This window comes from Methyloradius palustris (assembly GCF_019703875.1).
Lineage (GTDB): Bacteria > Pseudomonadota > Gammaproteobacteria > Burkholderiales > Methylophilaceae > Methyloradius > Methyloradius palustris.
The window spans coordinates 919,118-975,971 of the sequence record NZ_AP024110.1; the positions used below are offsets into that span (position 1 = coordinate 919,118).

At 47.0% G+C, this 56,854-nt stretch carries 59 protein-coding genes and 2 riboswitches (2 of these 61 cut by a window edge); of the genes, 38 read left to right on the forward strand and 21 right to left on the reverse strand.

The features are described 5' to 3' along the window. The 21 genes from ZMTM_RS04480 to ZMTM_RS04575 form a co-directional block, all read left to right on the forward strand. A protein-coding gene (locus ZMTM_RS04480) for a 3'-5' exonuclease (RefSeq protein WP_221765116.1) crosses the window boundary here: on the forward strand, window positions 1-440 show its 3' portion. The gene continues 337 nt to the left of window position 1, outside the view; the window shows 440 of its 777 coding nt (coding positions 338-777); the start codon falls outside the window, past its left edge; its stop codon occupies window positions 438-440. A 176-nt stretch (window positions 441-616) separates the two neighbouring features. Further along, window positions 617-720: riboswitch (guanidine-I (ykkC/yxkD leader) on the forward strand. Window positions 721-773: 53 nt separating this feature from the next. Next, on the forward strand, window positions 774-1,808 hold the full coding sequence (locus ZMTM_RS04485; RefSeq protein ID WP_221765117.1) for a fatty acid desaturase family protein: 1,035 nt from the start codon (window positions 774-776) through the stop codon (window positions 1,806-1,808). Window positions 1,809-1,820: 12 nt separating this feature from the next. Beyond that, a complete protein-coding gene (locus tag ZMTM_RS04490; RefSeq protein WP_221765118.1) occupies window positions 1,821-2,603 on the forward strand; it encodes an N-acyl homoserine lactonase family protein in 783 nt (260 codons plus the stop codon). Then, a complete protein-coding gene (locus ZMTM_RS04495) occupies window positions 2,600-3,508 on the forward strand; it encodes a DMT family transporter (RefSeq protein ID WP_221765119.1) in 909 nt (302 codons plus the stop codon). The genes ZMTM_RS04490 and ZMTM_RS04495 overlap by 4 nt, the downstream gene beginning before the upstream one ends. A 178-nt stretch (window positions 3,509-3,686) precedes the next feature. Next, window positions 3,687-3,794, forward strand: a riboswitch (guanidine-I (ykkC/yxkD leader). A 134-nt stretch (window positions 3,795-3,928) separates the two neighbouring features. Further along, window positions 3,929-4,621 (forward strand): hypothetical protein, encoded by a 693-nt coding sequence (locus ZMTM_RS04500; RefSeq protein ID WP_221765120.1) that lies wholly within the window; start codon window positions 3,929-3,931, stop codon window positions 4,619-4,621. Window positions 4,622-4,712: 91 nt separating this feature from the next. Beyond that, window positions 4,713-5,705, forward strand: a complete 993-nt coding sequence (locus ZMTM_RS04505; protein ID WP_221765121.1) for an ABC transporter substrate-binding protein — start codon at window positions 4,713-4,715, stop codon at window positions 5,703-5,705. A 39-nt stretch (window positions 5,706-5,744) separates the two neighbouring features. Then, window positions 5,745-6,722, forward strand: coding sequence for an ABC transporter permease (locus tag ZMTM_RS04510; RefSeq protein ID WP_221765122.1), 978 nt, complete (start codon window positions 5,745-5,747; stop codon window positions 6,720-6,722). Window positions 6,723-6,755: 33 nt separating this feature from the next. Next, complete coding sequence (locus ZMTM_RS04515; RefSeq protein WP_225907096.1) at window positions 6,756-7,676, forward strand: ABC transporter ATP-binding protein; 921 nt, start codon at window positions 6,756-6,758, stop codon at window positions 7,674-7,676. Window positions 7,677-7,680: 4 nt separating this feature from the next. Then, window positions 7,681-8,451: a creatininase family protein gene (locus tag ZMTM_RS04520; RefSeq protein ID WP_221765123.1), complete on the forward strand. Its 771-nt coding sequence runs from the start codon at window positions 7,681-7,683 to the stop codon at window positions 8,449-8,451. A gap of 19 nt (window positions 8,452-8,470) precedes the next feature. Continuing rightward, entirely contained in the window at window positions 8,471-9,832 is a 1,362-nt protein-coding gene (gene glnT, locus ZMTM_RS04525) for a type III glutamate--ammonia ligase (RefSeq protein WP_221765124.1), read from the forward strand. A 234-nt stretch (window positions 9,833-10,066) separates the two neighbouring features. Further along, a complete protein-coding gene (gene nikR / locus ZMTM_RS04530) occupies window positions 10,067-10,573 on the forward strand; it encodes a nickel-responsive transcriptional regulator NikR (protein ID WP_221765125.1) in 507 nt (168 codons plus the stop codon). 17 nt (window positions 10,574-10,590) lie between these two features. Next, window positions 10,591-11,334, forward strand: coding sequence for an urea amidolyase associated protein UAAP1 (locus ZMTM_RS04535; RefSeq protein ID WP_221765126.1), 744 nt, complete (start codon window positions 10,591-10,593; stop codon window positions 11,332-11,334). Further along, window positions 11,331-11,987, forward strand: a complete 657-nt coding sequence (locus ZMTM_RS04540) for an urea amidolyase associated protein UAAP2 (protein ID WP_221765127.1) — start codon at window positions 11,331-11,333, stop codon at window positions 11,985-11,987. The genes ZMTM_RS04535 and ZMTM_RS04540 overlap by 4 nt, the downstream gene beginning before the upstream one ends. Before the next feature lie 215 nt (window positions 11,988-12,202). Then, window positions 12,203-15,835, forward strand: coding sequence for an urea carboxylase (gene uca / locus ZMTM_RS04545; RefSeq protein WP_221765128.1), 3,633 nt, complete (start codon window positions 12,203-12,205; stop codon window positions 15,833-15,835). Between the two features lie 12 nt (window positions 15,836-15,847). After that, window positions 15,848-17,260 (forward strand): allophanate hydrolase, encoded by a 1,413-nt coding sequence (atzF, locus tag ZMTM_RS04550; RefSeq protein ID WP_225907097.1) that lies wholly within the window; start codon window positions 15,848-15,850, stop codon window positions 17,258-17,260. Between the two features lie 24 nt (window positions 17,261-17,284). Then, window positions 17,285-17,695: an allophanate hydrolase-related protein gene (locus ZMTM_RS13415; RefSeq protein ID WP_225907098.1), complete on the forward strand. Its 411-nt coding sequence runs from the start codon at window positions 17,285-17,287 to the stop codon at window positions 17,693-17,695. Between the two features lie 112 nt (window positions 17,696-17,807). After that, entirely contained in the window at window positions 17,808-19,172 is a 1,365-nt protein-coding gene (eat, locus tag ZMTM_RS04555) for an ethanolamine permease (RefSeq protein ID WP_221765129.1), read from the forward strand. Window positions 19,173-19,270: 98 nt separating this feature from the next. Then, window positions 19,271-20,668: an ethanolamine ammonia-lyase subunit EutB gene (locus tag ZMTM_RS04560; protein WP_221765130.1), complete on the forward strand. Its 1,398-nt coding sequence runs from the start codon at window positions 19,271-19,273 to the stop codon at window positions 20,666-20,668. Window position 20,669: 1 nt separating this feature from the next. Then, a complete protein-coding gene (eutC, locus tag ZMTM_RS04565) occupies window positions 20,670-21,482 on the forward strand; it encodes an ethanolamine ammonia-lyase subunit EutC (RefSeq protein ID WP_221765131.1) in 813 nt (270 codons plus the stop codon). A 607-nt stretch (window positions 21,483-22,089) separates the two neighbouring features. Further along, window positions 22,090-23,046: a hypothetical protein gene (locus ZMTM_RS04570; RefSeq protein WP_225907099.1), complete on the forward strand. Its 957-nt coding sequence runs from the start codon at window positions 22,090-22,092 to the stop codon at window positions 23,044-23,046. Window positions 23,047-23,258: 212 nt separating this feature from the next. Next, window positions 23,259-23,495 carry a hypothetical protein gene (locus tag ZMTM_RS04575; protein WP_221765132.1) on the forward strand — a complete coding sequence of 79 codons (237 nt, stop codon included), beginning with the start codon at window positions 23,259-23,261 and terminating at the stop codon, window positions 23,493-23,495. A 93-nt stretch (window positions 23,496-23,588) separates the two neighbouring features. On the opposite strand, the gene ZMTM_RS04580 is transcribed toward ZMTM_RS04575, so the two are convergent. After that, window positions 23,589-24,584, reverse strand: a complete 996-nt coding sequence (locus ZMTM_RS04580; RefSeq protein ID WP_221765133.1) for a helix-turn-helix domain-containing protein — start codon at window positions 24,582-24,584, stop codon at window positions 23,589-23,591. 247 nt (window positions 24,585-24,831) lie between these two features. Here ZMTM_RS04580 and rlmD point away from each other — a divergent pair, with 247 nt between their 5' ends. Further along, window positions 24,832-26,178, forward strand: coding sequence for a 23S rRNA (uracil(1939)-C(5))-methyltransferase RlmD (rlmD, locus tag ZMTM_RS04585; RefSeq protein ID WP_221765134.1), 1,347 nt, complete (start codon window positions 24,832-24,834; stop codon window positions 26,176-26,178). A gap of 30 nt (window positions 26,179-26,208) precedes the next feature. Here the strand turns inward: rlmD and ZMTM_RS04590 are convergent, their stop codons facing one another. After that, window positions 26,209-26,514 (reverse strand): hypothetical protein, encoded by a 306-nt coding sequence (locus ZMTM_RS04590; protein WP_221765135.1) that lies wholly within the window; start codon window positions 26,512-26,514, stop codon window positions 26,209-26,211. 261 nt (window positions 26,515-26,775) lie between these two features. Between ZMTM_RS04590 and ZMTM_RS04595 the strand changes: the two genes are divergently transcribed. Beyond that, window positions 26,776-26,937: a hypothetical protein gene (locus tag ZMTM_RS04595; RefSeq protein WP_221765136.1), complete on the forward strand. Its 162-nt coding sequence runs from the start codon at window positions 26,776-26,778 to the stop codon at window positions 26,935-26,937. Between the two features lie 7 nt (window positions 26,938-26,944). Then, the gene (locus ZMTM_RS04600; RefSeq protein WP_221765137.1) at window positions 26,945-28,393 is read left to right on the forward strand and encodes an ABC transporter substrate-binding protein; all 1,449 of its coding nucleotides are present in this window, start codon (window positions 26,945-26,947) and stop codon (window positions 28,391-28,393) included. Window positions 28,394-28,405: 12 nt separating this feature from the next. Here ZMTM_RS04600 and ZMTM_RS04605 read toward each other — a convergent pair whose 3' ends face one another. Beyond that, on the reverse strand, window positions 28,406-29,950 hold the full coding sequence (locus ZMTM_RS04605; protein WP_221765138.1) for an HDOD domain-containing protein: 1,545 nt from the start codon (window positions 29,948-29,950) through the stop codon (window positions 28,406-28,408). Between the two features lie 155 nt (window positions 29,951-30,105). Between ZMTM_RS04605 and ZMTM_RS04610 the strand changes: the two genes are divergently transcribed. From ZMTM_RS04610 to ZMTM_RS04635, 6 genes are all read left to right on the forward strand, one after another. Continuing rightward, a complete protein-coding gene (locus ZMTM_RS04610) occupies window positions 30,106-30,588 on the forward strand; it encodes a L,D-transpeptidase (protein WP_221765139.1) in 483 nt (160 codons plus the stop codon). A gap of 6 nt (window positions 30,589-30,594) precedes the next feature. Continuing rightward, window positions 30,595-31,506 (forward strand): nickel ABC transporter permease, encoded by a 912-nt coding sequence (gene nikB, locus ZMTM_RS04615; RefSeq protein ID WP_404804703.1) that lies wholly within the window; start codon window positions 30,595-30,597, stop codon window positions 31,504-31,506. Next, window positions 31,503-32,312: an ABC transporter permease gene (locus tag ZMTM_RS04620; protein ID WP_221765141.1), complete on the forward strand. Its 810-nt coding sequence runs from the start codon at window positions 31,503-31,505 to the stop codon at window positions 32,310-32,312. Before nikB ends, ZMTM_RS04620 begins: the two co-directional genes overlap by 4 nt. Before the next feature lie 187 nt (window positions 32,313-32,499). Continuing rightward, window positions 32,500-33,204, forward strand: a complete 705-nt coding sequence (locus tag ZMTM_RS04625; RefSeq protein WP_221765142.1) for a queuosine precursor transporter — start codon at window positions 32,500-32,502, stop codon at window positions 33,202-33,204. A 2-nt stretch (window positions 33,205-33,206) separates the two neighbouring features. Then, window positions 33,207-34,271 (forward strand): beta-N-acetylhexosaminidase, encoded by a 1,065-nt coding sequence (gene nagZ, locus ZMTM_RS04630; RefSeq protein WP_221765143.1) that lies wholly within the window; start codon window positions 33,207-33,209, stop codon window positions 34,269-34,271. A 145-nt stretch (window positions 34,272-34,416) separates the two neighbouring features. Continuing rightward, entirely contained in the window at window positions 34,417-35,109 is a 693-nt protein-coding gene (locus ZMTM_RS04635) for a Bax inhibitor-1/YccA family protein (protein WP_221765144.1), read from the forward strand. A gap of 61 nt (window positions 35,110-35,170) precedes the next feature. Here the strand turns inward: ZMTM_RS04635 and tadA are convergent, their stop codons facing one another. The 6 genes from tadA to ZMTM_RS04665 form a co-directional block, all read right to left on the reverse strand. Next, window positions 35,171-35,659 carry a tRNA adenosine(34) deaminase TadA gene (gene tadA, locus ZMTM_RS04640; RefSeq protein WP_225907100.1) on the reverse strand — a complete coding sequence of 163 codons (489 nt, stop codon included), beginning with the start codon at window positions 35,657-35,659 and terminating at the stop codon, window positions 35,171-35,173. Further along, window positions 35,656-37,641 (reverse strand): transglutaminase TgpA family protein, encoded by a 1,986-nt coding sequence (locus ZMTM_RS04645; protein WP_221765145.1) that lies wholly within the window; start codon window positions 37,639-37,641, stop codon window positions 35,656-35,658. The genes tadA and ZMTM_RS04645 overlap by 4 nt, the downstream gene beginning before the upstream one ends. After that, window positions 37,642-38,589 carry a DUF58 domain-containing protein gene (locus tag ZMTM_RS04650; protein WP_221765146.1) on the reverse strand — a complete coding sequence of 316 codons (948 nt, stop codon included), beginning with the start codon at window positions 38,587-38,589 and terminating at the stop codon, window positions 37,642-37,644. Window positions 38,590-38,636: 47 nt separating this feature from the next. Next, on the reverse strand, window positions 38,637-39,578 hold the full coding sequence (locus ZMTM_RS04655; RefSeq protein WP_221765147.1) for an AAA family ATPase: 942 nt from the start codon (window positions 39,576-39,578) through the stop codon (window positions 38,637-38,639). Beyond that, the gene (locus tag ZMTM_RS04660) at window positions 39,571-40,083 is read right to left on the reverse strand and encodes a phosphate-starvation-inducible PsiE family protein (RefSeq protein WP_221765148.1); all 513 of its coding nucleotides are present in this window, start codon (window positions 40,081-40,083) and stop codon (window positions 39,571-39,573) included. The genes ZMTM_RS04655 and ZMTM_RS04660 overlap by 8 nt, the downstream gene beginning before the upstream one ends. A gap of 87 nt (window positions 40,084-40,170) precedes the next feature. Next, window positions 40,171-41,073 (reverse strand): LysR family transcriptional regulator, encoded by a 903-nt coding sequence (locus ZMTM_RS04665; protein WP_221765149.1) that lies wholly within the window; start codon window positions 41,071-41,073, stop codon window positions 40,171-40,173. Between the two features lie 99 nt (window positions 41,074-41,172). Between ZMTM_RS04665 and ZMTM_RS04670 the strand changes: the two genes are divergently transcribed. The 6 genes from ZMTM_RS04670 (at window position 41,173) to fae (ending at window position 45,372) form a co-directional block, all read left to right on the forward strand. Beyond that, window positions 41,173-41,910: a pirin family protein gene (locus ZMTM_RS04670; RefSeq protein WP_221765150.1), complete on the forward strand. Its 738-nt coding sequence runs from the start codon at window positions 41,173-41,175 to the stop codon at window positions 41,908-41,910. Window position 41,911: 1 nt separating this feature from the next. Then, window positions 41,912-42,478 (forward strand): flavodoxin family protein, encoded by a 567-nt coding sequence (locus ZMTM_RS04675; protein WP_221765151.1) that lies wholly within the window; start codon window positions 41,912-41,914, stop codon window positions 42,476-42,478. Between the two features lie 30 nt (window positions 42,479-42,508). Then, window positions 42,509-43,579: an alkene reductase gene (locus tag ZMTM_RS04680; protein ID WP_221765152.1), complete on the forward strand. Its 1,071-nt coding sequence runs from the start codon at window positions 42,509-42,511 to the stop codon at window positions 43,577-43,579. 41 nt (window positions 43,580-43,620) lie between these two features. Further along, window positions 43,621-44,220: a nitroreductase family protein gene (locus ZMTM_RS04685; RefSeq protein ID WP_221765153.1), complete on the forward strand. Its 600-nt coding sequence runs from the start codon at window positions 43,621-43,623 to the stop codon at window positions 44,218-44,220. A gap of 118 nt (window positions 44,221-44,338) precedes the next feature. Beyond that, window positions 44,339-44,713 (forward strand): thioredoxin family protein, encoded by a 375-nt coding sequence (locus ZMTM_RS04690; RefSeq protein ID WP_221765154.1) that lies wholly within the window; start codon window positions 44,339-44,341, stop codon window positions 44,711-44,713. A 110-nt stretch (window positions 44,714-44,823) separates the two neighbouring features. Continuing rightward, the gene (fae, locus tag ZMTM_RS04695; RefSeq protein ID WP_221765155.1) at window positions 44,824-45,372 is read left to right on the forward strand and encodes a formaldehyde-activating enzyme; all 549 of its coding nucleotides are present in this window, start codon (window positions 44,824-44,826) and stop codon (window positions 45,370-45,372) included. 72 nt (window positions 45,373-45,444) lie between these two features. Here fae and ZMTM_RS04700 read toward each other — a convergent pair whose 3' ends face one another. From ZMTM_RS04700 to purB, 9 genes are all read right to left on the reverse strand, one after another. Beyond that, the gene (locus ZMTM_RS04700; protein WP_221765156.1) at window positions 45,445-45,771 is read right to left on the reverse strand and encodes a hypothetical protein; all 327 of its coding nucleotides are present in this window, start codon (window positions 45,769-45,771) and stop codon (window positions 45,445-45,447) included. Window positions 45,772-45,788: 17 nt separating this feature from the next. Beyond that, entirely contained in the window at window positions 45,789-46,799 is a 1,011-nt protein-coding gene (locus tag ZMTM_RS04705; RefSeq protein ID WP_221765157.1) for a peptidoglycan DD-metalloendopeptidase family protein, read from the reverse strand. Next, on the reverse strand, window positions 46,799-47,455 hold the full coding sequence (locus ZMTM_RS04710) for a protein-L-isoaspartate(D-aspartate) O-methyltransferase (protein ID WP_221765158.1): 657 nt from the start codon (window positions 47,453-47,455) through the stop codon (window positions 46,799-46,801). Before ZMTM_RS04710 ends, ZMTM_RS04705 begins: the two co-directional genes overlap by 1 nt. A gap of 40 nt (window positions 47,456-47,495) precedes the next feature. Next, complete coding sequence (gene surE, locus ZMTM_RS04715; RefSeq protein WP_221765159.1) at window positions 47,496-48,239, reverse strand: 5'/3'-nucleotidase SurE; 744 nt, start codon at window positions 48,237-48,239, stop codon at window positions 47,496-47,498. 73 nt (window positions 48,240-48,312) lie between these two features. After that, window positions 48,313-48,654, reverse strand: coding sequence for a DUF2069 domain-containing protein (locus ZMTM_RS04720; protein ID WP_221765160.1), 342 nt, complete (start codon window positions 48,652-48,654; stop codon window positions 48,313-48,315). A gap of 23 nt (window positions 48,655-48,677) precedes the next feature. Then, window positions 48,678-49,406, reverse strand: a complete 729-nt coding sequence (locus ZMTM_RS04725; protein ID WP_221765161.1) for a HugZ family pyridoxamine 5'-phosphate oxidase — start codon at window positions 49,404-49,406, stop codon at window positions 48,678-48,680. A gap of 10 nt (window positions 49,407-49,416) precedes the next feature. Continuing rightward, window positions 49,417-50,010 (reverse strand): NAD(P)H:quinone oxidoreductase, encoded by a 594-nt coding sequence (wrbA, locus tag ZMTM_RS04730; protein WP_221765162.1) that lies wholly within the window; start codon window positions 50,008-50,010, stop codon window positions 49,417-49,419. After that, window positions 50,007-50,312, reverse strand: coding sequence for a hypothetical protein (locus ZMTM_RS04735; RefSeq protein WP_221765163.1), 306 nt, complete (start codon window positions 50,310-50,312; stop codon window positions 50,007-50,009). The genes wrbA and ZMTM_RS04735 overlap by 4 nt, the downstream gene beginning before the upstream one ends. 80 nt (window positions 50,313-50,392) lie before the next feature. Beyond that, window positions 50,393-51,763, reverse strand: coding sequence for an adenylosuccinate lyase (gene purB, locus ZMTM_RS04740; RefSeq protein WP_221765164.1), 1,371 nt, complete (start codon window positions 51,761-51,763; stop codon window positions 50,393-50,395). Between the two features lie 193 nt (window positions 51,764-51,956). Here purB and ZMTM_RS04745 point away from each other — a divergent pair, with 193 nt between their 5' ends. Further along, window positions 51,957-52,214 carry a hypothetical protein gene (locus ZMTM_RS04745; RefSeq protein ID WP_221765165.1) on the forward strand — a complete coding sequence of 86 codons (258 nt, stop codon included), beginning with the start codon at window positions 51,957-51,959 and terminating at the stop codon, window positions 52,212-52,214. Between the two features lie 147 nt (window positions 52,215-52,361). Then, window positions 52,362-54,932, forward strand: coding sequence for a bifunctional aconitate hydratase 2/2-methylisocitrate dehydratase (gene acnB / locus ZMTM_RS04750; RefSeq protein WP_221765166.1), 2,571 nt, complete (start codon window positions 52,362-52,364; stop codon window positions 54,930-54,932). Between the two features lie 84 nt (window positions 54,933-55,016). Here acnB and ZMTM_RS04755 read toward each other — a convergent pair whose 3' ends face one another. The 3 genes from ZMTM_RS04755 to sodC all read right to left on the reverse strand — a co-directional run. Then, the gene (locus ZMTM_RS04755; protein WP_404804693.1) at window positions 55,017-55,508 is read right to left on the reverse strand and encodes a TIGR00645 family protein; all 492 of its coding nucleotides are present in this window, start codon (window positions 55,506-55,508) and stop codon (window positions 55,017-55,019) included. Between the two features lie 109 nt (window positions 55,509-55,617). After that, complete coding sequence (locus tag ZMTM_RS04760) at window positions 55,618-56,463, reverse strand: 23S rRNA (adenine(2030)-N(6))-methyltransferase RlmJ (protein ID WP_221765168.1); 846 nt, start codon at window positions 56,461-56,463, stop codon at window positions 55,618-55,620. 92 nt (window positions 56,464-56,555) lie between these two features. Then, on the reverse strand, window positions 56,556-56,854 hold the 3' portion of the coding sequence (sodC, locus tag ZMTM_RS04765; protein WP_221765169.1) for a superoxide dismutase family protein. It continues 223 nt past the right edge of the window; only the last 299 of its 522 coding nucleotides appear in the window; its start codon lies beyond the right edge, outside the window — the gene reads right to left on this strand; it ends in the stop codon at window positions 56,556-56,558.

The window sequence follows — 56,854 nt, forward strand, 5'->3', positions numbered from 1 at the left end:
TGCATTATCGTGGCCTGATTCATGGCGTTCAAGCGCCACGCTACTGGGATATGGGCGATGATGACCGTGAATTCAAATGGAATAACTACATCGGCCGCTACCACATGCGGCATTTGGATTTGATGGATTTGATGGCCATGTACCAGCCGCGTGCCAATGCGCCGCTGGATGATTTGGCGAAACTCTGTGGCTTCCCTGGCAAACTCGGCATGGATGGCTCCAAGGTCTGGGATGCCTATAAAAATGGTGAGACTCAAGGCATCCGCGATTACTGTGAAACCGATGTTGCTAATACTTATCTGGTATTTTTGCGCTTCCAACTCATGCGCGGCGCATTAAATTCTGAGTCTTATGCTCATGAGATTAGCCTCGTACGTGATACTTTGTCTGGCTACACGGGTAAACACTGGCAGGAATTTTTGGCTGCATGGACTGCCTGATCTTGGTGCATCTTTATTTCTATGGTGCACTCAACTGCTTTTTTTATAAAAAAACATTTTTATAATTAAAATTAAAGCACTGATTTGGATGTAAAAAACCTAAATTTTTGTTGTGGTACATGAATTGCTTTATCAGTAATAGTATTGAGAAAGCGGTGATTCACCGTATTAAGTATCAAAAAGATCACTAGGGTTCCGTCTTTTGTTTTTATAAAGAGTCTGGTCCGAGAGCGGTCGGCCAAATTGATTGGCTACACGGAGGGATAAAAGCCCGGGAGACAGCATTTAACTATGCCGCCTTCTTGAGTTTGTTCTAATGTGAGGGTCAATATCTTGTTAAATCGTAGCATTGCTTCAGTTAAATTTTTTCAAACACCGTTACCCGATTTGTTGGCCTTTGCATTTGTGCTACTAGGGTATCCATTGGGTGTTTATCTTCTATTTTCAAACTATTGGCTTATCAATCTTCTTGGCTTAATGCTAACGGCTGAAACCTTAATCATTAGTGCCTATTTGATTCATGAGTTTAGTCATTGGAGTATTTTTAAGTCCCCCAAAACCAATGAGCGCTGGGCAAATATCATGGCCTGGATTAATGGGAGTTGCTACACCACTTATCAAGCGATTCGCGATCAGCATATGAAACATCATGTAGATCGTGCAGATGTACTAGATTTCAATGTGCAGCAATTGATGAACGGAATGCCTGCCTGGATTAAAACCATGATTGTTGCGCTCGAATGGTTATACATACCAGCATTCGAAATCATGATGCATTTCTTAGTAATTCTGTTGCCATTTTTTAACCCTCAGTTTCATAAAAAACGTCTTAGGATACTAGCCATTCTGGCAATACGCGTTCCGTTATTCGTTGTGATGGCTTTGGTTTCTTTGAAAGCTTGGCTTTTATATTTGGTTGCGTATTGCATCATGCTAACAGTCTTGCGTTTTGCTGATGCATTTCAGCATACCTATGACGTTTTCTTAAAAACTGACGCTAAATCAAGTGATGGGAAGTTTAAAGATGGCAAGCTGCGTGATCGTGCCTATGAACATGCCAATACTTTTTCAAATTTGGCATCCATTAAGTACCCTTGGCTGAATCTGCTATTTCTCAATTTCCCCTATCACAACGCTCACCATGAGAAACCTGTCGTGCCTTGGCATAAGCTGCCCGAGTTTCACAAAAAGCTATATGGCGATACCACACATTTGCCAGTAATCCCAATGTCTCGCTTGCTGAAAACATACCATAAGAACCGAATTAAGCGGGTGGTGAGTGATGATTACGGCGTCATTAGCGACGGCCCGAATGGCGCTGATCAGTTTGTCGGCGGAGTAGGTGTTTCGTTTCTAACGGCAATATAAAGGTGGTCAAGAATGACTAGTGTGACCAAATTATGGCCGATATTAACCGCCACACATCAATATGATAAATCTCTCTCGACCCGCAACAGAGGCGCTGGCCAAATGATTGTGGCGCCTATTTTGGCCTATTTGATCGAGACAAAAAATGGGCGAATATTGTATGACGTAGGCTGTGATTACAACAAGATTGCCGACCCAGCGCTTCGAGCACGTTACTACAATCCGGATGTATTTGAGTTTGGCGCGCCTGATATGCAAGACTCGCAGCGTTTACCCAATCAACTTGCCAAAATGGGTTTATCCGTTACAGATATTGATGTCGTGTTTTTAGGCCATCTACATTTTGACCATGCGGGTGGTTTGTGCGATATGTGTGGGGCTGAGGTGCATATTCAGGAGGCAGAGTTAGCTGCTGCAAACTCTGAAAATGACTTGGCTTATTTTGATAATGAGGTGATTGCACAAAGTAATTGGCAAGTGAAACAAGGTGAATATGCGCTTGATGCGGGTATTCACGCAATCGCAAGCCCAGGGCATACGGCAGGTCATATGTCTTTATGGATAGAAATGCCTCAAGGTGCGCCGATTATTCTTGCGGGTGATGCGGCGGACTTAACTGAAAATATTGTCGATGAAGTCGCCCCTGGCAATTGTTGGCAAGATCAAACTGAGCTTGCAATTGCTAGCATTCGCAAGCTTAAAGCCCTTGCAGAGAAAGAAAAAGCAGAGCTGTGGCCTAACCACGATATTGCTTTTTGGCGCACATTAAAACAGTTTCCAGAGTTTCATATATGACCAGTATTTCAAATACGAGCAGTACAACTTTAAGCGCTCATCAATCAAAAACCTCATCTGGCTTGCCAGTCATCTCTATTCTTACAGGTGCCGTATTTTGGGGCTTTTGTTGGTGGCCATTAAAATTCTTTGCAGATGCGGGGCTTTCAGGAAATTTAATTGGCATGACGGCTTACGCCATTGTGGGGCTAGTTGCAATCCCTATTGTTTGGAGAGAACGTCACCAGTGGCGAAGCGAAACTGGTTTGTTTTTCCTCATAGGCATATTTTTTGGCTTAGCTAACATCACTTTCACTACCGCACTTATGGAAGGGGAGGTCGTCAGAGTAATGCTGTTGTTTTACCTGCTACCAGCATGGGGTGCTTTAGGTGGTGTTTTTTTACTGGGTGAAAAACTTAATAAGCGTCGTTGTATTGCGATAGCACTTTCACTCATCGGTGTGTTTGTGATTTTAGGTGGCGCTGAAATTTTGAATCAGCCTTTTTCTAGCGTCGATATTATGGCTTTGGCCGCAGGCTTTTGTTTGTCTGCGACAGGGGTGGTCAATAAAATGGCGCAAAAAATCCCCATGGCAAGCCGTTCTTTTATCCCATTCATTTTTTGTCCGCCGATGGCGCTGGTAGGCAATTATTTTTCGCCGACTACTATGCCCGTGATAGGGACTGTGACTTGGCTATTGCTAGTGCTATTTGCTTGCTTTTGGCTGTTTGGCGGCACTTTCCTCACCACTTACGGTGTGGCAAATATGGAAACAAGTCGTGCCTCTATATTGCAAGTGATGGAGCTCTTTGTGGCAATTGTGACTGCGATGTGGTTGGGCGGTGAAGTGCTGGAGTTAAAAGAATACATTGGTGGAACACTCATCATTATCGCCACGATATTAGAGTCGCTACCTAGTGCATGATTCTTACTTGCGCTCTACATTAGTGCATCTTTTGAGTATCAAATGTTGGGTGTTGTGAGTGATATTTAATGGATAAGCAATTGATTGCAAGGTTTATATTTAATTTAGATTGAGGTGGCATGCTGTATGCTTAAGTATTACTAATCGAGAAATTGGTAATACTTTTACCGAAGCAGTATCGCAAGACATCTAGGGTTCCGTTTTCTTTGCTAATAGAAAAGCCTGGACCAAGAGTTGTCGGCCAACAAACACTTTGGCTACACGGAGGGATAAAAACCCGGGAGACAGCATGAATGAATGCCGACTTCTCGTACTTTGACCGTTGTGGGAGCTAGATATGTTTTCAGTAAATTGGGTAAACAATCAGCGAATCGTTATTCGTGTTTACCTTAAATCAAATGCGCTGCTGGACTGTCAGAAATGACAACCCATTCAGTCCCCAGCCAATACCTCGGTATGTGGCGCAGAACACTATTAGAGCAGGCTGGTGTGATCGACACATCAACTTTGGTATTGGTGATACAGACCGAGCAATATCATGCAGATATACGCATCCCAAGTGATCGCCCCGATTTTAAAGATGTAAAGTATTTAGCGGATTGCGCATCAGAACAATTGCGTTGGCTTGCTACTCAACAGGGCTTTACGGGCATAACAGAAATCAATGGCGATATTTCTCAATGGCTACGAGACCACGATTATCAGCCATCCAATGGCCAGCGAGATATTGGTGAAATGACGTTTGAATCTGAAGATGTCATCGTCGAAATAGGCATTGAAGCCGAATATCGTGAAATCTGGCAAAAAATCAAAGATTCCCAGTTTAATTTAAGTGTTAGTCATATCGCTGGAGTCGATCGTCATGGATATGAATTGCCAGCAAGATTATTCACTGCAGGAAAACAATTCGCTTATGTCAGGCCGCGTAGCACTGTATTACCCAAATCGGCGAGTTTTCTTGAGGCGATAGACACTGTAAAGCCCAGCAGAGAGCTATTGCTTGACTGGTTAGATTTTGAAATTTCATTTGGGGAAATTCAAGATAAAGGATTTGGCAAGATATTGCATTCAACCTTGCCTTTTCGAGAGCAGGAAATGATGTCGTTGATGTAAGTTTGATTGTTAGTTGCAGTGGGGTTTTGAAATTTTTGTTTTTACTTAATATTTGTGCTTACTTAATTCGTGTTCACTTAGGAGATTCAATATGTTTTCCAACACAAGCGTTTCAAGTTTGAAAAAATTGATGGTTGCTTTATCCGTTCCATTGGCCATGGCTTATGGCAATGTCACCCAAGCAGCAGAGCCATTGAAAATTGCATATAGTGATTGGCCTGGATTCGTAGCATGGCAAGTAGCGATAGACAAAGGCTGGTTTAAAGAAGCTGGTCTTAATGTGAAGTTTGAGTGGTTTGACTATGGTGCATCGATGGATGCTTTCACAGCTGGCAAAGTAGATGCGGTATTTGTCACCAATGGCGATGCTTTAGTGGTTGGCTCAGGTGGCGCGAAAAATACGATGATTTTGATTACTGATTACTCAAACGGTAATGACATGATTATTGGTAAGCCAGGCGTTAAAAGCATTAAAGATTTAAAGGGTAAAAAAGTGGGTACGGAAGTCGGCATCGTTGATCACTTATTGCTACTTGATGCATTACAAAAAAATGGTATGAAAGAATCGGACATTACGATCGTAAATACCAAAATTAACGATACACCTCAAGCACTTGCAGCTGGTGACTTGACCGCTGTTGGTACGTTCGAACCTAGCGCAAGCCAAGCGCTAAAATTGGTAGCAGGTTCCAAGCCAATTTACACTTCAGCACAATCTCCTGGCTTGATTTATGACGTGTTGGCTGTAAACCCGGCGAGTCTTTCTAACCGCAAGGCAGAATGGACTAAGTTAACCCCTATATGGGCGAAAGTTGTGGCTTATATCAATGACCCGAAAACGCAAGCAGATGCTGTGAAAATAATGTCTGCACGTGATGGTACAACCCCGCAAGAATATACAAAGTTTTTAAAAGGTACACGCTTGTTGAATGTTGATGAGGGTAAAGCCGCCTATGTTAAAGGTGATGGCCTCACATCATTGTATGGCTCAACCGCAAATGCAGATGCCTTTAACGTGAAAAACGCTATTTACAAGACACCGCAAGATATTAATAAATACATTGATCCGCTGTTATACAAGTAATTGTAATCAATATATTTAACTATCTTTATAGGAGCAGAAATGCGTTTTTCATCCAATGTATCTAGCTGGTTTAATGTCAGGCAAGAGTTATCGCCAGAGCGAAGAAAAATCGTTGGATGGGCGTCATTTCTGCTACCTATATTACTTTGGTGTGTTGTGAGTTATGTGCCTTTTATTTGGCACCCTATGGTTGTCGTGCAGCAAGCAGGAGATGTTGATTACTTTCAGACAGACATGCTGGTGACGCGTGAGGTTTTTGACGAAGAAGTCGCCAATATGCAAAACGATGGCAAAAAATTACCGGAAGGTAAAGCCGCCAACCCTATCTACTTACCAGCACCGCATGAAGTAGCAAAAGCCTTTTATACCGCTTTTACCACAGAGCCAGCACAGAAAGAGGGCTTGTGGCTTCATCAGAGCTTATGGCAAAGCATACAGGTGATTTTCTGGGGCTTTTTCATTTCGTCCCTCATTGGCGTGCCCTTAGGTATTTTATGTGGCACTTATAGCGTGTTCTCTCGCTTGTTCGAGCCATTTATTGAGTTTTTTAGGTATCTGCCAGCCCCTGCGTTTGGCGCATTAATGGTGGCCATATTGGGCATTTATGACGGGCCGAAAATTGCCATTATTGTGATTGGTACATTTTTTCAACAGGTACTCATCATCAGTAATACCACCCGCAAGCTTGATTACTCACTTCTAGAAGCTGCCATGACCTTGGGCACTAATAAATTCAAGCTGTTATGGCATGTAGTGATTCCAGGTATTTTGCCTGATTTATATCGTGATTTACGCATTTTGTTAGGGTGGGCTTGGACGTATCTGATCGTTGCTGAGCTCATTGGCACATCTTCAGGCATTACCTTGTTCATTACGCAGCAAGCAAGGTATCAGCACTTTGAAAATGTATATGCCGCAATTTTTATTATCGGATTTATAGGGTTAGGGTCAGATTTAATGTTGGCTTGGCTAGGCAAGCGCTTGTTTGCCTGGAATAAAGCAGTGAACAAAGAATAAATCTTCCCAACTTTAAATTGACGGATAGACACAATGACTAATGAAGATAAAAGCATGATAGGTACTGACTATTTAACGCAATCAGATGCAGTTAAACAAAGGTTTGATCGGCTGAAAAACCGCGAAGTAATTTTAGAGGTTAAGGGTTTAAATAAGATATATAAAACCGCCAAAGGCGAAACGACTGCGCTCAAAAATATCAATTTTAAAACCCATAGGCGTGAGTTTGTCTGTGTGATTGGGCCATCAGGTTGCGGTAAGTCTACACTTGTACGAATTTTGGCCGGGCTCGAGAGTTACAACGGTGGCGAAGCCTTATTGGATGGAAAGCCCATTACAGGGCCAGGCCGTGACCGTGGGATGGTGTTCCAAGGCTATACCCTGTTTCCATGGAGGACAGTCAAAGAAAATGTGATGTTTGGATTGCAAATGAACAACATTACCACCAACGAAGCCGCGAGAGAGGCTGATCAATGGCTAGATTTGGTGGGCTTGGAAAAATTCGCAAATGCCTATCCACATGAGTTGTCGGGCGGCATGAAGCAACGCGTTGCGATTGCACGTGCATTGGTGAATCAACCACGCATTTTGTTGATGGATGAGCCTTTTGGTGCGCTGGATGCGCAAACGCGCTGCAAAATGCAAACGCATTTGCTTGAAATTTGGCGAAACATTGATATCACTATCGTGTTCATTACGCACGATTTAGACGAAGCAATTTTTTTAGCAGACCGTATTTTGGTACTCAAAGCGCATCCCGGTGAAGTCATGGAACTCATTGAAGTGCCAGTGCCACGTCCGCGCAGTGTAGACCAATTATTTAGCCCAGAATTTTTAGCGACCAAAGCACGTCTAGAAGCGCTGATCCATCCAAAACAAGAAACTGATACAAACGAGATACCCATTCAGCAACGCATGCTTCGATTTGTAGATGTAACAGATAACGTGGAGTGATGTCATGACAATGGAATGGTCAAAAACTACTTGGGATGAAGTGCCTGCTAAATTAGAAGCCTCTAATTATTCAGCGATTTTACCAATAGGTGCCACTGAGCAGCACGGCCCACATATGGGTTGTGGAATGGATTACGTATTGGCCGATGTTTTGTGTAAAGCGGTGGCAGAAAAAACGAATGTCCCTATGTTACCTACCATGCCTTATGGCTGTTCTATCGGTCATAGCCAGCGCTGGCCCGGCACCATTGCGCTGCAGCCAATCACATTAATTAACACGATTAAAGATATGGGTGACTGGGCTTATTACAGTGGTATCAGGCGCTTATTTATTGTGAATACACATGTTACCAATGCAGCCCCTTTGCGTTGCGCTTTAGAAATGCTGCGTGCAGCGCATGATGACATGATGATTGCTGTTATCAACACCGCGCACTTAAGTAAACGCGCAAAAGAATTTCAGCATGCGGACGGCGATGATTGGCACGCTAACGATGGGGAAACATCACTCATGTTGGCAACCGCTCCCTATATGGTGCGCACCGACAAATTAACAATGGCGGATGACATCGACCGCACGGACGGGTTGGTATTTTCTCACCCTGTGAATAGAACGAGTTTGAATGGTGTGACTGGCTTACCTAGTCTTTCGAGTAAGGAAAAAGGCGAGGAATGGTTCGCCTGGATGGTGGAGGATCTAAGTAATTTGGTGACAAAAGGTACGCAGGAGAGCCCTCCTTTAGAGTATTCATATTTTGATAAATTTAGCGATTAATTAATAAGGACTAGAACGTATGAAAACGGCAGCAGAAGTTAAAGTCATTGAGCAACAATTGAAAGATAAGGGCGTGAAATACTGCATAGGCGCTTATGTCGATATTCATGGCATCCCTAAAGGTAAGGTCGTACCGATTGACCATTTACCTCAAATGTCAGGTGGTTCTGAGCGCTATACAGGCTATGCTTTAGATGGCTTGGGGCAAGGTCCTAGTGATGATGAATTAACCTCTGTGCCAGATTTAGACCAGATTATCCAGTTACCTTGGGAGCCGAAGGTGGCATGGATGCCTGCCGACAATTACTTTCAAGGCAGCCCATACCCGCTGAATACACGTGTGGCGCTTAAAAACGTGTTGGCAGAAGCTGAGAAATTAGGTTTTGGCATGAATTTAGGCATTGAATGCGAAATTTACCTATTTAAGAAAAATGAAGACGGCACTTTAAGTGTTCCGAACCCAGACGATAAATTGGGTAAAGCAGCCTATGACGTCAGTACCTTTATGGATAATTTTACTTGGCTAGACAAAGTGGGCAGTGCCATGAATAACTTAGGTTGGGATTTGTATTCATTTGACCATGAAGATGGCAACAGCCAATTTGAGTTTGACTTTAACTATAGCAATGCACTGACCATGTGTGATCGCTTCACTTTCTTCCGCTATATGGCTAAACACTATGCCAAAGAAGAAGGCTTGCTGGCGACTACTATGCCCAAACCGTTTGCGGATAAAACTGGCACTGGTGCACACTTCAACATGTCTTTATACGATTTAAAAACAGGTAAAAACCTCTTTGCCTGTGACCCAAAAGATGATCCTCGCGGTTTAGGTTTAACTACGTTAGGGTATCAATTTATTGCCGGTATCCTTAAACATGGCCCTGCACTTTGCGCTGCCTTTGCACCTACTGTAAATAGTTACAAACGCTTGGTTCGCCGTGGCGCGATGAATTATTTTAGCTGGGCACCTGTATTTAATTCATTTGGCTCAAATAACCGCACCAACTCAGTACGTGTACCGATGGGCGGTGGCCGTTGTGAATCACGCAATGCTGACGGTTCGGTCAACCCCTACTTAGCGGCTACCTTAGCGCTAGCAGCAGGCCTGGAGGGCATTAAAGAGGGGCTGGATCCAGGGAAGCCAAACGAGGACAACTTGTACGAAATGACCGAAGAAGAACGTACAAAGCGCGGGATCGGCTTTTTACCACAAACCCTGCAAGAGGCTGTCAAAGCCTTTGCTGCCGATCCTTTGGTGGAAAAAACCCTGGGCAAAGGATTGAGTGATGAATTTATTAAATATAAAACAGAAGAGTGGGAAGCCTACCACCAGTCTATTAGCCAGTGGGAGATCAACCGCTACAGCCACATGTTCTAAAAAATATGCGCATTATCCTACTGCGCGGCCGTGATCGTGATGCATGCGCTGCTCGAAATCCTCATGTACTTTGAGTACATTCCGGTTTCTGTGCTGCTCTTTATCACGCTGACGGTCGCTCGCGACGGATACTGCACATATTTTGCAATGTATCTCGGCTCGCCATACAGGTTTTTGAGGAATGGAAATTGCTCTTGATTACTCAAGGCAATTTAAGAAAAAAAAGGGATAAAAATGGCCATTAAAGAAAATAAGAAAAGCCAGCTAGTAAACCGTATCAGTATTTCGCTACCAGAGGATTTACACGCGGAACTAGACATCATGGTTAGCGAGCGCGGCTTTGAGAGTCGCTCACAGGCTATTAATGACATGTTGCGCCAGCAGTTAGTTGAACACAAAAGAGAGACTGGTAATGAAGTCATGGTGGGTACTATTACCATTCTCTATAACAATTCCATTCGTGGTTTGCAGAAATCGCTGGCCGATTTGCAATATGAACATCTGGACGAAGTCATCAGTTCGCTGCACGTGCATTTGATGGATAACCAGACGATGGAAGTGATTTTGGTACAAGGGCCAGCACAGAAAGTACAAGCTATCGCTAATGAGATCGTGACCTTGCGCGGCGTCATTACTGGCAAGCTGCAACTCATGGGCGCTGTGATTCCGCCATTACACCCAATGACTAAGGCCGAAACCAAACTGGCCAGTGTTACTCCTTTACCCACAACTAAAAAGTAGAGTCAGAAGTATTCAACATGAGTATAGAAACACAACAAAAAGCACTGAATCTTGAGCAGATTTTATGGGAAGAAACCATCCCAGGCGGTAACCACTGGTCAGGCCTGATTCGCCGCGGCACATCGCTGCGCTTTACAGACCTCACTGGCGGCGCCAACCTTTCAGCATTGTTTTATAACACTGAAGACAAGCTTGAGCGCTACAACATGCCAGACACCTTGAAAGGTCAACACACGGCATTTTTGACTACAGGTAACGTTTGCTATTCAGATATGGGGCGGGTGATGTGCTCAATCATCGGCGATAGCTTGGGCTGGCATGACACCATTTGTGGCGTGACGGATGCTGCTCAGATAGAAGCGAAATATGGCAAAGCCAATTTTCAAACCCACAGAAATGATATGTATCGCAGTGGCAAAGATGGCTTGCTGATTGAGCTTGCCAAGTATGGCTTGAGTAAGCGCGACTTGGTCGCGAACGTCAATTTTTTCAGCAAAGTCACCCCTGATGAATCAGGCAATTTGAGTTTTGTGACTGGCCATAGCAAGGCTGGCAGTTATGTTGATGTGCGTTTTGACATGAATGTGCTGCTGGTACTTTCTACTACGCCACATCCGCTAGACCCAGCAACCACCTACAAACCTGGCGCTGTAAAAATTAGTGCATGGCATGCTGGGCTTGCCACCGCTGATGATGCGTGCCGCAATGCCTGTGGCCAGAATAGCCGTGCCTTTATTAACACTGAACGGTATTACCTATGATGCAGAACTTAGTGGAAAGTCAGCTAACTCCAGAAAATGCAGTACTAGACCAAGTCTGCAACTCGGGCGACCCATGGATGGCTGAGATCAAGAAAGGCCAGATATTCCGTATTCTGGACTTGGAAGGCAACCAAGCGGTTGATACCTTGTTTTACAGCGCAGCCAACCCCGAAGAGCGCTACAGCGCGGTCGATACCATTGCCCGCCAAGCCAAGTTATACCTCACTACTGGCTCGGTGCTGTATTCCAGCGAGGGTAACGCCATGCTAACGATTATTGCCGACACCTGCGGCCGTCATGATACTTTGGGTGGCGCCTGTGCAGCCGAAAGCAATACCGTACGCTACGCCCTGGATAAACGCCCTATGCATAGCTGCCGCGATACTTTCATGCATGCGCTGAATACCTGCGAATGCGCCACGCATAGAAACATGAGCAAACGCGATATCACCGCGAACATCAATTTTTTCATGAATGTACCCGTGACGGCCGACGGTGTTTTGAGTTTTGCTGACGGTATTTCAGGCGCTGGCAAATACGTGGAAATGCGTGCCGAGATGGATGTGGTCGTGCTGATCTCTAATTGCCCGCAATTGAACAACCCCTGCAATGCCTACAACCCAACACCTGTGCGCTTGCTAGTCTGGAATTAAATGCTGGAACACTGAGCAGGACGGCCTGATTCAGTTGATATAAATCTGGGACGACCCACCAAGAGGTTAAATGTTTAAGAATGTACTCATAGCAAACCGCGGCGACCAGCCACTGATAAGTGGCGCAGCGGCGAAGCCAAATTGCATGCGGGTCGAAGACCTAGCAGGCGATTTTGACGCGGTAAGTAGCACATGCTTAGTCGTGGAGCTAAATCATGTTTAATAAAGTATTGATAGCAAACCGCGGCGAAATTGCCTGCCGCATCATTCGTACCCTGAAAAAACTGGGGGTTGCATCAGTCGCTGTTTATTCCGAGGCGGATGCGGGCGCAAAACATGTGATGGATGCAGATGAAGCTATTTGCGTTGGGCCAGCGCCCGCAGCAGAAAGCTATTTGAATATCCCAAAGATTATTGCTGCAGCCGAGCAATCTGGTGCGCAGGCTATACACCCAGGGTACGGATTCCTATCGGAAAACCAGGGCTTTGCGCAGGCTTGTGAAGCGGCTGGCATTGCTTTCATCGGCCCAACGCCTACACAGATGCGTGACTTTGGTTTAAAACACACCGCCCGTGCGCTGGCTGAGCAGAACGGCGTGCCTTTGTTGCCAGGTACAGGTTTGCTTGCCGATGTGAAACAAGCCGAACTTGAAGCCGAACGCATTGGCTACCCTGTCATGCTGAAAAGTACCGCTGGCGGCGGCGGCATTGGTATGCGGCTGATTTGGGCTGTGGGTGAACTACAGGAAGCTTTTGATTCTGTGCAACGCTTATCCAGTGCTAATTTCAAAGATTCTGGCATCTACCTAGAAAAGTACGTACAGGCCGCACGCCATATCGAAGTACAAATATTCGGCGACGGCGCAGGCAAAGTGGTGGGGCTTGGCGAGCGCGATTGCTCAGTGCAACGCCGTAACCAGAAGGTGATTGAAGAGACCCCAGCCCCCAATATCAGTGATGAAATACGCCAGCAACTCTCACACACTGCAGTCAAGCTAGCCAGTGCGATCCAGTATCGCTCTGCTGGCACGGTGGAATTTGTGTACGACAAAGAGTCTGGCCAGTTTTATTTCCTGGAGGTGAATACACGCCTGCAGGTAGAGCATGGTGTCACCGAGTTGGTGACAGGCGTGGATCTGGTTGAATGGATGATACGACTTGCGGCAGGTGAGTCTGATTTTATTCATGCATACCAGCATCAACCACAAGGCCATGCCATACAGGTTCGCGTATATGCCGAAGACCCTAACAAGAATTTTCAGCCTAGTGCTGGCGTATTGACTGAAGCCCAGTTTCCCGCCTTTGCCAGAACCGATACCTGGGTAGAAAAGGGCAGCGAGGTATCGCCATTCTATGACCCACTGATTGCAAAAGTGCTGGTACATGCAGCGAATCGCGAAGATGCCGTTGCCAGCATGCGCAGTGCCTTGGATGAAACTCGTCTGAGCGGCATAGAAACCAACCTTGAATACCTGCGCCAGGTGCTGGCCGATGATGTGTTCCCCGCTGGCGAACAAGTCACGCGCTACCTGAATAGTTTCAACTATCGGCCTTATACGATAGATGTGCTTGAAGCTGGCGTGCAAACCACGGTGCAAGATTATCCCGGCCGTGTTGGCTATTGGGCGGTCGGCGTGCCGCCATCAGGCCCCATGGATCATCTTGCATTCAGACTTGCTAATCGCCTTGTAGGTAACAGCGAAGGTGTTGCTGGGCTGGAAATCACCCTGATAGGCCCTAGGCTCAAATTCAATACAGATGCAGTGATTGCCGTCACTGGCGCGCCGATTGAGGCAGAGCTAGATGGCGAAAGTATTGCGCTTTGGCAATCCTATGTGGTGAAAGCAGGTAGTACGCTGTTGTTAGGCAAAGTGAAAGAAGCTGGTTGCCGTAGTTACCTTGCTGTAGATGGTGGCTTCGAAGTACCTGATTATCTGGGTAGTAAATCTACATTCACACTAGGCCAGTTCGGTGGGCACGGCGGTCGCACTCTCAGGGTTGGCGATGTCTTACACCTCACCAAACATACGCTGAGCAATAATCCTGAGTTGAAAAATTTACCTCTCAATCTTCAGCCAAACTACAGTAATCTGTGGGAAATCGGCGTACTCTATGGTCCGCATGGCGCGCCTGATTTCTTTACTGATGACGATATCACCATGTTTTTCAGTACCGATTGGGAGGTGCATTACAACTCCAATCGTACTGGTGTGCGCCTGATTGGCCCCAAGCCAGAGTGGGCTAGAAAAGACGGCGGTGAGGCTGGTTTGCACCCTTCGAATATTCACGATAACGCTTATGCAATCGGCGCAGTGGATTTCACTGGAGACATGCCCGTGATTCTAGGGCCAGATGGCCCAAGCTTGGGTGGTTTTGTTTGCCCAGCGACTATCGTGCAAGCCGAGCTATGGAAGATGGGGCAGCTAAAAGCTGGTGACAAGGTCAGGTTCAGGCGCATTTCTCAGACCGAAGCCAGTGCCTTGGAGTCAGCACAGAACCACATGGTTGAGAATCTGAGTGCTGCAAAAGTAGTGGGTGTCGTGCCGCAATTCAGCCTGAATCCGGCCAGCCCAATACTTGCAGAAATCGCGGAAACTGCAGGCCAGATTAAAGTGGTTTATCGCCAGGCTGGTGATAAGTACTTGCTAGTGGAATATGGGCCTTTGGTGCTTGACCTGAATTTACGCTTTCGCGTGCATGCTTTGATGCATTGGTTACAAGCTGAAAATATCAACGGCATTATCGACCTCACGCCTGGTATACGCTCCCTGCAAGTGCATTTTGAAAGTCGATTGTTACCAGTCAATCAGTTACTCGACATATTGCATGCGGCTGAAAGCCAATTGCCTACAGTCAGCGAGATGGAAGTGCCTACACGCATTGTGCATCTGCCGCTTTCCTGGGATGACGCTGCGACACAGTTGGCGATTGAAAAATACATGCAATCGGTGCGTAAAGATGCACCATGGTGCCCGAGCAATATTGAGTTTATCCGCCGCATTAATGGATTGGGCAGCATAGCCGACGTTAAGGATATTGTATTTAACGCGAGTTATTTGACGTTAGGTTTGGGTGATGTCTATCTGGGTGCGCCAGTTGCAACGCCAGTTGATCCACGCCATAGATTGGTCACAACAAAATACAATCCTGCGCGCACCTGGACCCCTGAAAATGCGGTCGGTATCGGCGGCGCTTACATGTGCGTTTACGGTATGGAAGGCCCGGGTGGTTATCAATTTGTCGGCCGTACGATACAGATGTGGAATCGCTGGGGGCAATTCAAGTTACAAGGCCAAACACCAACAACTGCCAGCCAACCGTGGCTGCTACGATTCTTTGACCAGATTCGTTTTTACCCAGTATCAGCCGAAGAATTGCTGCAAATGCGCGAGGATTTTCCACGCGGAAAATTCGAACTCAAAGTCGAGGAAGATGTGTTCCGCTTGCGCAATTACAACCAATTCTTGAAGGATGAAGCGCCATCAATCAATGCGTTCAAGACTACGCAACAAGCCTCTTTTGATGCAGAGCGTGAGCGTTGGATTGCCAGTGGGCAGGCCAATTACAGCAGTGATCATGAAGTTAGCGATTCAGCCGTTGGCGATGAATTTGTGTTACCGGCCAATAGTCGTGCGGTGGCATCCCATGTGTCAGGCAACCTTTGGCAACTCAAGGTAAAAGTGGGCGATACAGTGAAAGCGGGCGATGCATCCGTCATCGTTGAATCTATGAAAATGGAAATCACCGTGCCCGCCAATTGCAGCGGCAAAGTCACCCATATTTTCTGCCAGGAAGGTAACCAGGTATCTGCTGGACAAAACCTTTTTGTCATCGAAGAAACTCATTGAGAAATGCACACCATGACAACAAAACAAGCACTAAATCTTGAAATACAACACCTGCGCAGCCTGTATCTTTCTGCGGCATTAACACCTGCACAATTGGTGGAGCAACTCGATGCGGCAATCGGCAATGATGATCCAGGCCACATCTGGATACGCCGTTTGAGCAAAGCAGAAATGTTTGTATATGCAAAACGTTTGGAAAGTTTGAATCCTGCTGATCTGCCCCTGTACGGCATTCCGTTTGCAATTAAGGACAACATTGATCTGGCGGGCTTCCCCACTACTGCGGCTTGTCCGGAGTTTGCCTATACCCCAGAAAAAAGTGCAACAGTCGTGCAGCAACTGATAGATGCAGGCGCTATCCCGGTAGGGAAAACCAATCTAGATCAGTTTGCCACCGGCCTTGTGGGGACACGATCACCTTATGGTGCTTGTCAGAATAGTTTTGACTCTGAATACATCTCAGGCGGCTCCAGCGCTGGTTCGGCAGTGTCGGTGGCTAAGGGTTTTGCCAGTTTTAGTTTGGGGACTGACACTGCAGGCTCTGGCCGCGTACCAGCCGCATTTAATAATCTGGTCGGGCATAAGCCAACATGTGGGTTAGTAAGCACACATGGTGTAATACCGGCTTGCCGCACGCTGGACTGTGTATCGATTTTTGCCCTTACAGCAAGCAACGCAAAAATCGTATTGTCAGTCGCACAGGGTTACGATGAAGCCGATGCGTTCTCTCGCAAATTACCTATCTCTCCAGAAAGTAAGACCAAAACGACGTTTACTTTTGGTGTGCCGCAAGCCAATCAATTGGTATATTTCGATAATCCAGAAACACCAGGATTATTTGATGAGGCAATCACGCAACTTGAGGCCATAGGCGGTACGCGAGTTGAAATCGATTTCTCAGGCTTTCTTGAAACTGCGCGATTACTATATGAAGGCCCTTGGGTCGCAGAGCGTTATGCAGCGATTCGCGAATTTTTCGAAGCTAAGCCCGAGGCTTTATTTCCAGTCACACGCCAAATTATTGGCGGCGCAACTAAATTCAGCGCCGCAGATACTTTTGCAGCGCTCTATCGGCTGAAAGATTTACAGCGCAGCAATGCCCCTATCTGGAAAACGCTGGATTTCATTGTGACGCCTACTGCTGGAACCATCTATACCATTGCCGAGTTGGCAGCAGAGCCCGTGAAATGTAATTCCAACCTCGGCTATTACACCAATTTCATGAACCTACTCGATTTAGCCGCCATCGCTGTACCCACGGGTTTTCAGAAAAATGGTTTGCCATTCGGCATTACACTATGCGCGCCTGCTTTCAGCGATGAGCAGTTGTTAAATCTGGCAAGCCAGTTGGAAGTAGCCGCTATTCAGCAAGGCAAAAGAACACTAGGTGCAACAGGTATCGCTCAACAAATAGACAAATCATAACAAGACCAACCTAAAGGGAATTTCATGGCGGAAAACGATCAACAATATATAGAGGTTGCAGTCTGTGGCGCGCATATGAGTGGTTTACCACTTAATCCACAATTGACTGCTTTAGGCGGCGAGTTTGTGCAGAAGACCAAAACTGCGCCTTACTACAAGCTATTCAAGCTGAATGGCTTTACGCCCGAGCGCCCAGGCTTGATCCGTATTAGTGAAGCAGGGCAGGCGATTGCACTGGAGGTATGGAAATTGCCGATTGAAAACTATGGCAAGTTTGTGGCGGGCGTGCCAGCACCACTAGGCTTTGGTACGCTGGTACTAGCCGATGGCGCAAAGGTGCAAGGTTTTTTGTGTGAAGCTTATGCGACAGAAGATGCTGTTGATATATCTGCTTACGGCGGATGGCGCTGTTACATCCAGGAAAAATCAGCATAAATGCCTAGTTTGTGAGATTGATAATATGGTCGCGATTGCCAATATGGGATAGCGCCATAGTGATGCAGACTGCATGATACTTTCACTTAATATTACTTAAAGGGGTCTTTTCATGAGTTCTGAGTTGAAGTCCACATTAAATGGTTGGCATCTCTGGGGGCTAGCCGTTGGTTTGGTTATCTCAGGCGAATATTTTGGTTGGAGTTATGGCTGGGCACAAGCGGGTACGCTTGGTTTCCTTGTCACCTCCATCATTATTGCCGTGATGTACACCACATTCATTTTTAGCTTTACTGAGTTAACGACTTCAATTCCTCACGCTGGTGGGCCATTTGCCTATGCCCGGCGAGCTTTTGGGCCAAAAATGGCTTATCTGGCTGGCTTTGCGACCTTGATTGAATTTGTGTTCGCACCACCTGCAATCGCGATGGCGATTGGCGCTTACCTGAATGTGCAATTCCCGGGCGTTGATCCCAAGCTATTTGCGATAGGCGCGTATGTCATATTTGTTGGCCTGAATATTATAGGCGTACAAATTGCAGCCACTTTTGAGTTGTTTGTTACCGTGTTGGCAATTATCGAACTACTGGTATTCATGGGTGTAGTTTCACCTGGCTTCTCTATGACCAACTTCGTGGCCAATGGCTGGTCTGGTCAAAGCACTTTCACCTCAGCGGCAATCCCCGGCATTGTGGCGGCTATACCATTTGCGATCTGGTTCTTCCTCGCGATTGAAGGTGTAGCGATGGCAGCAGAAGAAGCGAAAGATCCTAAAAAGACGATTCCTAAAGCCTATATCGCTGGCATTCTTACTCTGACTGTTTTAGCGATGGGTGTGATGATATTTGCGGGTGGCGCGGGTGATTGGACTGCGCTTTCTAATATCAATGACCCATTACCACAAGCCATGAAGATGATTGTGGGTGAGCATAGTGGCTGGTTGCACATGCTGGTTTGGATTGGTTTATTCGGTTTGATTGCCTCATTCCACGGCATTATCCTGGGCTACTCACGCCAGATATTTGCCTTGTCGCGCGCTGGTTACATGCCTAAGTTCTTTGGTGAAGTAAACGATAAATTCAAGACGCCACATCGTGCGATCATTGCTGGTGCTGTTGTAGGTGTTGCGGCTATCCTGAGTGATGACTTCCAGTTTAATGGCATGACACTTACAGCTAACCTGATCACCATGGCGGTGTTCGGTGCGATTGTGATGTACATCGTTTCCATGATGAGTTTGTTCGCATTACGCAAGAATGAGCCTAATCTTGAGCGTCCATTTAAAGCGTATGCATATCCATTGTTCCCAGCGATTGCACTTGGCCTTGCGGTAATCAGCCTGGTGACGATGATTTACTATAATCAACAGCTCGCTCTCGCATTTGGCGTATTGATGGTGCTTGGTTTTGCATACTTCAGCATGACTCAACATCATCGTGATGCTTCGTCAGATAACACCATCGTAAAAACAGCTTAATCTACTTTGATATCTTGAGTACTTACCTTCTCCACTTGATTGGAGAAGGTAAGCCTGAGGTATAAGCTAGAACCCACCTGTTCATAGATGAGACATGTATGGTTTACAAATACACTACAGGCTTACACACTTACCAGTTTTCTGATTTAAAAGAGGTCATGGCGAAAGCCACGCCTGCGAGATCCGGCGATTATCTTGCTGGTGTTGCAGCAGAAACCTATGCCGAACGCATGGCAGCCCGTATGTGCCTAGCTGATGTGCCACTCAAACATTTTCTTGAAGAATTACTGATTCCATACGAGACCGATGAAGTCACCCGGCTCATTATCGATAGTCATGATAAAACTGCATTTGCTGAAATCAGCCACCTGACAGTAGGTGGTTTTCGTGACTGGCTACTTTCAGACGCCGCAGATAGCGCGTCATTGAAACGTGTATCACTTGGTATCACTCCAGAGATGGCCGCAGCGGTTAGCAAATTGATGCGTAACCAAGACTTGATTCTGGTCGCTAAAAAATGTCATGTCATCACAGCATTCAGAAATACCATTGGCTTGCCGGGCCATATTTCAAGCCGCTTGCAACCCAACCACCCAACTGATGATGCCCGTGGCATTGCCGCTTCTATCGTGGATGGCCTGATGTATGGCTCTGGCGATGCAGTGATCGGCATTAATCCCGCCACGGACAGCATTCCCGCATTGATGGATTTGTATTATCTGGTAGATGAAATCATCAACCAGTATGAGATACCTACGCAATCTTGCATTCTGACTCACGTCACCAACCAGATTCAGTTGATTGAAAAAGGCGCTCCACTAGACTTGGTGTTCCAGTCGATAGCGGGTACAGAAAAAGCCAACAAAAGTTTTGGTATAGACCTCGCCGTTTTGCAAGAAGCACAAGAGGCTGCGCTCTCACTGAAACGCGGTACAGTCGGCAATAACGTAATGTATTTTGAGACAGGTCAAGGCTCGGTTCTTTCAGCCAACGCCAATTTTGGGGTGGACCAGCAAACTTGCGAAGCCCGTGCTTACGCCATTGCAAGACGATTCTCTCCTTTACTCACTAATACCGTTGTCGGGTTTATCGGCCCAGAATATCTTTACGATGGTAAACAGATCATCCGTGCAGGTCTTGAAGACCATTTCTGCGGCAAGCTGCTCGGCGTGCCACTAGGTTGCGATGTCTGCTATACCAACCATGCCGAGGCCGACCAAGATGATATGGATACATTGATGACGCTGCTGGCAACTGCTGGACTGACCTTTATCATGGGCATTCCAGGGGCAGATGACATCATGCTCAACTACCAAACAACCTCGTTCCACGACACTTTGTACATTCGAAAAGTACTCGGCTTAAAAGCCGCACCGGAGTTTGAGCAATGGCTGAAAAAGATGAATATCATGGATAGCAACGGCCAGGTGCAGCCTGTTACTGCTGCCCACAATATGTTGCAAAACATGCCTAAACATTTATTAGCTGCTGCATAAGATGAGTAACTCAGATAAATCTGCTTTAGCCAAAGATGCTTTCGTACAAGATCCGTGGCAACAACTCAAAGGCTTTACTCGTGCTCGTATTGCATTGGGCCGAGTAGGTAGCAGCCTTCCAACCAAAGAGGTGTTGGATTTTGGCCTGGCACACGCTATGGCAAGAGATGCCGTACATTTGGCATTGGATATAGATGCATTAGAACAATCGATTACCACGCTCGGGATTACGACACTCAAAGTGCATAGCAAAGCTCCAGATCGTGCCAGTTATTTACTACGCCCTGATTGGGGTCGCAGGCTAAATGACGCAAGCCTTTCTTTGCTGCAGGATGTCAAACCGAAAAGTCCCGTTGATTTTCTTGTTGTAGTGGGCGACGGCCTTTCATCATTAGCGGTTGAGCGGCATGTAGAACCATTGTTGCGAGAAATGCAGGCATTAATTCCCGATACATGGTCTATAGGCCCGGTTGTGCTTGCAAGCCAGGCGCGTGTTGCGATTGCAGATGAAATTGGCGAGACACTAGGTGCGCGCATGACAGTCATGTTAATTGGTGAGCGCCCTGGTTTAAGTTCACCTGATAGCCTAGGTATTTATCTGACCTATGCCCCAAAACTCGGTTATAGCGATGCCGACCGTAATTGCATTTCAAATGTGCGGCCAGAAGGCCTGAATTACCCAGCGGCAGCTAAAAAACTCATGTGGTTGGCGAAAGAGGCGATGCGTTTGCAACTTTCTGGTGTGGCATTAAAGGATGAAAGTGATGCTGTGCAAATTGAGGTAGAAGCGGCAGTGCAGTTATCAATCGACTAAGGTAAGGGTTAATCATTACATTTATCTAATGACTGCTATCGACCCATAGCAGACTCTTGCATAATTAAAGCTTAAATCGTAATAGGCGTTTATTTATCGATAAGTGCTATTAAATCACCGAACATCTACAAGTGACATTCAACCCACGCAATGGCATCTGACTCATAGTCAAATTCAGGTGATATCCTCAGATTTGAACAGTCGATGACCTGAAATTTCCCATCAATGTTTTTTAATGTCAGGTCGTCGTTAATTCGATTGATGGTATCTCCTCGACTCATGTCGTAATCAAGATCCACGTTTTTCCAAGTATGGGTAATTGTCACTTAATAGTTCCAGTTAGAAATGTGCTCAAAAGTTAATAGTGAATTTATTGGGATAGCTAATTAACGTCAATGCCCATAAAAATACTAGCTACGCCTAACAATCACTGATTGGGTGTTTTGATTTTGGCAGATTATGCTGACGTGAATATAGGACAAATCCCTAATTAATCCATTTAGTACTTCCTTTAATCTTGATTCTCATAAGTCAGCTCTATGGCATTGCGAAAAGTAACTCGTAATCTCAAGAGCAATACCTTAAACCAAATATGAGGATCTACAAGATGGCACTATCAAAAACATCAAGCGCTGAGAGTTTAGGACATCAGCCAGTACTCCCAGAAACTTACACTGATTATATTCACGCTAACGCCAGCGTTGTATCTTGGGCTGCGATTTTGGCCGGTGCAACATCAGCAGCGGCTTTCTCATTAATCTTATTGGTATTGGGTGCAGGCTTAGGATTGTCATCCATTTCACCATGGGCTCATGAAGGTGTTAGTGCAACAGCCTTTGGTGTCTCTACCATTGTATGGGTTGCGGTTACGCAAATTCTGGCTTCTGGTCTAGGTGGTTATCTGGCAGGCAGACTCAGAACAAAGTGGACTGGTACTCATGTCGATGAAGTTTACTTTCGTGATACGGCACATGGGTTTTTAACTTGGGCCGTAGCTACGCTGGCAACTGCAGCATTGCTCTCATCTGTGATTGGGAGTGTCGTCGGCGGTACTGCAAAAGCAGGCGCGAGTCTGGCTGGCGGAGTTGCCACCGCTGTAGTTTCCAGTGGGGTAACAAGTGCCGGAGTCGAAATGGGTAGGCATCATGACAGCAGTGGTCTTGAGGGCGGACCTATTGCGTATCTGGTGGATTCATTGTTCCGTCCAGATCCTAATGCTACGACTGACACTTCACAGAGCTCTGTACCACTGCCTGAAGTTACCCGTATTTTTATAAACTCAGCTAATGCAGAAACGTTACCTCCGGTCGATGCATCTTACCTAGGGCAGCTAGTTGCCAAGCACACTGGCTTGAGTCAGCAAGATGCTGAAAGACGAGTGAATGATACCTTTGCCAGCCTGCAGGCAAAAAAACATGAGGCTGAAGCAATGGCAAAAGATGCAGCCGAAAAGGCGCGTAAGGCTACGATTTACGCAACTTTGTGGCTGTTTGTTTCGTTCCTGATGGGTGCGTTCTCAGCAAGTCTGGCAGCCACTTGTGGTGGCCGGTCGCGCGACGTGTAATTTAACTTTTATTATTTAAATCAATTAAGGAGATCACCATGCGTTCACTACTATTATTCTTTCTTGGCGTACCTATCCCTATCATTATTCTGATCGCCTTGTTCGTCCATTAAATCTATGTGTTTTAGCTTGGCCTGAGTGTTAAAAGGAGATTGTGTTCTTTTCTGAATATACTTATAACACTCAGGCGTTCTTAGCTTAGGAGTCGTAAATTGAATAAACCCGCGGTCAGAAACATCATTGAGTCAACGCTAAAGAGTGGTGATAAAACTCCAGGGTTATTTGATATTCCTAAGATTTTAAAACTTAAATCGAGCTTAGAGTCATGCGCCTCTGTAGAGGAGGTTATTGCTCTTCTTGAAGGTAATCGGAATCTAATAACAAAGGCATTTGGCTTAGATGACAAGGTAATTGCGAATGGTATAGCAGCAATAAAAGACCTGAGTTAAGGCTTTAGATTGGGTTGAATTATTAAGGCAGCAATGGCCGAAAGTAGTCATCACGGATAAATTTATTGCAGGCTCTTTATGTTTTGTAGAGTTTTAGTTTAGGCTACGCAATCTTTTGAAGGTCATTGAAGGTAATTCACCAAACATCTTTTTGTATTCTTGGGAGAAGTGACCAAAATGCCAAAAGCCCCAGTAGGCGGCGGCTTCTGTGACTGAGTTTGCGGTTTTTAGCATGTGGCGTACGCCATTTAAGCGTTCTGCACGTAGGTAGGCAATCGGGCTGATATTAAGCAGGTTTTGAAAACAGTATTGCAAAGTGCGGCGGCTTACACCGAGTTTGAGGCACAGGTCAGCAACACTCACAGCGTTGTCTTGATTGCTCAGTACAATCTCGCGTGATTCGGCGATGATATTCCAGCATTTTGCGGTAGAAATCGGGTCGCTATATGTTTCATGCTGGCTAAGTAAACTTTCTGCCACTAATGAAATCACACTGGCTCTTAGCGACTCAATCATTTGCGCATCCTCGAGCAAGGCTGGCGTATGACTGACTGTTTCAAAAACGCCAGTCATAAACTGGCGAAAGTTATTCACTTCATGCATGCCCATTGGCTCTACATGGGCATTTTCACAGTGGTCAATCACGGTTTGCTGATCATCCACAGAGAGTGTGGCCAGCAATGCGGCACGGTTGACGGATATGCCACCCATTACCAGTTCAGTTGGGGATAAAAACTCAAAACCATTGTTGCCAGAAAAAATATGCATGGATTCGGCTTGGCTGATGGAGCCGCAAAACAGGCCATTACTTTCTGACCGAATCGGCATACCAACTGCAATCACATCATCGCCCAGCTTGCCACTTTGAAACAGTTTTTGGCTTGTGTGCTCCATAAACAAGTGCGTATCTTGAAACTTCATTTCGGAGATAAAACCGTTGAAATTGCCAGATGAAATCTGCGAGTAATCCTGATTCCAGCCTTGTAGCAGCGCTGCCTGTTCGTCAAAATCATGGGTTTGCTGATGGTTGAAACTGAACGCAGGGTCAGCTAAAGCGCTTGATGCGATGATGCTGGGAAGAGATTGCATGATGTCGTTGCTCCCTGTGATCAGTTAAGCAGAATATGCTTTTGAAACCAGATGATTTTAGTCTCTATTACACAGCAATAATCATGCCCATAAAAATGTCATTTATTGTTTGTTTTCAATGAGATTTATCGATTAATCAGCGATATTCTGCACCGTTTTATTGCGATTTGAAAATGCATGCACCAGTAATTGCTCTGCATGCTTATTCTGCACTGCCGAAAATACGCGACTACGGTAAAATTACGCTATGAATAATTCAAGCAATCAAAACAATTCCCAGCCGAAGATAAACGCAGAAATAGAGTCTCTAGACCAAGAGGGGCGTGGCGTTGCACATGTTGAGGGCAAGACTATTTTTATTGATGGCGCGTTGCCAGGTGAGATAGTGACTTATATTTCAACGCGCAAAAAATCCAGCTATGAGTTTGCACATGTAGATCAAATAATCAAAGCCTCAAATTTGCGCACAACGCCTAAGTGCAAACACTTTGGGCAGTGTGGTGGCTGTTCGATTCAACATCTAGAGTTTTCAGGACAGGTGGCAGCAAAGCAGCGCATGCTTGAGAGCAACCTCAAACATATTGGCAAGGTAAAGGCAGAGGCTATATTACCGCCTTTGTATGGGCCTGCTTGGGGTTATCGCCACAAAGCACGTTTGCGTGTGAAATATGTGGAGAAAAAGCAGCGTGTGCTGGTAGGTTTTAACGAAAAAGCCACGCGTTTTGTGGCAGATATTCAGAGCTGTGATGTGTTGGTACCTAGCGTTTCCAAACTCATTATGCCGCTGCAAGAGTTGATCATAAAGTTAAGTTTGCGTGATCGTATTCCGCAGATTGAAGTAGCAGTTGGAGAGCATGCGATTGTGCTGGTGTTGCGGATTATGGATCCACTTGCCCCAGCTGACGAGCCATTGCTACGGGCGTTTGCTGATGAATACCAAGTGCAGATTTGGACGCAAAGCAAAGGCCCGGATACGGTGATGCCTTTTTATCCATTAGATGGCGCAGCGCTTAGCTATTCGCTACCTGAATACAATCTGACGTACCCATTCAAGCCCACCGAATTCACGCAAGTTAATCCGCATATCAACAAAGTCATGTTGCGGCGCGCCATGCAATTATTGAAGCCAAATGCAGATGAGCGCATTGCTGATTTTTTCTGCGGTTTGGGTAATTTCACCCTGCCTATCGCGCGCAGCGGCGCCAAGGTGTTTGGCTTTGAGGGTTCAGCAGCGCTAGTCAGCCGTGCAGTAGAAAGTGCATCACTTAACGACCTGCACAGTGAGGTGAGTTTTAGTGAGGCAGATCTATTCAAGATCACCCCTGAGAGCCTTAACATGCTCGGCTATTTCGATAAATGGCTCATAGACCCGCCACGCGATGGCGCAATGGAGTTGGTTAAAGCGCTGCCAGAAGATCACAACATGATACCTAAAGCGATTGTCTATGTCTCCTGCAACCCCGCTACGCTAGCGAGAGATGCAGGGATTCTAGTCAATGAAAAAGGCTATGTATTGAAGGCGGCTGGCGTCATCAATATGTTCCCACATACTTCACATGTGGAATCTATAGCGCTATTTGAATTAGCTAGTTGAATCAACCGAGCCAGAGATATTGAGCAAAATTTATTTGCTCAATATCTCACGATAGATCGCTTCTCTGTCCTGCTGATTTGCTTGTGCCAATTTGGAAAAAACTCTGTCGTCCAGCCGTCTAATTTTTCGGCGATTGGATTTGATCTCTATCTCTCGCCAGCCCATCAGTATTAGCCAATCCCACAACTCTTGGGTAACTGGTGCTGTGATCTTCATTGCAGTTTGTTGCTTTGCAATATAAGCATTAATTGCGGGCGGCTTACCAACTCTGGGCATATGACGACGTTCTTTAGCGGGTTTGCCACCAAATACGAGGGTTTTTAGCGCATCAAACATTAAAGCAGCTCCTTTTAGTCATCCCCGACTTGATAGCAGCTAAATCCAAAACTACGGATACTTCATGCAATTTTCTATAGGTAATGAGTTTTCACACAAATATCCCGATTGCTTCTTTTCATTTTGACTTATGGAGATGTAATATCCACATATGAGAGCAACATAGTTTCTAAAAGTTGCCTGAAGCATTCAATTAACAAGCCATTCTGAAAAATGGCATCAAGGGATTAGATCATCGGGGATAGCAATGAGGAACGTAATATGGCATCCCGACATGAGAAGCAGATTTATGAAGGCCAGTCTCGCAGGCTAGAAGAGCGTCGCAAAAATGATCGTAGAAAATCCGTCAATATTATTAAGTTTCTTAGTTATCTGGCGGTAGCCATTGTCGCAGTGGCCGTAGTGAAATTTCTAAAACTATAGAGTGGTTATGAAACAACTGGCACTTGTCATCATTTTAATAAGCGCCTGTTTTTCAGCTTGTAGCAAGCCAACTGAGCCCAATAAAAATGCCCAGCAGGCTATTCGTATTGGGCTGGCACAAGCACCACTTAATCTTGACCCACGTTTTGCTACTGATGCTGCATCCGCACGTATCAATCGCCTGTTGTATCGATCACTTGTAGATTTTGATGAGCATTCTTTGCCGGTGCCATCTTTAGCTAACTGGCAGCAAATCAGCCCGTTCATCTATCGCTTTAAACTGCAGCAACAAGGCCGCATTTTTCATCATGATGCTGCATTGACTGCAGACGATGTTGCTGCAACTTATCAATCTTTTACCCAACTCAAGGGTTCGCCTCTCAGTAACGAGTTTGCCAATATCCAGCAAGTTAAAGTGGTTGATGTCGATACAGTCGATTTTTATCTAAAGACCGCAGACCCGCAATTCCCCTCACGCTTAATCATTGGAATTTTGCCTGCTGATTTAATCAAGTCAGGCCATGATTTTGCGCATCAACCCATCGGTAGCGGGCCGCTAAAGCTCGTGAGTTGGAATAGCCAGCTAGTGCTTGAGAGAGTCGTAGATCAACAGATTTTTAGTTTTTCAGAAGTCAAAGACCAGACCGTGCGCGTGCTTAAACTAATGCGCGGTGAGGTCGATATGCTACAAAGTGACCTGCCGCCAGAGCTGGTGAAATACCTGAGCCAGCAGCCTGAAATTACCGTGCAGTCAGCGCAGGGAGCTAATTTTTCCTACATCGGCCTGAATATGCAAGATGCACTGTTGAGCAAGCCTGAAGTGCGGCTTGCCATCGCACATGCCATTGATACGCCAGCAATCATCATGCAAGTATTGGTCGCAGATAGCCGTCAGGCAGGTGCGATATTGCCCCCCGAGCATTGGGCTGGCAACGCAGCACTTACGCCGTATGACTACAATCCCAAGTTGGCACGTGAACTACTTATAAAGTCTGGCATTCAACTACCCCTCAAGCTGGTTTATAAAACCTCTACCGATGCCCAGCGTGTGCGGCTTGCCACTATTATGCAGGCTCAAATGCAGGCGGCAGGTATTGATCTCGAAATCAGAAGCCTTGATTGGGGTACTTTTTTCGATGACATCCAGCACGGTAAATTCCAGCTTTATGGCCTCACCTGGGTAGGTATCAAAACGCCTGAAGTCTATCGCCTAGCCTTTCATCGCCAGTCCATTCCACCCAAAGGTGCAAACCGTGGACAGTTCAAAGATGCTAAGCTAGATCAACTAATAGGGGCCGAGAACTGGCCTGCCGTTACCCAATATGTGCATGAACAACTGCCTTACATTCCGCTCTGGTACGAAGGCCAGTTTGTCGCGATGCATAAAGGTTTGGTAGATTACGGTTTGAAGGCGGATGGTAGCTTGGATGGCCTTGCCACAATCCACAGAAATTAATATCTTCCCAGCTTATATTTTCTGCTTGAAACCTAACGTAGCTTGGTTACGCAGGGTGCGCAACAAAGTAAGTTGCTGGGGCTTTATCTTTAAGCCATTGGTGATATTTGAATCGGCATAAATCAAACCAATCACTTTGTTTTTGACCGTAATCGGCAGCAAGAGAAAGCTTTTTGCTTTCACTTTTTGATGAAACCATACGGGGATTTTTGCAGCAATATTCTCAGCGGAGACATCTTCAATCACGATATCCACTCCTTTATCAACCGCCACATGAAATACATCAGGAGTACTGTCTAGTGGAAAACTTAAATCGCCCAACAAGTCGCTAATTTCCTTACCAAATCCAAATTTCGCCGACATGCTGTTTTTCTTGGGGTCGCGGATGAAAATGATGGTGCGGTTAAATGCCATACCGCGATAGATGGTTTCAACCACCATTTGCAGTAAATCGTTAAGGGTAAAGTCATGGATTAGTGTATTGGTAATGTCCTGAATTCCCTCGTTCAATATGCTTTCAGGCGTCCTTGCTTGCTTGTCCTCAACCAATTCAGCTTCTAATTGCTGAATTGCATTCATGAGATTGTCTTCTTCTTTAATAGCTATCGGCGCTTGAGTGGCACCTGTCCATGCGCTGATGGTTTGCAGCACAGGGCTTTTAGCTACTGAGATATTTAAAATAGAAGCGCATTGCTGCATTTCCTCCAGACCTTCTTTAAGCGCTTGGCCGAGCGCATCACTGTTTAATGCAGTGGCGTCTTTGTACCGATCAGCTAAAGCGTTTAATGCTGAAACTCTCTCGGTTTCCAAAGTCTTGAGTGCCATCATGCATAGTTCGTTAGCAAGTGAAGATATCGCGCTTAATCGTTCAAGCTCAGATTGCGTCGCTTTGATTTTTTGAGAGGTCTGCTTTTTCATGCCTTGAATTAGACGTTCTGGAAAGCACCATTTTTTCGCTACTGCATTGCCTATATCCTGATAACTGACCCCTAGAGTTTGCACAACAGCTTTTTGCTCTTGAATGTCGTCCGCAATCAGAGCATGAATCTTCTGGCTTTCTTCGTAAAAAAAGAACACCGCCAATAAACGACCCAAGTTCTGGAACATGCCGCAAATCATGCCTTCTTCAGGGTCTGTGAGCTTGTTCTCACGGCATAGCGATTTCGCTACTACCCCTGCGAAAAACGCCATCACAATGTCGTTTTTCATTTCTTGTGCTTGTGATTTGTTTTGCATGAATTCAAGCAGAATCAAACTCATAGAGAGATTCCTGACAGTTTCCTGCCCAAGAATAATGACTGCTTTTGATATCGTATTGATGCGGCCACCATATTGGCTGAAATTGACGGTATTAACGAGTTGCAGCACTTTATGTGTGAGCGAAACGTCATGCAAAATGGCGTTGGTCAAGGTCTGATTGTGGCCAAGGTCATTTTCTACAATACGATTGATCTCAGCGACGGTAGCAGAAAGCGCGGGGAACCCATGGCTACTATCCATGCGATTTAAAATTTTTTGTAATGGTGTTGAAGCGGATGCTGGATTGATGTTTGTCATACTTGCATGCTAACAAGCAACTACTGGCATCACAACAGGCTTGGCTAATTTACTTTAACGCTCTGCTTGGTATATCGATACTTGAATTCATGATCGTCTGTTAATATCTTCTGCAACTTGATTCTCTGCGGTTGAACCCTAACAATTTCATCAATATGCGCATTCAGATATCTATAAAACTTCAAACACTTACCCTACTAAACCTTCAAGATGAGGTAGTAGCGACGTTTGCAGTTTCAACCGCCGTCAATGGCGCTGGCGAGCAAAAAAACAGCTACCAAACACCACGAGGCAAGCATATTATCCGCGCCAAAATAGGTGCTGGTGCTGTGCCCAATACGGTATTTAAAGGCCGCAGGCCAACGGGCGAAATCTTCACGCCTGAGTTTATGTTTGCTAACCCAACGCGTGACTGGATTTTGACGCGAATTCTGTGGCTATCAGGCACTGAAGTTGGTAAGAATCGGCTGGGCAACGTGGATACCATGCAGCGCTATGTATATATCCACGGTTCGCCGGATAGTGTGGAGATGGGCAAGCCTGGCTCGCATGGTTGCATCCGTATGCGTAACCAAGATGTCATCGCCTTGTTTGATCTGGTGCCTGTTGGCACATCCGTCAATATTACGGAAGACTGATTGTTGCTGGCCAAACGTCTTTTAGCACTTATTCCCGTAGTTTTCGGCATATTGCTACTCACTTTCTTGCTCGTGCATCTGGTGCCCGGCGACCCAGTAGATGTCATGCTGGGTGACTCTGCGGCATCAACTGATCGTGCGCAATTGCGTGCTGAGCTAGGCTTGGATAAATCCCTGCCTGTGCAATTCATCAGCTATATCGGTCATCTGGCACAGGGCGATTTTGGGCGCTCTATCCATACACAAGCTTCAATTTCAAGCATGTTGGTTGAGCGTATTCCCCGTACAGCAGAGCTGGCGATAGTGGCGTTATTGATTGCCATGGCGATTGGCCTGCCGCTTGGCATCTTCGCAGCGCTTAAGGCTGGTAAATGGTTGGACCACAGCGCCAGCGTATTGAGCTTATCGCTCTCTGCCATGCCACATTTTTGGCTGGGGCCATTACTCATGCTGGTGTTTGCATTGTGGCTAGGTTGGCTACCAGTGAGCGGTATGGAGCATGCGAGCTCAATTGTATTGCCTGCCATGACTTTGGGTTTTGGGCTTGCTGCGATCCTCACTCGCATGACGCGCGCAAGCTTGCTTGAAGTGCTGAATGAAGATTTTGTGCGTACGGCGCGCGCCAAAGGCTTGAGTGAACAAGCGGTGATTGTGCACCATGCGCTGCGTGCCGCATTATTGCCGATTATCACAGTGCTTGGCTTACAGCTTGGCAGCTTGCTGGCAGGTGCCGTGATTACCGAAACAGTATTTGGTTGGGATGGCATAGGCCGCTTGTTGGTGGAATCGATTGAAAAACGCGATTACCCCGTTACCCAAGCCTGTGTGTTGGTGATTGCCCTGAGTTATGTGCTGATTAATCTGGCGACAGACTTGTTGTATGCAAAGCTAGACCCTAGATTGCGATTTGCATCATGAGCGCTCGGGTAACACAATATTGGCCGTTGGCTGTTCTATTGTGTTGGTTATTTCTTGTTTTGATCGCCAAGCTATTACCGCTGCAGCCAGACCATATTGAGCTTACACACATACTCGGCAGCACCAGTCAGCATGCTTGGCTGGGCTATGACGATTTGGGGCGTGATGTGTTCGCCAGATTGCTTACGGGCGCACAAGTCTCACTTTTAGTCGCATTTTTTGTAACTGCGGTCACCTTTTCATTCGGTACTTTACTCGGTTTGATTGCGGGGTTTTATGGCGGCTGGATAGATCGCCTTTTAATGCATATTACGGATGTATTTCTCGCATTCCCTGGCATATTGCTGGCGATTGCGTTTGCCGCAGTGTTGGGCCCGGGGCTCAATAATTTGATACTGGCGCTGAGTATGACGGGCTGGGTAGGCTATGCCAGATTAACCCGTGCGCAAGGTTTGGCATTACGTAATCGGCAACACGTACAGGCGGCAATTTCTTTAGGTGCTTCAACGCCACGGATTATGTTCAAGCACATGCTGCCGTTACTTGCCGCACCACTTCTTGTGGAAGCGACCTATAGCATTGCCAGCTTGATTATCGCAGAAGCTAGCTTGTCGTTCCTTGGCCTAGGCATACAGGCACCACATGCTTCTTGGGGGGCTATGCTGCGTGATGGCGTCCGTTTTATGTTGGTAGCGCCGCATTATGTGTTGGCGGTAGGCTTTAGCCTGATGTCGCTGGTGTTGGCAATTAACGTACTTGGCGACCAGTTGCGGGATAGATTAGATATAAAGCGTGTCACAAGCTAAGGGCGCTCTACTTAACCCTGACTTCGTCGCTATGCTTCGTTACTCACACAAAATTTCTCCTTACATATCAAATATATGCCGCGTCAAAATTTTGTGTTCGCGCCTCGCCTAGCTTAGAATTCAGGCTTAATTAGAACACCCTTATATATTGCAACTATTGATTAACCCTATATAAAGCCCTGAACTCATGCAACAAGCGCGCAGTTATCGGTATTACGATTTAGTGATGGTGGCATTTGTCACCGTATTGGTGTGTTCCAACCTGATTGGGCCAGCCAAGATATCGCAAATTTCATTGCCGATTGTCGGCACGCTCACCTTTGGCGCGGGCGTTCTGTTTTTCCCTATCTCATTCATTTTTGGCGACATTCTTACTGAAGTCTATGGTTATGCAAAATCGCGGCGCGTGATTTGGGCGGGCTTTGCGGGCTTGGCGTTTGCCTCCGTCATGGCGTGGATGATTGTGGCATTACCGCCCGCGCCATTCTGGCAGAACCAGGATGCTTACGAGATTGCCTTTGGCTCTGCATGGCGCATTTCGTTAGCCAGCTTGGTGGCCTTTGCCGCAGGTGAATTCGTCAATTCGTTTGTGCTGGCCAAAATGAAAATCTGGACCAATGGCCGCTGGCTATGGACGCGCACCATAGGCTCCACCATTTTCGGTGAGGCAGTTGATTCCATTTTGTTTTATCCACTGGCTTTTTATAACACTGGTATCATCCCCAACGACAAATTATGGTTGGTAGTCGTGGCACAGTTTGTCGCTAAAGTGGCTGTGGAAGTTGTGTTGACGCCAGTGACTTACAAAATTGTCGCGTTCCTCAAAAAAGCCGAGAACGAGGACTATTACGACACCGATACTAATTTCAATCCTTTTAACCTGAAAAGTTAACTATGTCACTTGGTCCTGTCATGTTGGACGTAGTCGGCACTGAACTCAGTGCTGATGATATTCGCCGTTTGCAACATCCATTAGTGGGCGGCGTGATTTTGTTTGCGCGCAATTATACATCCCCCGCACAATTGAAGGCGCTGACAGCCAGTATCCATGTGGTTCGCCAGCCACCCTTGTTGATTGCGGTAGATCACGAAGGTGGTCGTGTGCAGCGTTTTAAAGAGGGCTTCACACGTATTCCGCCGATGCGCGAATTCGGCAAGATTTGGGATAAATCGCCTAAACGCGCCAAGCAGCTGGCTGAAGAGGCAGGCTGGATACTCGCCGCTGAACTGCGCGCGCACGGTGTTGATTTCAGTTTTACGCCCGTGCTCGATATGGATTACGGCGAAAGCCAGGTGATTGGTAATCGCGCCTTCCATAAGAATCCGCAAGCTATCAGCGAGCTAGCGTTTGCGTTGATGCAAGGCCTGAAGCGCGGGGGCATGGCGGCAGTTGGCAAACATTTTCCTGGGCACGGCTTTGTGGTGGCTGATTCGCACGTGGCGATTCCTATTGATGAGCGTAGCTTTGATGAGATCGCCCAAGCCGATTTGCAGTCTTTCCGTCAGATGATAGACGACGGCTTGCCAGCCATCATGCCTGCTCATGTAATCTACCCAAAAGTGGATAGCAAGCCCGCGGGCTTCTCAGAGCGCTGGTTGCAGAAAGTGCTGCGCCAGCGCCTTGAATTCAATGGCGTGATTTTCAGCGATGACCTTTCGATGGAAGGCGCAGTGGTGGCAGGTAATGTCACCGAACGTGCTTTGGCGGCGCTGAATGCGGGTTGCGATATGGTGTTGTTATGCAATCGCCCGGATCTTGCAGATGAACTTCTGCAAAATTTGAAATGGGATATTTCAGGCCAAAGCTTGGCAAGATTGGCGCGCATGCATGGTCGCCGCGATCTGGATCATGCTGTGGTGCCTGACATGGTAGCGCTACGCGAAAGTGCTGAATTCACTCAAGCGGTGCATGAAGTGGGGCAGGTGGGTTTGTCAGAAGCGGATTTGTTTAAAGCTTGAAATTTTCCTAAATAACGCCATCTATGTGAAGATTTCAATACAACAGCCAATATTTACAACTTGAAACTTTACTTAGCTTACAGCAGTCTTACAATGTATATTGTGCTGGTTAAGACATACGCATTTTTATTGAAGAGGAAACACAATGGACAATAACTATCAGGTATTAGGTCGTAATACAGAAGTACTTTCAGACAGTGCAAACAAGGTGTTGCGCAATACCTACGCCTTGCTTGGTATGACGATGATTCCAACCGTCATTGGTGCATTTATTGGCGTTAGCTTGGATTTGAGTCTTTTTGCGCAGCATCCAATTATGGCAGTGGTCGGCATGTTGGTGATCAGCTTCGGCTTGATCATGGGTATTAAAGCTAATAGCAACAGCAGCGTTGGTGTAGTACTACTTTTGGCCTTCACTTTATTCATGGGTGTGATGTTAGGCCCAATCCTGCAAGTAGCCTTGCATCTACGTAACGGCGCTCAATTAATCGGTATGGCCGCTGGCGGTACAGGGATTATCTTTTTAACCTTGGCTGGTATTGCTACCACAACCAAAAAAGACTTTAGCTTTATGGGCAAGTTCTTGATGGTTGGCATCATCATGCTGATCGTTGCTTCACTGGCTAATATGTTCTTCCAGATTCCAGCTTTTCAATTAGCTTTGTCTGGTGTAGGTGTTCTGTTGTTCTCAGGTTTCATTTTGTATGACGTAAGCCGCATTGTGAACGGTGGCGAGACCAACTACATCATGGCAACATTGAATATCTATCTGGATATCTACAATCTGTTTGTTAATTTATTGCAAATCCTGATGGCTGTTTTTGGTGATCGTGATTAAGCGGAATTGATTCCCGCTAAATAAGAAACCCGCTTCGGCGGGTTTTTTATTTAGCTGACAATTACTGGGATTGTTTCTTTCTTCGGCTAGCAAAGAACTGGCTCAATATAGCGCCGCATTCTGATGCCAGTATGCCACCGGCAACTTCGGTGTGATGGTTAAGTCTAGGCTCGTTCATCAAGTCAATCACACTGCCGCAAGCACCCGTTTTTGGGTCAGATGCGCCATATACCAAGCGTGCAATCCGCGCGTGCTGAATAGCGCCAGTGCACATGGCGCATGGTTCAAGTGTGACGTATAAAGTACAGCCTACCAAGCGATAGTTACCGAGTTTGTTTGCGGCATCGCGCATGGCAATAATCTCGGCATGTGCACTGGGATCATGGTTAGCGATGGGGGCATTGCTACCGCGGCCGATGATTTCGCCATCTTTAACCACAATCGCGCCTACTGGCACTTCTCCAGCTTCAGCGGCAAGTTGTGCCAGCTCAAGCGCAGCTTTCATGAATTGCTGATCTAGTTTTGCTATATCTGAAAGGATTTCACTCACAAGCTATTTACCAGTTCTTTAAATGCCTTGATGGCGGCAGGGCTTATTTTGCTGGCATAACGCAATTGTGTATAGGCATCTGTTATTTGCACAATCAGCTTAGCCTGGGCAGGCAAGCGGCGTACAGCACGGCTTGAGAAATCTACAGGTCCTTCTTGTTTATAGCGTGTTAAACCAGCTTTGCTGAGTTTGTTTAGAAACTGGTCATAAATCTTCTGGATGGCATCTCGCCTGATTTTTTGACTCCGCAAAAGAAAATAGCTTAGTGCAAGTAGCGAAGCCGTCACTAGCGCAAACAGCGCAATCACCAAATCTTGCCAGGAGAAATTATTGCCAGTCAGGTAGCGCAGTAATTGCAATTGCCTATCCTGGTTATAACCCAGAACCCATTGGTTCCAGCCATTATTGACGGCATCCCATTGCAGGTAAAGTTTGCGTAAGAGCGGGTAATCTCGCCGAGATAACAGGGGCAATGCTTCACTGTCATTGACTGATTCAGCCACGCCCAATTCTATGCGGTCGGGCGATACGGCCCCTGTTGGGTCAATTCTCACCCAACCACGATTTTGTAGCCAGACTTCAGCCCAGGCGTGTGCATCAGATTGACGGACGATCATGTAATTATCATTCGGGTTGATTTCGCCACCCAGGTAACCAGTGACTACCCGTGCTGGCACACCTGCGGCACGCATCAGGTAAACAAAGCTGCTTGAATAGTGTTCGCAAAAGCCGCGACGTGTGGTAAAGAGAAAATCATCCATCGCATTTTCGCCAAGTGGCGGCGGACTCAGCGTATAGACAAAAGGCTCTTCACGGTACATCTTGAGCGCTGTGTTGACGATATTTTCTGGCGATTGGTTTTTCCAGCTTTCGGCAAGTGCTAGCGTTTTGGGGTTTCTGTTTTTTGGTAGCTGCAGGTCGATTCTTTGTTCACGCTCACTCAGCCCAGCTGCTTGCAAAGTGTAATTGAAGCTAGAGCTTGCCTCATAACGCATGCGGGTGCGCACCGGTTCTTTGGAGATCACTTGTAGCTCAGCGGTGATCATGGCTTCTGGCGGAATAGCCGTTGGCATATCCAGCATCAATAGCCACTGTTTATTGTGCGGCTCGAGCGTAACGGTGTATTTGCTTACGGTGCCGGTTGTAACCAAGCCTTCTGGTAACTGGTCTTTCTGGATATTGTTGATGCCAATACCATTGATGCTATATGAGTTAATCCGCCAAGTACGGCCATCGTAGGTGGTAAGGACAGGGCCACGCCAGTAGAGCTGGTTCTTGGCCGGTGGCTTGCCTTGAAACTCAACACGAAAAGCGGTCGCTCCTGACAAACTCAACTTGCTGATATTACCTAGCGCCATGTTGTCAGAGAGGCCAGTCATGCCGCTGTATGCATCTTGCGGTACGCCCCACAAAGGCTGTGGCAGGCGGGGGAACAGTACAAAGAATATCAACATCAATGGCAGCGCTTGCGTTAATAACATGCTCGCAGTTTTGGCCTTGAATCGCCAATCTAGTGCGCCATTGGGGTGGTTAACACCGACCAAGGTGGCGGTGAGTAATGTAATTGGCACAGCCATGAATATGCCCATGGCGATGGATTGGTTGAACAGAAAGGCATTCGCAGCCAGAAAATAACCCAGGAAAATCACGATGATGTAATCACGCTGTGTATGCGTTTCCATCAACTTGAGTGACAGCATGATGGCAAATAATGCAACGCTGGCATCTCGCCCAAACAGGCCGTGGTAGCTGACGGCAATTCCAATGGCTGCAGCAAGCGTGATTGGAATCAGGATCGCAAGGCGAGGCATCACCCAGCCATTTCTTGCCACCATCAGGCGCCAGCCAGCAAACCCTGCCATAACGAGCGATACCCAGTTATGCAGATACGCTACGTGCAATGCAAGCACCGAGGCAAATGAAGCGATCAACCAATACAGGTCGTGATTGCCAGGGTTGTGTGTGGACTTGATCTGCGCCATTTATGTAGCGTCCATCAGTGCGAGTGCTTCCAGGCAGCGGTGGTAATGCGGTTCACCATTATTCGGGCTGATTTCTATGCCTGGAATACGGAGGCTATAAGTGTGTTTCAAGCCATGAGCATCAAGCACCCAGCGCGTGAGTTGGCTGATGCGCTGCTCATTATCCGCACCTGGTGTGGCAACCCAATCCAGCCATAAAGTGGACTGCGCCTCGCCCTGAAACTGCTTGGTGAGCAAACCTTGTTCGCGTGATGAGGCTTTCCAGTCCACGCGTTTGGGAGAGTCGCCCAGCTGGTATGCGCGATGCCCAGCAAAATCATCATCACCGCTGCTGGAATTCAACACGCCCGCTGCGCCCTGGTCAGGCGATGCGGGCAGGGGCAGGTGATGTGTCGCTGGTTTTGGGTACACCATGCAGCGTGCATCCAGCGCCACATAAGACCATGCGTAAAACAGGCCTAGTGGGAATTCTGTAAATAATGTGACACGCTCGGCTTTTAGCCAGCCACGTTTTTCAGTCGGTAAAAGTAGTCGTATTGGGCTTTCACCAGCCGTGACGATATCTGCATAAGTGGGGATGGTGTCATCAAAATGCGCTGCAATGCTGAAGCGTGCGCGTTGCCGACTATCTTTCGCAATCACTTCAAATACCGCATCTTCAGTTGCAAACACAGGCGCAGGTTTTCGACTATCTATCACCAGGTATGCCAAGTTGCGCCAGGTATGCAGCATGCTGATCACCGCCATGCCAGCCAGTAAGAAAGTGACGACAAACCCTAGGCTCAATGCATAGTTGATAGAGCCTATCAGCAAGCCCAGCAAGATGCAGGCGAACAAAACGCCGTAACGCGTAGGCAAGATATAAATATAACGAGAACTTAAAGTCGCTGGCGCTGGGTTGCCACGGGCGACTCGCAGCCATTTTTTCCAGCCTTTGGCGCTACTCATATGGGAAAATTAAATGCGTGGTAACACATCAATATGGCTGAAAATAATCAAGGGATACTGACAGCATTTAACAGGTAAGCGCCTATGTCGCTATTAGCCTCAATGCTATTTTTATCAATCCCTGCCGCTGCCTGCAATCGATGCCCAGCAATACCTGGCAATACGGCCTGTATATCTTCAGGTAGCGCAAAATCCCGGCCTTGCATCAATGCCCAGGCTTGGGCGCATTGCTTGAGCGCCAAGCCTGCGCGTGGTGAAAGGCCTGCGCTATAGCGGCCAGATGTGCGGGTGAAATGCAGGATGGCTTGAATGTAATCCAGCAAAGCATCGGAGAGATGTATTTCGCTGACGGTTTGCTGCAAACTTTGTAAGCCCGCCCCATCAGTGCAAGCTTCTAACTTGTCTACATTGCTGCGGCCGCCGTTGTTTTGCAGTAAAGCGCGCTCTGAACGTACATCTGGATAGCCCAATTCAATGCGCATGAGAAAGCGGTCTAGCTGTGATTCAGGCAACGGGAACGTGCCGATGTGATGGGTAGGATTTTGCGTGGCAATCACGAAAAAGGGTTGTGGCAGTTTGCGCGTTTCACCTTCCAGCGTGACCTGGCCTTCTTCCATGACTTCCAGCAATGAGCTTTGGGTTTTGGGCGTGGCGCGGTTGATTTCATCTGCCAGTAAGACATTGGTAAATACAGGGCCTGGATGAAACTTGAAGCTGGCGACATTGCGGTCATACACTGAAACACCCAGCACATCGGCAGGCAAAAGATCGCTGGTGAATTGCACGCGACGGAATTCCAGGCCGAGCACTTGTGCCAACGCGTGAGAAAGCGTGGTTTTGCCCATGCCAGGCAAATCTTCAATCAGCAGATGGCCTTTAGCCAGAATGCAGGCTAACGAGAGCCTGATCTGGTGCTCTTTGCCGAGGATAATCTGGCTAGTGGCGTTAACGATTTTATCGGTGATGGCGCTGTATTTAGTATTAGGCATGTAATTGAGTATCCTCGCTAACCAACTGTTCATTATCCTTATCGTCAGCCTTGGATTTAAGATTGTTCGACCAGCGCACGATGAAATACATGATGCCTAGCATGAGCCCAGCGCCTACCCAGAATGCTACATCGCTAGGGATGAGCACGCCATCTTCTACTGGCATCACAATCAGTTTGCGCAGAATCACAATCATGGCCACTTCAATAAAAGCCTCAACCTCAAGATTGCTGCCACGCAGATAGCGGATTTCGGCAGTGATTAGGGCAGAGATCGACCATAGCAGCATCAATGTACCTAGCGCATTTAAAAAGCCATGTACCAGGTTATGCGCACTGGCAGCCTCGCGCACATCGACAAAAAACAGCCAGGTAAACATGAGTACGGCAATCGCTAACGCCAGGCCAATCAGGATGTGTGCAAACCCATTCAGCCAGACCATGGCTTTCACGGCGTAACGATTAATGAAGTAAAGCTCGCGTGGGATATCAGTTTTATTCTGCATATTGTTCTGCCTGATGAAGTTTAAAAATTATTGCTATGCTGGCGGTAGAGTGTGAATTCTGGCATTAGATTAGCAGTTCATCTAGTGCTAAATGATTAGCTCTTCCAGAGTAAGTTTAGAAAACTCTTTGATTAGCCAAGTCAGCGCCTTGCCATTACATGTAGGCCATGCCAGGTAAAAGTTGCCTGATGATTTTGTTTCAGCCACTTTTTTGATCACTAGCTCACCAGTCGCAACATGCTTGTCTGCCAGAGGTTTTGGCAGATAACCAACACCCAGGCCGTAGATTTGCGCCATTACTTTACTTTGCATGTCCATCAGCGTGAGTACATCTTGCCCGTTCAATATGCCAGCAGAACGCGGAGGCAGGTTGCGCGAACTATCGGCGGCAGACACTGAGCGATATTGAATAATTTGTTGATTGGTCAGCGGTTCAGGCAGATTTGCAAGTGGATGATGCTTGGCCACAGCAAAGCTGAATTCCAGGCTGCCAATCAGGTGGGTGGAGTAGCCGCCGCCAGAAGGGCCGTCATCCGGCGCGCCAATGGCAATATCCGCACGCCCTGTAGTGAGGGCATCCCAGGCGCCACCAAATACTTCTCGTATCACTTTCACGCGGGTGCCGAAGCCTTGCTCGTAGAATTTTTCCAGGGTTGGGTAAAGCGCTTCTACCCTGAACAAATCAGTCACGGCAATACTGATGTCAGTTTCGATGCCTGTCGCTACGCGTTTGACGCGCGCCTGCAATTCGTCTGCGGCGCGTAATAAGAAACGGCCTTCACGTAATAGCTCCGTGCCTGCATCCGTCAGCTTGGCGCGGTGACCACTGCGGTCAAACAGTACAACGCCCAAATCTTCTTCCAGCTGGCGGATGGTATAGGTGATGGCAGAAGGGACACGAAACAGCGATTCTGCCGCGGCAGCAAAGCTGCCTTTGCGATCAATGGCATCCAATACCTCAAGTGCTTCTATTGATAGTTTTATGTTCATATAATTTGAATGATCAATGCAAAATTATTCGGTTTTTATTCAGTTGAAGCAAGCATAGTATGCTTAGTGTAATTCAATTTAATTGAATGTGAGGATAAAATGAAAATCAGGAAATCGCAAGAACGTGGGCATGCCAATCATGGATGGTTAGATAGCTATCATTCATTTTCGTTTGCGCAATACTATGACCCTGCGCATATGCAGTATTCCGTGCTGCGCGTGATTAACGAAGATGTGATTGCGCCTGCCATGGGTTTTGGCATGCATCCGCATCGTGACATGGAAATCGTCACTTATATGTTGCAGGGTGAATTGCAGCATAAGGATAGCCTGGGTAATGGATCTGTGATTCGCGCTGGCGACGTGCAGCGCATGACGGCTGGTACAGGTATCGTTCATAGCGAATTTAATGCTTCAACCACTGAGCCAGCACACCTGCTGCAAATCTGGCTATTGCCAGAGCGCAATAGTATTGTGCCGGGCTATGAAGAAAAGCATTTTGATGCAGCGAGCAAGCACAACCAGTGGCGCTTGATTGCTTCGCCTGATAGCAGCGAAGGTTCATTAAAGATTCATCAGGATGTGTTTTTATACGCGACCCAGTTGGATAAAGATGCACCGCTCAACTATGCGCTGAAAGAGAACCGCAGTGCTTATATTCAGGTTGCACGTGGCAGTGTCACGCTCAACGGCGCTGCTTTAGTGGCGGGTGATGCTGTGGCTATTGATAGCGCGCAAAATCTTGAGTTGTTAGCAAATGAAAGTGCCGAATTACTGTTGTTCGATTTACCGCCTAATCAATCAGGCGAACCTAAAACCAATACATTAAGGAGTTAACATGACTAAAGTAGCTGTTGTATATCATAGTGGATACGGACATACCGCCGCACAGGCGCAAGCAGTGGCACGCGGTGCAGCTAAAGTGGCGGATACTGAAGTAACCCTGCTAACCTCTGAAGAAGCCCAGCAACAATGGGAAAAACTGGAAGCCGCCGATGCGATTATTTTCGGTAGCCCAACCTACATGGGTTCGGCCTCAGCACAGTTCAAGGCATTTATGGATGCTAGTTCTACCATTTGGTACGGACGTGGCTGGCAAGATAAAGTGGCTGCAGGCTTTACTACATCAGCCAGCCAGAGCGGCGACAAGCTGAATACGCTCATCCAGCTTGCAGTGTTTGCCGCGCAACATGGCATGATTTGGGTTGGCCAACATCTGCTACCAGGGAACAATAGCAGCACTGGATCAGTCAATGATTTGAACCGTCTTGGTGGTTTTCTTGGCGCGCTGGCACAAGCCAATGCTGACCAAGGCCCAGATGTTGCCCCTTTGCAAAGTGATCTGCTTACTGCAGAAAGCTTGGGCGAACGTGTTGCAACAATCACCAAAAAGCTGCACGGCTAATTACAATTAAAAATCTTTAAGGAGTGAAGTATGGCTGTCGATTTGTTTACCCCAGTAAAACTAGGTGCACTTGACCTGAAAAACCGCATTGCCATGGCACCATTAACGCGTAACCGCGCTGGTGTTGGCAATGTGCCGCAAGACATCAACGTGACCTACTACGCACAGCGTGCAAGTGCTGGGCTAATCATTACTGAGGCGACACCTATTTCAGACATGGGGCATGGTTATCCGGCTACCCCAGGTATTCATACTGATGCGCAAGTGGCAGGCTGGAAAAAAGTGGTTGATGCCGTGCATGCCAAAGGTGGCAAGATCGTGTTGCAACTTTGGCACGTGGGCCGCATTTCACATCCTTCGCTACTTCCGAATGAAGCTTTACCCGTTGCGCCATCAGCACTAAAGCCTGCAGGCAAGGCATTTACCTATAAAGGCTTGGTAGATTTTGTCACACCACGCGCACTCGATATTTCTGAATTACCAGGCATAGTTGCTGATTATGCCAAGGCCACCGAAAATGCCTTGGCTGCTGGTTTTGATGGCGTTGAAGTGCACGCCGCCAATGGCTACCTGCTAGACCAGTTTCTGCGCGACAGCACCAATAAGCGTACGGATAGCTACGGTGGCAGCATAGAGAATCGCATCAAGCTATTGCTTGAAGTCGTGAGTGCCGTAGTAAAAGTCGCTGGCGCAGGGCGCGTTGGCGTGCGCGTTTCTCCGTTGAATCCATTTAACGATATTAGTGATTCAGACCCACAAAAGCTATTCAACAAAGTGGCTGACGAGTTAAGCGTGTTTGGTTTGGCTTATCTGCATGCGGTCGAAGGTGGCATGGGCGGCGGTGAATTACCACCGTTTGATTTTGTTGAATTACGCAAGCATTTTAAAGGTGGCTATATCGCCAACCTAAGTTACGATAAGGCGCGCGGCAATGCAGCAGTGGCTTCCGGTAATGTGGATGTGGTCGCTTATGGCGTACCATTTATTGCCAACCCTGATCTGGTTGAGCGCTTTGCAAAAGATGCACCATTAAACGCGCCTGATCAGGCAAAATTCTATGGCGGCGGCGAAGAAGGCTATATAGACTATCCGACTTTATAAGCTTTCAATTTACTAGCTCATTCCATACAAGAAAGAAAACAATGAAAAAACCAGCCATCACCCAAGTTGCTATTGAAGAAACCATTGCTAACCGCTGGAGCGGTCGAGCTTATGATGCCAGCAAGGTTGTCACCCAAGAGCAGGTGATTGCAATGGTTGAAGCTGCTCGCTGGGCGCCTTCATGCTTTGGTGATGAGCCATGGCGTTTTATTGTCTGGAATAAAAATACTGATGCCGCTGCTTGGCAAAAGGCGTTTGATACACTGGTGCCATTCAATCAAGGCTGGGTTAAAGATTCACCAATCTTGATTCTTGCAGTAGCCAATACCTTGTTTGGCCACAACGGCAAAGAGAACCGTTGGGGTGCTTATGACACAGGCGCGGCGACTGAGAATATCTGCCTGCAAGCTACTGCCTTAGGTTTAATGGCGCATCAGATGGGTGGCTTTGAAGCTGATAAGGTACGTGCTGCATTTGCAATTCCTGAACAATTCCAACTTATGGCCATGGTTTCTGTGGGCTATCCAGCGGATGTTTCAACGCTGACTGGTGAAGTACTTGAACGCGAAACTGCAGCGCGCAAGCGTAAACCGCTTGGTGAAGTATTTTTTGCGGGCGCTTGGGAACAACCTATCGCTTAAAGCTTGCTTGATAAGATAGCAGATATGTCACAAACCCTGCTATCTGATAATATAAGCGACTTTTTTCGATAACGCTTTGCTCCAGATAACTTCTTAAGACAAACAGGATTACACCATCATGGCCGTATTAGAACTCACCAAAGCCAACTTTAAAGAAACTATTCTCAATAATGCGACTGTGATTGTTGATTTCTGGGCACCTTGGTGCCAGCCATGTGTGACTTTTACCGATGTATTTACTGCTGCCGCTGATAAAAATCCAGACATGGTATTTGGCATGGTGAATACAGAGATTGACCCTGAAATCGGTGAGTATTTTGAAGTGGAAAAAATCCCAGGCATTCTGGTGATTCGCGAACAGGCTGCGATTCATGCACAAATCGGCGAACTGGGCGCGCCAGCGCTAGATAAACTGATTGAATGGACGCGTGAATATGACATGACCCAAGTGCGCCAGTATTACGCAGAAGAAGATGCCAAAGTCACCAAGTAATTATTAAGTAAGCTTATTCAAATCAATAAAAAAGCCGAATTCAATATTCGGCTTTTTTATTTCCAGAGTCGTTAGAATGTATTATTCACTATCAATAATTGGAGTCAAAAATGAGCGATAAAATTGTCATGCGGGTAGCAGAAGCGCTTGTTGCGGGAGGCCCGCCAGGAACGGCAGCAGAGCCTGAAATAGCGATTGGCGAAATGGATGGACCTATGGGTGTTGCGTTCGCCACTTTGCTTGGCGACCAGGTAAAGGGGCACACGCGCGTGCTGGCTATTCTCAATACCGATGTCATGGTACGGCCAGCAACTATTATGGTAAGTAAAGTCACTGTCAAAGACCCAAAATATACCAATATCTTGATGGGCACCGTGCAGGCGGCGATTGCCAATGGTGTTTTGGATGCTGTGCGCTGTGGGGATATCCCAAAAGAGAAAGTGAACGACATTGGCATTATCGTCTCGGTTTGGTTAGCACCAACCGTGGTTGATATAGAGAACCTGGATCACCAAAAGCTATTTGATATACACCGCGAAGCCACTGCCAAAGCCATCAAGAAGGCGATGAATAACGAACCAAGTATTGATTGGTTGCTTGAGAACCAGGATAAAATTACCCATAAATACTTCCAGATGGGTTTAGACGGAAAGATCTAGATTTTATAGATATGCAGATCAAAACAAAGGCCGCTTTTAGCGGCCTTTGTTTTGATTAAATCTGGGGGAGAATTAAAACGAACCAGTCGTGACAATATTAAATACAAAGTAAGCGCCTATCCCCATCATCAGGTACATCGGCAAGTTGCCGCGCTCACTGGCTTTGCCATCGGTTTTCCCACTCATCCATTTATTAATTAGAAATAAGACAACGAATAACAATGGAAAGGAGAATAAGCCTATAGGCGAGTTGGCCATTTTAGAGATGAGTTGTTGGAGCAAGCCGTTATCTCTAAAAAACTCTATGGCAATTCCAATCAGGCCAATCAGCATCAGGCCGAATTGAACAACCGAGATAATGATTTTTTTCAGTGAGTCGGGTCTGTCATCTTTAAACATCGCGCTATCCTTTAGTGTTAAGGGTTGCCGCTTAAATACTTGGCAGGGTCAACAGATTTACCCTGACGACGAATCTCAAAGTGCAGTTTAACTTGGTCAGCATCTGAATTGCCCATTTCTGCAATCTTTTGCCCTTTTGCGACCTGCTGGCCTTCTTTGATCACGATAGCACTGTTGTGGGCATAGACTGAAAGATAGGTCTTGTTGTGCTTGATGATGACCAGTTTTCCATAGCCACGCAGATCAGAACCGCTATAAATCACCTTGCCTGCGGCTGCCGCTAATACGGCTTGACCCTGTGTGCCTGCAATATCAATGCCTTTTGCGCTTTCGGCATCATTAAAACCAGAGATCAGTTTGCCACTTGCAGGCCATGCCCAGTCTAAATCTTCGTCATCACCAGTGGCGGCAGGTGTGTCTGCAGGTTTGGCTGTCGCAACGACTGGCGCAACGGCTGTAGGTGGTACTGGTGGAACACTAGCAGCAGATCTGACAGCAGTTGGTGCGGCAGGTGGCATAGCTAAGGCTTGTGTACTGTAGGGCTCTTTGATGGCTTTGGGTTCTCTGAGTACCAACGACTCACCTGTTAATACTGGCGTAGCTGCAGTAGCTGTGGGTTTTGTCGGCGTAGGGTTAGCTTCTGTGTTGAGTGGTTTTACAATGACGCCACCATCGTTAGTCGGGCTGACATTTTTCACAGTTGTGGTTGGCGCACCCTTGATCTGTTTAAAGCTCAGTTGCTGGCCAATATAGATGGTATAGGGTGATTGTAGGTGATTAGCCTCTGCGATGTCTTTGTAATCATAGCCGTACTCCAAGCCTATGCTGTAGAGCGTATCGCCTTTTTTGACTGTGTAACTGTCAGGGCGCCAGTCTTTATCTGTAGGTTTAGCAGATTTGTTAACAGGCGCGCGCTCAATGACGGGGGCTGGTCTGGTGGCTGTACAGGCAGATACCAGAATACAAAGAATCAAACTAAATAAAACAGGGAAATGCAGGCGGTTCAATAGCACAGGCGTCTCTTGCATCAGTTCGTTCCACCTAACAACGGTACAAATTTCACCGCTTCCAGCTTGGTTTGGCGATACTCGGTTTCAGTGCGTTCAATCAAATACAATATCTGTTCCTCAGTGCCTACAGGGATTACCATACGGCCACCCACGGCTAATTGAGCCAATAGATCTTGCGGAATATGGCTGGCCGCAGCGGTGACGATGATGCCATCAAACGGTGCCAACTCTGGCAACCCAAGCGTGCCATCGGCATGTTTCAGTTTAATGTTGCGCATACGCAACTCGCGCAAGTGGCCGCGCGCTTTCATGATCAGCGGGCTAATACGTTCTACTGAATACACTTCTTTGGCGACTTTTGACAATATTGCTGTCTGGTAGCCGCAGCCTGTGCCAATCTCAAGTACTTTATCTAGCACCCCATTGGCGCGCAGAATCTCAGTCATCCGCGCGACGATATATGGTTGTGAAATGGTCTGGCCAAATCCAATTGGTAATGACACATCTTCATATGCGCGCGAAGACAGTGCTTCATCTACAAAAATATGTCGTGCAATGCTACCCATCGCGCTCAGCGTCACCTCATCTTTAATGCCTTGCTCACGCAGGCGTGCCAACATACGCTCGCGCGTACGTTGTGATGTCATGCCAATTCCCCGAATTACAGCGCTCATAGAGTGAGTTTTTTCTTTATTTTACCGACTTTTGAAGCCGTTATTTTGGTAGCCAGCTACCGATATTATCGATCAGATTATATTGTGTCAGGTCTGCTTGTAGTGGGGTAATTGATACCTGATTTTTTGCTACGGCATAGAAATCGGTACCTTCTCCAGCATCTTGCGCATTACCCGCAGCGCCTACCCAAAACACAGTTTCACCACGTGGTGTTTTTGATTTGATCACCGGCTCAGCTTTGTGGCGCTTGCCCAGACGAGTCACTACTTGGCCTGTAATTAACTCAAATGGCACATCGGGCACATTGATGTTCAACAAAACTGGCGGCGGAAATGCATTGCTCTGGTAATGCTTGATCAGGTTTACTACGACTTTTGCCGCAGTTTCAAAATACTTTGGCTGGTGTTGCGCCATTGATACGGCAAAAGAGGGAATGCCCAGCAAATAGCCTTCCATCGCCGCAGCTACCGTGCCAGAGTAAATCGTATCGTCGCCCATGTTAGCGCCGTCATTAATGCCAGAAATCACCATGTCAGGCAGGCCATCCAGCAAGCCAGTGACTGCAAGGTGCACGCAGTCAGTCGGTGTGCCGTTCACGTAATGAAAGCCATTGCTGGCGGTGCGCACAGTGAGTGGGCGATCTAATGTGAGTGAGTTGCTTGCGCCGCTACGGTTGCGCTCTGGCGCTACCACAACGATGTCGGCGATTCTGCCTATGTGCTCAGCCAGTATGTTGAGCCCTGGCGCAAAATAGCCGTCGTCGTTGGATAAAAGAATTTTCATGACTGAATTATAAGGGAAATATGACTTCGCTGATAAGCTAACATCAAGTAAGCAAACATCAGGCCTTGCTCAATTAGGTACTAGGTCGTGTGAATTTGGCGTAATAAATTGCGCAGGTGAAAAAGATGACTGTCAGCAAGACTTCAAGCATCGCCAGATGGGCAGATAGTCCTTTGTCTGCATAGCTACGCACGGCACCTTCAGTGAAATAAAAGAGGATGAACATCGATGCCCACTGGTAGGTATAACGCTTGCCTTTCAGAATGCCGAATAGCGGTATCAGCAATGGCAAAGCTTTTAATATCAGGTTGGAGCCTGTAGGCCTTAAAGGCGCTAGCCAGCCTTCCCAAGCAACGCATAGAAAGATTAATGCTATCAGGCTTGCGCTAGCGCCCAGACGTAGGTTTTTGATCATGATTTTTGCTTGAGTGTAAACAATTAATTACGGCTGGCTTGTGCCATAGCGACAAGCGCCTTACGCGCACTATTGGCGTCGCTGATCGGTGTTTCAAAGTGAAAGCGCAAGATTTTTTGTTTGCCTGATTCATCTTTGCTATCTACATCAAATCCATCACAATCAATGCCTAGCATCGTGACTTCAGATGCTATAACGCCATGAAAATGCTTACAGTAAGTAATGAGGTTTTCATGATGATCAGCATTCATGTGTTCAATAATGCCAGTTTCCTGTGACTCCAATTGATTAGGCTCTGCATTAAGTTCTTGGCCTGATAGTTGGGCACCATCAACCCAGCCCATGCGACCAAACCCAGCAATGTAGCGTGCATGAGCAATCTGTATGCGGTAAAACGAAAAGTCATGCATATCAAAATAGCTAGCCGCTTGTGGTAAATAACGCAAATAGCGGGCACGTAAATCCGTATCGTTTTTATCTATTTTCGTGGCCTCACCAATAAGAGTCAGGCGCGAATTCGCCTGCAAATCTTCAGCGCCAGCAAATACCAGCATAGAGACTTTGGAGTTCGCCGCAATGTTGTGGGTATGCTCAGCAAGCGTGCTGATCAGGATGATAGGTTGCGCGTTATGGTCCAACACAAAAGGCGCAACTGAGCCAAATGGATAACCTGGGAATTTGGTCGATAAGGTAGAAAGCATACCGCTGCGCGTGTTGCGGAGAAACTGTCTTGCTTCGTTTGCTAAATTCATGGGTAGTGATTCAGGCAGCGAGTTTTAGCGCAGATTCAGCGAGGCGTTTACCAAGTGCAATACACAGTTTGCGCTCATCGTCGGTAATGGGTTTGTCATCAGAGATACCGCCAACATGGCTTGCACCATAAGGCGTACCACCAGATGTGGTGCTGGATAACTCAGGTTCTGAATAAGGCAGGCCAACAATCAGCATGCCGTGATGAAGCAATGGCAACATCATGGTGAGCAGGGTGCTTTCGTTACCGCCATGTAATGAACCCGTGGAGGTGAATAAAGAGGCTGGCTTGCCAATGAGCGCACCCTTCAGCCATAAGCTTGTTGTGCTATCAAGGAAATACTTCATCGGTGCTGCCATATTGCCAAAACGGGTAGGGCTTCCAAGCGCCAAGCCTATGCACTCTTGCAGGTCTTTCAGTTCAACATAAGGCGCGCCTGATGTGGGAATGTCAGGTTCAGTCGCCTCGCAGTTGGCAGACACTTTAGGCACAGTGCGAATGCGCGCTTTAATACCTTTGACGCTTTCAACACCACGCGCAATCAGTTGTGCCATCTCGCGAACAGCACCGCCTTGAGAGTAGTAAAGGACGAGAATCTCACTCATTTTGTATGCTTGGCTGTTTTGAAGATAATGAATCGATTGAACGATAAAAAGTCTTCACTTTCGGGTTTGCGCCATAGCACCTTATGGCTTTTGCGATATACCCTGAATCGATCTTCAATTTCAGGTTTTTCAGATTCCATGGCGCACTCTTCACCATGTTTCTCATATACGCGAATATCGAAATATTGTCTGGTTTTACCCTCCGTATAGAAGCGCAAACAGTCTGTTTGTGGGGCTTCACCATATACTTTTGATTGAGTGATTTTCTTGCCAAGAAACTCGATCGCTTTTGTTTCATTCAATACGGCTGCTAAAGACTCGGTGGCATGAGTCAAAGAAAAGAGCAGTGCGCTACTCAAGAGTAATCGGGAAAACAACATCTTTAAATACCCTTTGCCAGTTCAGCGGCTTTACCGATGTAGCTTGCGGGGGTCATTTCCAGCAACGCTTGTTTGGCTGAATCTGGAATCGCGAGCGTGCTAATGAACGTATGCAGGGATTCTTTATTGATTCCGCCTTTACCGCGCGTTAAATCTTTTAACTGTTCGTACGGGTTGGCAATACCGTAGCGGCGCATCACGGTTTGTATCGGCTCGGCCAGCACTTCCCAGTTGCCATCAAGATCATCAGCCAGTTTTGCAAAGTTGGCTTCCAGCTTGCCCAATCCTTTCAGGCAGGAATCGTAACCTAGTAGGGTATAGCCGAACGCGACACCCATATTGCGCAGAACGGTAGAGTCGGTTAAATCACGTTGCCAGCGTGAGATTGGCAGCTTCTCTGCTAGATGGCGCAATACTGCATTGGCTAAACCCAAATTACCTTCGGAGTTTTCAAAGTCAATCGGGTTTACTTTATGCGGCATGGTAGATGAACCGATTTCGCCAGCTTTGACCTTTTGCTTGAAGTAGCCAACCGAGATGTAACCCCAGATATCGCGGTTAATATCAATCAGGATGGTGTTGATGCGAGCCAAGGTATCGTAAAGCTCGGCCATGTAATCGTGTGGCTCGATCTGGATGGTGTAAGGGTTGTAGGTGAGCCCAAGATTGGTCACAAAATTCTGCGCAAATGTTTCCCAGTCAAACTCTGGGTAAGCAGAAAGGTGCGCGTTGAAGTTACCAACAGCGCCATTGATCTTGCCCAGTATTTCGTTCTCAGCCAGTTGTTTGCGCTGGCGGCGTAAGCGATACACCACGTTGGCCATCTCTTTACCTACCGTCGTTGGTGATGCGGTTTGGCCGTGTGTGCGTGAAAGCATAGGCACGTCTGCCAGCTCTTTCGCCAGTTCGGTGAAGCGGGCGATAAGCTGATCCAAGGTCGGTAGAATCACGTTTTCACGCGCAGCTTTTAACATCAGCGCATGTGAGAGATTGTTGATGTCTTCTGAGGTACAGGCAAAGTGGATGAATTCACTTGCAGCACGCACTTCAGCATTGCTGTCAAAGCGTTCTTTCAGCCAGTATTCAAGTGCTTTTACGTCATGATTGGTACGCGATTCAATAGCTTTTACTTGTGAGGCTTCAGTTTCACCAAAGCTGCTAATCGCGGTATCCAGCTCTTGTATAGTGCTGGCGCTGAACGGTGCAATCTCTTTTAATTCAGGGGCGGCTGCAAGGGCTTTGAGCCATTCAACTTCTACCAGCGCACGATGGCGGATAAGGGCGAATTCGCTGAAGTAAGGGCGTAGCGGATCAAGTTTGGCTTGATAGCGGCCATCAAGCGGGGAGAGTGCGTTGAGCGGGGTGAGTTCCATCAAAAACCTTATCAATATATGTACTATTTAAACAACGCTAATTTTACCCTACAACGCCAAATATCAATGCGGATTATCAAAATCTACTATTAAACTCGTTTAATTATTTAGCTTAGTATAATTTTTGAGATAAATTAGAAGGATTGTTGGGTTATTCGTCGCACTATTTTTAACCATAGATGGTCAATAGTTCATGAACAAGCTTCTTTTTGGTGCTTTATTATTATTTTCGACCAGCCTGCTGGCGGCCGAGGCCAAGCCCTATGCCACGGTAGAAGAAAATATATTAGCGATGGATACAGACCATGACGGCATGGTATCCGTGCACGAGGTGCGCGCCTACATAGAAGCCAAGCACGGCAAAGACTATAAGAAAGCAGTGCTGGATGATCTGGAGTCTTCGGCTGATGGCAAGAGCTGTAGTTCGCCTTTCGCCAAACCCACCTATTAGGCTTACAGCTTAATTCCGATTCTTTAAATTGCCGCTCATTTAGGCACATTCATTGCAGGCAAAAGTACTGACGTCGCCACATAGTGGCGTGCTGCGCTGTATAATCTTCACTTAACTTTCTAACTTAAATTATTGGTTAACATCTCTATGCTGATTGCCTATCGTGAACATGAAGCCGAGCGCGCTGCGCTTGGCTTGCCGCCACTCCCTTTAAACGCAGAGCAAGCTGCTTTGCTGGTTGAGCTTCTCAAGAATCCACCAGCAGGTGAAGAGGCTATGTTGCTTAACCTGCTGGAGAACCGCACACCAGCTGGTGTTGACCAAGCTGCGTATGTCAAGGCCTCATTCCTGGCGGATGTAGCTAAAGGTATCGCAAGCTCACCATTGATTACGCCGACCAAAGCTATTGAGCTACTTGGCACTATGCTAGGCGGTTACAACGTGCCTGCATTGGTCAGCCTGTTAGATACTCCACTGGCAGAAGAAGCTGTAAAAGCCTTATCAAAAACCATACTCATGTTTGATGCGTTTCATGATGTGGCTGACAAAGTGAAAGCAGGTAATCCGCATGCCCAAAAGTTGATGGAGTCATGGGCAAATGCCGAGTGGTTCACCAACAAGCCTGTATTGCCTACCGAGATTCGCGCCATTGTGTTCAAGGTCGATGGCGAAACCAATACCGATGACTTGTCGCCTGCGCAAGAAGCCTGGTCGCGCCCTGATATCCCTCTGCACGCCAAAGCTATGTTGGTAAACAAGATGCCTGATGGCCTGCAAACCATAGAAACGCTCAAGAAAAAAGGCATGCCGCTGGCTTATGTTGGCGATGTGGTCGGTACTGGCTCTTCACGCAAATCAGCGATTAACTCTGTGCAATGGTTCATGGGCGACGATATCCCGAATATCCCTAACAAGCGCACGGGTGGCATTGTGCTGGGCGGCAAGATTGCGCCTATTTTCTTTAATACCGCTGAAGATTCAGGCGCGCTGCCGATTCAGTGTGACGTGAGCCAGATGAAAACAGGCGATGAAATCATTATTAAACCTTATGAAGGCAAAGTGCTGAATGCGCAAGGCGCAGTGATTTCAACTTTTGAGCTTGCTCCGCTCACCATGCCTGACGAAGTGCGCGCTGGTGGTCGTATCCCGCTGATTATTGGCCGTGGCCTCACTGGAAATGCACGCCAGATGTTGGGCTTGCCGCCTTCAGAGCTATTCATCAAACCAATCGCCCCTAAAGATACGGGCAAAGGCTATACGCTGGCGCAAAAAATGGTTGGCCGTGCTTGCGGCTTACCAGAAGGTACTGGTGTTCGCCCCGGCACTTACTGCGAACCCAAGATTACAACTGTGGGCTCGCAAGATACGACTGGTGCGATGACACGTGATGAACTGAAAGAGTTGGCCTGTCTAGGTTTCTCTGCCGATCTCGTCATGCAAAGTTTTTGCCATACCGCCGCTTACCCAAAACCAGTGGATATCAAGCTCCAGCACTCACTACCTGAGTTCATGTCTAGCCGTGGTGGCGTGAGTTTGCGCCCAGGTGACGGCGTTATCCATTCATGGCTCAACCGCTTGATTTTGCCTGATACCGTCGGCACAGGTGGTGATTCGCATACCCGATTCCCCATCGGTATTTCATTCCCCGCTGGCTCAGGCTTGGTGGCTTTTGGTGCAGCCATGGGCGCCATGCCGCTGGATATGCCTGAATCAGTATTGGTGCGCTTCAAAGGCACAATGCAGCCTGGCATTACCTTGCGTGATCTGGTGAACGCAATTCCTTATGCAGCCATTCAACGCGGCGATTTAACCGTGGGTAAGCAGGGGAAAAAGAACGTGTTCAACGGCCGTATTCTAGAAATTGAAGGCTTGCCAGACCTCAAGGTTGAACAGGCTTTTGAATTTGCAGATGCCTCTGCCGAGCGCTCTGCGAATGGGTGTACTGTGCATTTGAATAAAGAGCCCGTGATTGAATTCCTGACCTCAAATATCGTACTCATGCAAAACATGATTGATAACGGCTATGAAGACCCACGCACGCTGCAACGCCGTATTGAAGCCATGCAGGCTTGGTTGGCCAAACCGGAATTGTTGCAGCCAGATGCAGATGCCGAATACGCCCATATTGTAGAAATTGACCTCAACGAAATCACCGAGCCGCTGGTGGCTTGCCCGAATGACCCTGATGACATCAAGCCACTTTCAGCCGTTGTCGGCGACAAGATTGATGAAGTGTTTATTGGTAGCTGCATGACCAACATCGGCCACTATCGGGCTGCAGCGAAGGTGCTGGAAGGCGCAGGTGGCATACCAACGCGTCTCTGGATTGCGCCACCAACGCGCATGGATGAAAACCAGTTGCGTGATGAAGGCGTTTACTCAGTATTTGGTGTGGCAGGTGCGAGAACCGAAATACCAGGTTGCTCTCTCTGCATGGGTAACCAGGCGCGCGTGGCAGACAAAGCTACCGTGTTCTCTACCAGCACCCGCAACTTTGATAACCGCATGGGTAAAGATGCCCGAGTTTATTTGGGTTCAGCCGAGTTAGCAGCGGTTTGTGCGCTATTAGGCCGCATGCCAACGCCCAAAGAATATATGGATACCGTGGGCGATAAGTTGACCAAAAATGCTGACAGCATCTACAAGTACCTTAATTTTCACCAAATGTCTGAATACGCAAGCAAGAAAGTAATTCCGATTGCTGAGCTAGTTGAGTAAATCAGTTAGTTAAATCAAAGAAATCCGTAGTAATAAAAAAGGCCACGAAAGTGGCCTTTTTTATTACTCAATTACCAGTAGTTATCAATGTTTATCGTCGCTATGCGTCATCAGTTTATCTATCCATGCAATTGAAATCGCAGAGGCAACGAATGCCATGTGAATGATGGTTTGCCAGATCAACACTTTTTCATCCAGATTAGGCGCGTTGATAAAGGTCTTGAGCAGGTGGATTGATGAGATGCCGATAATGGCAGTTGCCAGTTTTACCTTGAGCAGATTGGCATTTACATGCGATAGCCAGTCTGGTTCATCTGGGTGACCAGCAAGGTTGAGGCGTGAGACAAAAGTCTCATAACCGCCCACAATCACCATGATGAGCAGGTTGGAAATCATCACGACGTCAATCAGGCCAAGCACGATGAGCATGATGTCTGCTTCGTGCATATCAGGTACTTTTTGTACTAGGTGAATCAGCTCCACCATGAAGTGAAATACATAGACGCATTGCGCGACAATCAGCCCCAGATAAAGCGGCAATTGCAACCAGCGACTGCCGAATAGAATGGCACTCATGGGATTTTTACTATAGTTGTGAGCGATATTTTTTGCTTCCATCGTTTGTTTCCTTTTTAAACTTGGTAATTCAATAAAGTGTAAATCTAATCTTTTTATATGACATCTTTTAGGGAATCTGGCTTTCCAGATTAAATGCAGCGCCGCTATCTTGACCTAATTCTTCTACCAATACGGGCATGACTGTTCTTAGTGTTTCGGGCAATGTCCACGGTGGGTTCACAATAAACAGGCCGCTACCATACATGCCGAAGCCATCAATGGCAGGCGTTTGCACGGTGAGTGATACATTCAGCCAGCTTTTAAGGCCAAGTTTTCTCAACTGATCGACCATTTGTTTAGGTTCTGGGCGTTGCAGGAGTGGATACCATACGATGTAAGTACCAGTGGCAAAGCGTTCCAGACTGTCCTTGATGGATTTAACCACGCGTTGATAATCTTCTTTTTGTTCATATGGCGGGTCTATCAACACCACAGCGCGGCGCGGTGGTGGGGGTAAATGTGCCTTGATGCCAGCAAAGCCATCCTCGGTTTCTATCATGACTTTTCTGCTGGCATGCTTGAAAGTTTGCCAAAGCAATTTACAGTCGTTGGGGTGCAGCTCAAACAGCCGCATGCGGTCGCTCTGGCGAATAAAGTGTTCTGCAATTAATGGTGAACCAGGGTAGTTCTTTAGATGGTCTGTTGGGTTCAGCTTTTTTACTAAAGCAACATACTCAGCCAATGATTCAGGCAGATCAGTGGCTTGCCAGAGTTGTGCGATGCCATTATTGAATTCAGCATTTTGCGCAGCATAAGCGCTATCCAACGCGTATTTTCCAGCGCCAGCGTGGGTGTCGATATACCAATAGGGTTTGTCTTTTTGTACCGTATAAGCCAGCGTTTGCATCAATACAAAGTGCTTAAGCACATCTGCATGATTGCCGGCATGAAAGGCGTGGCGATAACTCAACATCTGATTCAGTCGTTTCTTGTTTGCGGGTTAGCTTGTCATTTTACCAAGCTAACCCGATAAACCGTTTTTTATATCGTTAATCTGCTTTCAGTCTAATTTACGAGACCACACGCAATTCTTGCTCCGCCACCACCCAATGGTTTGGGTGTGTCGCTATAGTTATCGCCATTTTCATGAATAATCACGGCGTGCCCCAGGATGTCTGCTAACTTTAAGTGTGGGGCGAGCAGGCTGGCGGTGCTTGTGCCATCGGCCTCTATAGTTAATGCGGGCAAATCACCCATGTGGCCCATTCCATCAGGGCCTTCGTGCATGCCCGTTTTGCTTGGGTCAAAGTGTCCGCCAGCGGCGAGGCCTGCTACCATTTTTCCATCTTTTAGTGCGCTATCGC

What these genes read in the sequence shown, in the direction of transcription:
- ZMTM_RS04710 (WP_221765158.1), bottom strand. Translation starts at nt 47,455, where the DNA reads ATGAGCGCTGTAATTCGGGGAATTGGCATGACATCACAACGTACGCGC.
- ZMTM_RS13415 (WP_225907098.1), top strand. Translation starts at nt 17,285, where the DNA reads ATGGCGGAAAACGATCAACAATATATAGAGGTTGCAGTCTGTGGCGCG.
- ZMTM_RS04645 (WP_221765145.1), bottom strand. Translation starts at nt 37,641, where the DNA reads ATGGCGCAGATCAAGTCCACACACAACCCTGGCAATCACGACCTGTAT.
- ZMTM_RS04655 (WP_221765147.1), bottom strand. Translation starts at nt 39,578, where the DNA reads ATGCCTAATACTAAATACAGCGCCATCACCGATAAAATCGTTAACGCC.
- ZMTM_RS04515 (WP_225907096.1), top strand. Translation starts at nt 6,756, where the DNA reads ATGACTAATGAAGATAAAAGCATGATAGGTACTGACTATTTAACGCAA.
- ZMTM_RS04570 (WP_225907099.1), top strand. Translation starts at nt 22,090, where the DNA reads ATGGCACTATCAAAAACATCAAGCGCTGAGAGTTTAGGACATCAGCCA.
- ZMTM_RS04605 (WP_221765138.1), bottom strand. Translation starts at nt 29,950, where the DNA reads ATGACAAACATCAATCCAGCATCCGCTTCAACACCATTACAAAAAATT.
- ZMTM_RS04755 (WP_404804693.1), bottom strand. Translation starts at nt 55,508, where the DNA reads ATGAGTGCCATTCTATTCGGCAGTCGCTGGTTGCAATTGCCGCTTTAT.
- ZMTM_RS04510 (WP_221765122.1), top strand. Translation starts at nt 5,745, where the DNA reads ATGCGTTTTTCATCCAATGTATCTAGCTGGTTTAATGTCAGGCAAGAG.
- ZMTM_RS04700 (WP_221765156.1), bottom strand. Translation starts at nt 45,771, where the DNA reads ATGTTTAAAGATGACAGACCCGACTCACTGAAAAAAATCATTATCTCG.
- surE (WP_221765159.1), bottom strand. Translation starts at nt 48,239, where the DNA reads ATGAAAATTCTTTTATCCAACGACGACGGCTATTTTGCGCCAGGGCTC.
- ZMTM_RS04600 (WP_221765137.1), top strand. Translation starts at nt 26,945, where the DNA reads ATGAAACAACTGGCACTTGTCATCATTTTAATAAGCGCCTGTTTTTCA.
- ZMTM_RS04745 (WP_221765165.1), top strand. Translation starts at nt 51,957, where the DNA reads ATGAACAAGCTTCTTTTTGGTGCTTTATTATTATTTTCGACCAGCCTG.
- acnB (WP_221765166.1), top strand. Translation starts at nt 52,362, where the DNA reads ATGCTGATTGCCTATCGTGAACATGAAGCCGAGCGCGCTGCGCTTGGC.
- ZMTM_RS04595 (WP_221765136.1), top strand. Translation starts at nt 26,776, where the DNA reads ATGGCATCCCGACATGAGAAGCAGATTTATGAAGGCCAGTCTCGCAGG.
- wrbA (WP_221765162.1), bottom strand. Translation starts at nt 50,010, where the DNA reads ATGAGTGAGATTCTCGTCCTTTACTACTCTCAAGGCGGTGCTGTTCGC.
- fae (WP_221765155.1), top strand. Translation starts at nt 44,824, where the DNA reads ATGAGCGATAAAATTGTCATGCGGGTAGCAGAAGCGCTTGTTGCGGGA.
- ZMTM_RS04725 (WP_221765161.1), bottom strand. Translation starts at nt 49,406, where the DNA reads ATGAATTTAGCAAACGAAGCAAGACAGTTTCTCCGCAACACGCGCAGC.
- nikR (WP_221765125.1), top strand. Translation starts at nt 10,067, where the DNA reads ATGGCCATTAAAGAAAATAAGAAAAGCCAGCTAGTAAACCGTATCAGT.
- ZMTM_RS04590 (WP_221765135.1), bottom strand. Translation starts at nt 26,514, where the DNA reads ATGTTTGATGCGCTAAAAACCCTCGTATTTGGTGGCAAACCCGCTAAA.
- eutC (WP_221765131.1), top strand. Translation starts at nt 20,670, where the DNA reads ATGAGTAACTCAGATAAATCTGCTTTAGCCAAAGATGCTTTCGTACAA.
- ZMTM_RS04495 (WP_221765119.1), top strand. Translation starts at nt 2,600, where the DNA reads ATGACCAGTATTTCAAATACGAGCAGTACAACTTTAAGCGCTCATCAA.
- ZMTM_RS04610 (WP_221765139.1), top strand. Translation starts at nt 30,106, where the DNA reads ATGCGCATTCAGATATCTATAAAACTTCAAACACTTACCCTACTAAAC.
- purB (WP_221765164.1), bottom strand. Translation starts at nt 51,763, where the DNA reads ATGGAACTCACCCCGCTCAACGCACTCTCCCCGCTTGATGGCCGCTAT.
- ZMTM_RS04670 (WP_221765150.1), top strand. Translation starts at nt 41,173, where the DNA reads ATGAAAATCAGGAAATCGCAAGAACGTGGGCATGCCAATCATGGATGG.
- ZMTM_RS04675 (WP_221765151.1), top strand. Translation starts at nt 41,912, where the DNA reads ATGACTAAAGTAGCTGTTGTATATCATAGTGGATACGGACATACCGCC.
- ZMTM_RS04625 (WP_221765142.1), top strand. Translation starts at nt 32,500, where the DNA reads ATGCAACAAGCGCGCAGTTATCGGTATTACGATTTAGTGATGGTGGCA.
- ZMTM_RS04580 (WP_221765133.1), bottom strand. Translation starts at nt 24,584, where the DNA reads ATGCAATCTCTTCCCAGCATCATCGCATCAAGCGCTTTAGCTGACCCT.
- glnT (WP_221765124.1), top strand. Translation starts at nt 8,471, where the DNA reads ATGAAAACGGCAGCAGAAGTTAAAGTCATTGAGCAACAATTGAAAGAT.
- ZMTM_RS04540 (WP_221765127.1), top strand. Translation starts at nt 11,331, where the DNA reads ATGATGCAGAACTTAGTGGAAAGTCAGCTAACTCCAGAAAATGCAGTA.
- ZMTM_RS04680 (WP_221765152.1), top strand. Translation starts at nt 42,509, where the DNA reads ATGGCTGTCGATTTGTTTACCCCAGTAAAACTAGGTGCACTTGACCTG.
- ZMTM_RS04505 (WP_221765121.1), top strand. Translation starts at nt 4,713, where the DNA reads ATGTTTTCCAACACAAGCGTTTCAAGTTTGAAAAAATTGATGGTTGCT.
- ZMTM_RS04535 (WP_221765126.1), top strand. Translation starts at nt 10,591, where the DNA reads ATGAGTATAGAAACACAACAAAAAGCACTGAATCTTGAGCAGATTTTA.
- ZMTM_RS04620 (WP_221765141.1), top strand. Translation starts at nt 31,503, where the DNA reads ATGAGCGCTCGGGTAACACAATATTGGCCGTTGGCTGTTCTATTGTGT.
- rlmD (WP_221765134.1), top strand. Translation starts at nt 24,832, where the DNA reads ATGAATAATTCAAGCAATCAAAACAATTCCCAGCCGAAGATAAACGCA.
- ZMTM_RS04635 (WP_221765144.1), top strand. Translation starts at nt 34,417, where the DNA reads ATGGACAATAACTATCAGGTATTAGGTCGTAATACAGAAGTACTTTCA.
- ZMTM_RS04520 (WP_221765123.1), top strand. Translation starts at nt 7,681, where the DNA reads ATGACAATGGAATGGTCAAAAACTACTTGGGATGAAGTGCCTGCTAAA.
- ZMTM_RS04490 (WP_221765118.1), top strand. Translation starts at nt 1,821, where the DNA reads ATGACTAGTGTGACCAAATTATGGCCGATATTAACCGCCACACATCAA.
- atzF (WP_225907097.1), top strand. Translation starts at nt 15,848, where the DNA reads ATGACAACAAAACAAGCACTAAATCTTGAAATACAACACCTGCGCAGC.
- ZMTM_RS04665 (WP_221765149.1), bottom strand. Translation starts at nt 41,073, where the DNA reads ATGAACATAAAACTATCAATAGAAGCACTTGAGGTATTGGATGCCATT.
- uca (WP_221765128.1), top strand. Translation starts at nt 12,203, where the DNA reads ATGTTTAATAAAGTATTGATAGCAAACCGCGGCGAAATTGCCTGCCGC.
- ZMTM_RS04760 (WP_221765168.1), bottom strand. Translation starts at nt 56,463, where the DNA reads ATGTTGAGTTATCGCCACGCCTTTCATGCCGGCAATCATGCAGATGTG.
- ZMTM_RS04685 (WP_221765153.1), top strand. Translation starts at nt 43,621, where the DNA reads ATGAAAAAACCAGCCATCACCCAAGTTGCTATTGAAGAAACCATTGCT.
- ZMTM_RS04650 (WP_221765146.1), bottom strand. Translation starts at nt 38,589, where the DNA reads ATGAGTAGCGCCAAAGGCTGGAAAAAATGGCTGCGAGTCGCCCGTGGC.
- ZMTM_RS04500 (WP_221765120.1), top strand. Translation starts at nt 3,929, where the DNA reads ATGACAACCCATTCAGTCCCCAGCCAATACCTCGGTATGTGGCGCAGA.
- nagZ (WP_221765143.1), top strand. Translation starts at nt 33,207, where the DNA reads ATGTCACTTGGTCCTGTCATGTTGGACGTAGTCGGCACTGAACTCAGT.
- ZMTM_RS04690 (WP_221765154.1), top strand. Translation starts at nt 44,339, where the DNA reads ATGGCCGTATTAGAACTCACCAAAGCCAACTTTAAAGAAACTATTCTC.
- ZMTM_RS04720 (WP_221765160.1), bottom strand. Translation starts at nt 48,654, where the DNA reads ATGATCAAAAACCTACGTCTGGGCGCTAGCGCAAGCCTGATAGCATTA.
- ZMTM_RS04560 (WP_221765130.1), top strand. Translation starts at nt 19,271, where the DNA reads ATGGTTTACAAATACACTACAGGCTTACACACTTACCAGTTTTCTGAT.
- ZMTM_RS04660 (WP_221765148.1), bottom strand. Translation starts at nt 40,083, where the DNA reads ATGCAGAATAAAACTGATATCCCACGCGAGCTTTACTTCATTAATCGT.
- eat (WP_221765129.1), top strand. Translation starts at nt 17,808, where the DNA reads ATGAGTTCTGAGTTGAAGTCCACATTAAATGGTTGGCATCTCTGGGGG.
- ZMTM_RS04705 (WP_221765157.1), bottom strand. Translation starts at nt 46,799, where the DNA reads ATGCAAGAGACGCCTGTGCTATTGAACCGCCTGCATTTCCCTGTTTTA.